This window comes from Nonomuraea sp. NPDC049784, from assembly GCF_040659615.1.
Taxonomy (GTDB): domain Bacteria; phylum Actinomycetota; class Actinomycetes; order Streptosporangiales; family Streptosporangiaceae; genus Nonomuraea.
Window position 1 is genome coordinate 1 of sequence record NZ_JBFAMX010000034.1, and the last position, 40,822, is coordinate 40,822.

37 protein-coding genes are annotated in these 40,822 nt (G+C 69.9%); 11 read left to right on the forward strand and 26 right to left on the reverse strand.

Going from position 1 to position 40,822, the window contains the following annotated elements:
• The coding region (locus AB0J09_RS11125; RefSeq protein ID WP_360688695.1) for an ATP-binding protein at positions 1 to 1,176 on the reverse strand (1,176 nt) is incomplete at its 3' end.
• 3 nt (positions 1,177 to 1,179) lie between these two features.
• Positions 1,180 to 1,848 carry a response regulator transcription factor gene (locus AB0J09_RS11130; protein WP_012888073.1) on the reverse strand — a complete coding sequence of 223 codons (669 nt, stop codon included), beginning with the start codon at positions 1,846 to 1,848 and terminating at the stop codon, positions 1,180 to 1,182.
• A 314-nt stretch (positions 1,849 to 2,162) separates the two neighbouring features.
• Between AB0J09_RS11130 and AB0J09_RS11135 the strand changes: the two genes are divergently transcribed.
• Complete coding sequence (locus AB0J09_RS11135) at positions 2,163 to 2,639, forward strand: RICIN domain-containing protein (protein ID WP_360688700.1); 477 nt, start codon at positions 2,163 to 2,165, stop codon at positions 2,637 to 2,639.
• A 46-nt stretch (positions 2,640 to 2,685) separates the two neighbouring features.
• Here AB0J09_RS11135 and bfr read toward each other — a convergent pair whose 3' ends face one another.
• The 7 genes from bfr to AB0J09_RS11170 form a co-directional block, all read right to left on the reverse strand.
• The gene (bfr, locus tag AB0J09_RS11140) at positions 2,686 to 3,174 is read right to left on the reverse strand and encodes a bacterioferritin (protein ID WP_360688703.1); all 489 of its coding nucleotides are present in this window, start codon (positions 3,172 to 3,174) and stop codon (positions 2,686 to 2,688) included.
• A 15-nt stretch (positions 3,175 to 3,189) separates the two neighbouring features.
• Entirely contained in the window at positions 3,190 to 3,366 is a 177-nt protein-coding gene (locus AB0J09_RS11145) for a (2Fe-2S)-binding protein (RefSeq protein WP_091089695.1), read from the reverse strand.
• A 100-nt stretch (positions 3,367 to 3,466) separates the two neighbouring features.
• A complete protein-coding gene (locus AB0J09_RS11150) occupies positions 3,467 to 4,066 on the reverse strand; it encodes an MBL fold metallo-hydrolase (RefSeq protein WP_360688707.1) in 600 nt (199 codons plus the stop codon).
• Positions 4,066 to 5,151: an S-(hydroxymethyl)mycothiol dehydrogenase gene (locus AB0J09_RS11155; protein WP_360688710.1), complete on the reverse strand. Its 1,086-nt coding sequence runs from the start codon at positions 5,149 to 5,151 to the stop codon at positions 4,066 to 4,068. The genes AB0J09_RS11150 and AB0J09_RS11155 overlap by 1 nt, the downstream gene beginning before the upstream one ends.
• Positions 5,152 to 5,166: 15 nt before the next feature.
• Positions 5,167 to 6,135 (reverse strand): adenylate/guanylate cyclase domain-containing protein, encoded by a 969-nt coding sequence (locus AB0J09_RS11160; RefSeq protein ID WP_360688713.1) that lies wholly within the window; start codon positions 6,133 to 6,135, stop codon positions 5,167 to 5,169.
• 3 nt (positions 6,136 to 6,138) lie between these two features.
• Positions 6,139 to 6,651, reverse strand: a complete 513-nt coding sequence (locus tag AB0J09_RS11165) for a PH domain-containing protein (protein ID WP_360688716.1) — start codon at positions 6,649 to 6,651, stop codon at positions 6,139 to 6,141.
• Positions 6,652 to 6,690: 39 nt separating this feature from the next.
• Positions 6,691 to 7,512 (reverse strand): biotin--[acetyl-CoA-carboxylase] ligase, encoded by an 822-nt coding sequence (locus AB0J09_RS11170; protein ID WP_360688719.1) that lies wholly within the window; start codon positions 7,510 to 7,512, stop codon positions 6,691 to 6,693.
• A 35-nt stretch (positions 7,513 to 7,547) separates the two neighbouring features.
• Here AB0J09_RS11170 and AB0J09_RS11175 point away from each other — a divergent pair, with 35 nt between their 5' ends.
• The 3 genes from AB0J09_RS11175 (at position 7,548) to AB0J09_RS11185 (ending at position 11,735) form a co-directional block, all read left to right on the forward strand.
• On the forward strand, positions 7,548 to 9,752 hold the full coding sequence (locus AB0J09_RS11175; protein ID WP_360688722.1) for an FdhF/YdeP family oxidoreductase: 2,205 nt from the start codon (positions 7,548 to 7,550) through the stop codon (positions 9,750 to 9,752).
• Positions 9,749 to 10,591 (forward strand): formate dehydrogenase accessory sulfurtransferase FdhD, encoded by an 843-nt coding sequence (gene fdhD, locus AB0J09_RS11180; RefSeq protein WP_360688725.1) that lies wholly within the window; start codon positions 9,749 to 9,751, stop codon positions 10,589 to 10,591. Before AB0J09_RS11175 ends, fdhD begins: the two co-directional genes overlap by 4 nt.
• Before the next feature lie 64 nt (positions 10,592 to 10,655).
• Positions 10,656 to 11,735: an epoxide hydrolase family protein gene (locus tag AB0J09_RS11185; protein ID WP_360688728.1), complete on the forward strand. Its 1,080-nt coding sequence runs from the start codon at positions 10,656 to 10,658 to the stop codon at positions 11,733 to 11,735.
• Positions 11,736 to 11,848: 113 nt separating this feature from the next.
• Here AB0J09_RS11185 and AB0J09_RS11190 read toward each other — a convergent pair whose 3' ends face one another.
• From AB0J09_RS11190 to AB0J09_RS11200, 3 genes are all read right to left on the reverse strand, one after another.
• On the reverse strand, positions 11,849 to 14,470 hold the full coding sequence (locus tag AB0J09_RS11190; RefSeq protein ID WP_360688731.1) for a phosphoenolpyruvate carboxylase: 2,622 nt from the start codon (positions 14,468 to 14,470) through the stop codon (positions 11,849 to 11,851).
• 68 nt (positions 14,471 to 14,538) lie between these two features.
• Complete coding sequence (locus tag AB0J09_RS11195; protein WP_360688734.1) at positions 14,539 to 16,098, reverse strand: hypothetical protein; 1,560 nt, start codon at positions 16,096 to 16,098, stop codon at positions 14,539 to 14,541.
• Entirely contained in the window at positions 16,095 to 16,871 is a 777-nt protein-coding gene (locus AB0J09_RS11200; protein WP_360688737.1) for an ABC transporter ATP-binding protein, read from the reverse strand. The genes AB0J09_RS11195 and AB0J09_RS11200 overlap by 4 nt, the downstream gene beginning before the upstream one ends.
• A gap of 36 nt (positions 16,872 to 16,907) precedes the next feature.
• On the opposite strand from AB0J09_RS11200, the gene AB0J09_RS11205 reads away from it, so the two are divergent.
• The 5 genes from AB0J09_RS11205 (at position 16,908) to AB0J09_RS11225 (ending at position 21,881) form a co-directional block, all read left to right on the forward strand.
• Positions 16,908 to 18,497: an acyl-CoA carboxylase subunit beta gene (locus tag AB0J09_RS11205; RefSeq protein ID WP_360688740.1), complete on the forward strand. Its 1,590-nt coding sequence runs from the start codon at positions 16,908 to 16,910 to the stop codon at positions 18,495 to 18,497.
• A complete protein-coding gene (locus AB0J09_RS11210; protein ID WP_360688743.1) occupies positions 18,494 to 18,703 on the forward strand; it encodes an acyl-CoA carboxylase subunit epsilon in 210 nt (69 codons plus the stop codon). Before AB0J09_RS11205 ends, AB0J09_RS11210 begins: the two co-directional genes overlap by 4 nt.
• 107 nt (positions 18,704 to 18,810) lie before the next feature.
• Entirely contained in the window at positions 18,811 to 19,752 is a 942-nt protein-coding gene (locus tag AB0J09_RS11215) for an NYN domain-containing protein (protein WP_360688745.1), read from the forward strand.
• A 252-nt stretch (positions 19,753 to 20,004) separates the two neighbouring features.
• Positions 20,005 to 21,384, forward strand: a complete 1,380-nt coding sequence (locus AB0J09_RS11220; RefSeq protein WP_360688747.1) for an AlkA N-terminal domain-containing protein — start codon at positions 20,005 to 20,007, stop codon at positions 21,382 to 21,384.
• On the forward strand, positions 21,381 to 21,881 hold the full coding sequence (locus tag AB0J09_RS11225) for a methylated-DNA--[protein]-cysteine S-methyltransferase (protein WP_360688749.1): 501 nt from the start codon (positions 21,381 to 21,383) through the stop codon (positions 21,879 to 21,881). Before AB0J09_RS11220 ends, AB0J09_RS11225 begins: the two co-directional genes overlap by 4 nt.
• Here the strand turns inward: AB0J09_RS11225 and AB0J09_RS11230 are convergent.
• Positions 21,878 to 23,032, reverse strand: coding sequence for an MFS transporter (locus AB0J09_RS11230; RefSeq protein WP_360688751.1), 1,155 nt, complete (start codon positions 23,030 to 23,032; stop codon positions 21,878 to 21,880). The genes AB0J09_RS11225 and AB0J09_RS11230 overlap by 4 nt on opposite strands.
• A gap of 90 nt (positions 23,033 to 23,122) precedes the next feature.
• Here AB0J09_RS11230 and AB0J09_RS11235 point away from each other — a divergent pair, with 90 nt between their 5' ends.
• Positions 23,123 to 23,557 carry a MarR family transcriptional regulator gene (locus AB0J09_RS11235; protein ID WP_360688753.1) on the forward strand — a complete coding sequence of 145 codons (435 nt, stop codon included), beginning with the start codon at positions 23,123 to 23,125 and terminating at the stop codon, positions 23,555 to 23,557.
• Here the strand turns inward: AB0J09_RS11235 and AB0J09_RS11240 are convergent.
• The 12 genes from AB0J09_RS11240 to AB0J09_RS11295 all read right to left on the reverse strand — a co-directional run bounded on the left by AB0J09_RS11240 (position 23,547) and on the right by AB0J09_RS11295 (position 33,716).
• Positions 23,547 to 24,476: a hypothetical protein gene (locus AB0J09_RS11240; protein ID WP_360688755.1), complete on the reverse strand. Its 930-nt coding sequence runs from the start codon at positions 24,474 to 24,476 to the stop codon at positions 23,547 to 23,549. The two genes, AB0J09_RS11235 and AB0J09_RS11240, sit on opposite strands and share 11 nt — an antisense overlap.
• Positions 24,473 to 25,069: a hypothetical protein gene (locus AB0J09_RS11245; protein ID WP_360688757.1), complete on the reverse strand. Its 597-nt coding sequence runs from the start codon at positions 25,067 to 25,069 to the stop codon at positions 24,473 to 24,475. Before AB0J09_RS11245 ends, AB0J09_RS11240 begins: the two co-directional genes overlap by 4 nt.
• Positions 25,066 to 27,771, reverse strand: coding sequence for a BTAD domain-containing putative transcriptional regulator (locus tag AB0J09_RS11250; protein WP_360688759.1), 2,706 nt, complete (start codon positions 27,769 to 27,771; stop codon positions 25,066 to 25,068). Before AB0J09_RS11250 ends, AB0J09_RS11245 begins: the two co-directional genes overlap by 4 nt.
• A 70-nt stretch (positions 27,772 to 27,841) precedes the next feature.
• Positions 27,842 to 28,246, reverse strand: coding sequence for a flp pilus-assembly TadE/G-like family protein (locus AB0J09_RS11255; RefSeq protein ID WP_360688761.1), 405 nt, complete (start codon positions 28,244 to 28,246; stop codon positions 27,842 to 27,844).
• Complete coding sequence (locus AB0J09_RS11260; RefSeq protein WP_360688763.1) at positions 28,239 to 28,634, reverse strand: TadE/TadG family type IV pilus assembly protein; 396 nt, start codon at positions 28,632 to 28,634, stop codon at positions 28,239 to 28,241. The genes AB0J09_RS11255 and AB0J09_RS11260 overlap by 8 nt, the downstream gene beginning before the upstream one ends.
• On the reverse strand, positions 28,631 to 29,059 hold the full coding sequence (locus AB0J09_RS11265; RefSeq protein ID WP_360688765.1) for a TadE/TadG family type IV pilus assembly protein: 429 nt from the start codon (positions 29,057 to 29,059) through the stop codon (positions 28,631 to 28,633). The genes AB0J09_RS11260 and AB0J09_RS11265 overlap by 4 nt, the downstream gene beginning before the upstream one ends.
• On the reverse strand, positions 29,046 to 29,276 hold the full coding sequence (locus AB0J09_RS11270; protein ID WP_360688767.1) for a hypothetical protein: 231 nt from the start codon (positions 29,274 to 29,276) through the stop codon (positions 29,046 to 29,048). Before AB0J09_RS11270 ends, AB0J09_RS11265 begins: the two co-directional genes overlap by 14 nt.
• A complete protein-coding gene (locus tag AB0J09_RS11275) occupies positions 29,276 to 30,196 on the reverse strand; it encodes a type II secretion system protein (RefSeq protein ID WP_360688769.1) in 921 nt (306 codons plus the stop codon). Before AB0J09_RS11275 ends, AB0J09_RS11270 begins: the two co-directional genes overlap by 1 nt.
• Complete coding sequence (locus AB0J09_RS11280; RefSeq protein ID WP_360688771.1) at positions 30,189 to 31,031, reverse strand: type II secretion system F family protein; 843 nt, start codon at positions 31,029 to 31,031, stop codon at positions 30,189 to 30,191. The genes AB0J09_RS11275 and AB0J09_RS11280 overlap by 8 nt, the downstream gene beginning before the upstream one ends.
• Positions 31,032 to 31,034: 3 nt before the next feature.
• A complete protein-coding gene (locus AB0J09_RS11285; RefSeq protein WP_360688773.1) occupies positions 31,035 to 32,330 on the reverse strand; it encodes an ATPase, T2SS/T4P/T4SS family in 1,296 nt (431 codons plus the stop codon).
• Positions 32,327 to 33,043 (reverse strand): hypothetical protein, encoded by a 717-nt coding sequence (locus tag AB0J09_RS11290; protein ID WP_360688775.1) that lies wholly within the window; start codon positions 33,041 to 33,043, stop codon positions 32,327 to 32,329. Before AB0J09_RS11290 ends, AB0J09_RS11285 begins: the two co-directional genes overlap by 4 nt.
• A 1-nt stretch (position 33,044) precedes the next feature.
• Entirely contained in the window at positions 33,045 to 33,716 is a 672-nt protein-coding gene (locus AB0J09_RS11295; protein ID WP_360688777.1) for a hypothetical protein, read from the reverse strand.
• A 429-nt stretch (positions 33,717 to 34,145) separates the two neighbouring features.
• On the opposite strand from AB0J09_RS11295, the gene AB0J09_RS11300 reads away from it, so the two are divergent.
• A complete protein-coding gene (locus AB0J09_RS11300) occupies positions 34,146 to 39,425 on the forward strand; it encodes an FtsK/SpoIIIE domain-containing protein (protein ID WP_360688779.1) in 5,280 nt (1,759 codons plus the stop codon).
• Positions 39,426 to 39,906: 481 nt separating this feature from the next.
• On the opposite strand, the gene AB0J09_RS11305 is transcribed toward AB0J09_RS11300, so the two are convergent.
• A partial coding sequence (locus tag AB0J09_RS11305; RefSeq protein WP_360688781.1) for an Ig-like domain-containing protein occupies positions 39,907 to 40,822 on the reverse strand: 916 nt, incomplete at its 5' end.

The following is a 40,822-nucleotide window of genomic DNA, read 5'->3' on the forward strand; positions in this document are numbered from 1 at the left end:
GCCGTCGGCCGCGGCCAGCGCGCGGGCGAGCGTCAGCCCCAGGCCGGTGCCCCCGCCGCCGCTGACGTTCCGTTCGAAGATCTTGGGGGCTATCTCGTCGGCGATCCCCGGGCCCTCGTCCGAGACCTCGATCACCACGTAGTTGTCGCCGCTGGTGGTGGTGACGGTGACGGCGCCACCGCCGTGGCGCAGGGAGTTCTCCAGCAGGGAGGCGATCACCTGGCCGAAGCCGCCGGTGGTGGCCAGCGCCTTCAGGCCGCGCCCGCCTTCGAGCCGCAGGATGCGGCCGGCGCCCTTGAACACCGGATCCCACTCCCTGATCTGCTGGATGAGGACCTCGTCGACGGCTATCGGCTCGGCCTGGGCGTGTCGCTGGCGCCGGGCCGCGGCCAGCAGCTCGTCGATCACGGCGGTGAGCCGCTCCGCCTGCACGATCGCCGCCTCGCCCTCCTCTCGTACGACTTCGGGCTCGTCCGCTGCGGACACGATCTCCTCAAGGCGCATGGTGAGACCGGTCAAGGGGGTGCGGAGCTGATGGGAGGCGTCGGTGGCGAACTCGCGCTCGCGGGTGAGCAGGTCGGAGATGCGGGTCGCGCTGCGGTCGAGCACCTGCGCCACCCGGTCCAGTTCGGGGATGCCGTAGCGGTGTTTGCTCGGCCGTGCGTCGCCCGAGCCGAGCCGTTCGGCGATCTTCGCCAGGTCCTGCAGGGGTAGCGTCAATCGCCGGGACTGTACGACGGCCAAGCTCACGGCCACCGCAAGGGCGGCGACGGCCAGGGCCACGATGAGCAGGAGACGAGCTCGTACATCCTGCTCGACCTTATCCCTGTCGCGACTTATCCGGACGTAGACGCCTGTGTTGGTCTGCGCGTCCTCAGTCATGAGGTGACCGGACGGCGGCGCGGTGCCGACGACGGTCACCCTGAGGGGGGTTCCGCGCTCCCATATCTGTATGTACCGGCCTGGGTATTTCTGTTCCAGTTGCTGGGGGTCGAGCGGTGTCTCCTGAACACGGGCATACTCGACCTCTCCCACGAGGCGTTTGGCTTCCGCCCCGAGCTCCTGAGCCGCCTCGTCGACGATCAGGCGACTGACGACGACGCCCAGGGGGACCCCCAGCAGCAGGACCGCGATGACCGCGACGAGCAGCGTGGAGGAGAGCAGTCGGCGGCGCATCTCCTACTCGCGTTCGAACCGGAAGCCGACTCCCCGGACCGTAGTGATGTAGCGCGGTTTCGCGGCGTCGTCGCCGAGCTTGCGGCGCAGCCAGGAGATGTGCATGTCGAGTGTCTTGGTCGAACCCCACCAGTTCGTGTCCCAGACCTCTCGCATGATCTGCTCGCGGGTGACGACCTTTCCGGCGTCACGTACGAGCACGCGCAGCAGGTCGAACTCTTTCGTCGTCAGATGCAACTCCTTGTCTCCCATCCACGCACGGCGTGAATCGGCGTCGATGCGCACGCCCTGGACGACGGGCGTCTCGGAGGTGCCGCGGCGGAGCAGCGCGCGTACCCGGGCGAGCAGCTCAGCCAGCCTGAACGGTTTGGTCACGTAGTCGTCCGCGCCGGCGTCGAGTCCGACGACCGTGTCGACCTCGTCGACGCGGGCGGTGAGTATCAGTACCGGGGTGCCGTGCCCCTCGGCCCGGATCCGGCGGGCGACCTCCAGCCCGTCCATTTCGGGCAGGCCGAGATCAAGAACTATGAGGTCTATACCGCCCGACAGTGCCCGCTCCAGTGCTTGCGGGCCGTCCGGGCTCACCTCGACCTGGTAGCCCTCGCGGCGTAGCGCACGCGCGAGCGGCTCCGAGATCGAGGTGTCATCCTCGGCGAGAAGTACGCAGGTCATGAAGCGATCGTAGGACCTTAGGCGATCGTTTCCCGGGTACAGCGCCGGGTTTGACTCGTCGTTGACCTATCCATTGACCTGGGCAAACGCGGCTAAATATCGGTTAGTCCGGATTAAATTACCGCTGTTGGGAGGGGTAGCGCGACGCACCGATCATGGTGTTAGCGTTCCGCGTCATGACCAACCCTCCCGATGATCTCACCCTCGGGCACGACACCCCGGCGACCGACTGGGCGAGCCAGGCGTGACCGATCAGAACAAAAGGGGAATTGCGCGCGTCTCAATGATCAACAGCTCGCAGAAAGGTCATCGACGTGGTTGCCATTCCCAAGAAAATCTTCGCCGTCGCCGCGACCGCCGCCATGGCGCTGTCCCTGGCCGCCGCTCCCGCCTCGGCGGCGAGCAGGTCGCGCCTGATGAACGCCGCCACGGAGCTCTGCCTGGCCGTGGGCAAGAGCGAGGTGAAGGCGGGCAAGAAGGTCATCCAGTGGACGTGCTCCACCAACAAGGACCAGCAGTGGATCTACAAGGGGCGCAAGCTCATCAACGCCAAGACCGGCATGTGCCTGGCGATCGCGCGCGGCGCCCAGGTCAAGGGCAAGTACGCGATCCAGTGGCCGTGCACCGACGGCGGTCTCGAGCAGGAGTGGATCTACGACAACCAGCAGCACCTGCAGAACAAGGCCACCGGGATGTGTCTGGCGGTCGGTAAGAGCGAGCGCAAGCCGGGCAAGTGGATCATCCAGTGGACCTGCAAGAACATCTCCGACCAGGTCTGGATCATGCGCTAGAGCCGGCTTTCGGGTGGGCTTCGGCAGGCCCACCCGGCAACCGTGGTCAGTCGTCGGACGGCGACGGCGGCTCGGCGTAGCGGGCCAGGTAGAGCTGCTCGCCCAGGCTCCGGATGAGGTCGAGCTCCGTCTCCAGGTAGTCGATGTGCTCTTCCTCGTCCTCCAGGATCTCCTCGAAGATCCGGGCGGAGGTGATGTCGCCCTTCTCGCGCATGAGCGCGATCGCCGGGCGCAGGCGCTGCACGACCGAGAGCTCGACCTCGAGGTCCGCCTTGAGCTGCTCCTCGACGGTCTGGCCTATGTGCAGGGTCCCCAGACGCTGGTAATTGGGCAGGCCTTCGAGGAAGAGGATGCGATCGGTGAGGCGCTCGGCGTGGCGCATCTCCTCGAACGACTCCGCGCGTGTGTGCTCGGCGAGCTTGGTGTATCCCCAGTTCTCCTGCATCTTGGCGTGGAGGAAGTACTGGTTGATCGCGGTGAGCTCAGCGGTCAGCTGCTCGTTGAGCAACTCGATGATCTGCTTGTCGCCCTGCATGAAACGGGCCCCTCGCTATGCGGTCGTCAGTTCTTCAGACCTTTTCAGGATCGCACAGATCTTCCGCACACATCGGGCACAGTCACCACCAGCACCAGTGGTGTCGCGGATCTGCTTCGCGCTCTTGGCCCCGGCAGCGATGCAGTCGTGCACCTCATTCTCGGTCACAGCACGACAAATGCACGCGTACATCTGGGGACAGGCCTCTCGACAAGCAGAACTAAGTAGGTTAGGCACACCTAAGATAGCTCACTTTGGTAAGGCTTGCCTACGTTAGTTAGGCCACACTCGGCTATCTGAGCTGTGGAGCCTCCGCGCCGATTGTGGTCGAGTCGCCGTGCCCCGTGTGCACGACGGTCTCGGGTGGCAGCTTCAGCAGCCGTTCCCTGATCGACTCGATGATCGTGTCGAACGAGCTGTACGACCGCCCGGTCGCCCCGGGCCCGCCCTTGAAGAGGGTGTCGCCACTGAACAGGGCCCCGAGGTCCGGCGCGTACAGGCACACCGCCCCGGGCGAGTGGCCGGGCGTGTGGAGCACCTCCAGCGCGATCCCGCCGACCTCGATCTTGTCCCCGTCGGCCAGCGGCTGGTACGGCACCGCGTCGCCGTACTGCTGCTCCCACAGCACCTGGTCGGCGGGATGGAGCCGGATCGGCGCGCCGGTGAGGTCGGCGAGCGGCTTGGCTGCGTTGATGTGGTCGTTGTGCGCGTGGGTGCAGACGATGGCCTTGACCGTGCGCCCGCCCACCCGCTCGGCGATCCGGGCGGCGTCGTGGGCCGCGTCGATGACGATGACCTCGCGGGCGCCGCCGACCAGCCAGACGTTGTTGTCGACGTCCCAGGTGCCGCCGTCCAGCGAGAACGTGCCCGAGGTGATGACTCTGTCGATCATCAGAACGTCACCACCGAGCGCAGCACCTCGCCGCGGTGCATCTTCGCGAACGCCGCCTCGACCTGGTCGATCCCGATCGTCTCGGTCACGAACTTGTCGAGCGGCAGCCGGTTCTGCAGGAACAGGTCGATGAGCATCGGGAAGTCGCGCGACGGCAGGCAGTCGCCGTACCAGGAGGACTTCAGCGAGCCGCCGCGCCCGAAGACGTCGAGGAGCGGGAGTTCGAGGGTCATCTCGGGGGTGGGGACGCCCACCAGGACGACCGTGCCGGCCAGGTCCCGGGCGTAGAAGGCCTGCTTGTACGTCTCCGGGCGGCCCACGGCCTCGATGACCACGTCGGCGCCGAAGCCGCCGGTCAGGTCGCGGATCGCCGCCACCGGGTCGTTCTCGCGGGAGTTGACGGTGTGGGTGGCGCCGAAGTCGCGGGCCCAGGCCAGCTTGCGGTCGTCCACGTCCACCGCGATGATCTTCGCGGCGCCGGCCAGCGAGGAGCCGAGGATCGCGGCGTCCCCCACGCCACCGCAGCCGATGACGGCGACGGAGTCACCGCGGGTCACCCCGCCGGTGTTGATCGCGGCGCCGAGGCCCGCCATGACGCCGCAGCCCAGCAGGCCCGCGACCTGCGCGGGCGCCTCGGCGGAGACCTTGGTGCACTGCCCGGCGGCGACCAGCGTCTTCTCCAGGAACGCGCCTATGCCCAGCGCCGGCGACAGCTCGGTGCCGTCCTTGAGCGTCATCTTCTGGGCGGCGTTGTGGGTGTTGAAGCAGTACCAGGGACGGCCGCGCAGGCACGCGCGGCACTGTCCGCACACCGCGCGCCAGTTGAGGATCACGAAGTCGCCGGGGGCCACCTCGGTGACGCCGGGGCCGACCGCCTCGACGACGCCCGCCGCCTCGTGCCCTAGCAGGAACGGGAAGTCGTCGCTGATCCCGCCCTCGCGATAGTGCAGGTCGGTGTGGCAGACCCCGCAGGCCTGCACGTTCACGACCGCCTCGCCGGGGCCGGGGTCCGGCACCACGACCGTTTCGAGTGAGACTTCCTGGCCCTTGGCTCGGGCGATGACGCCCTGCACTTCGTACGGCATGCCAGCCATCTTGTGTCAGGAGGATGATCTCCGCAAGACATAGGGCTGCACCACGCCGAGGCCCCTTGCGGGACGACGTCTGATCTTGTGCGTCTCGAACCCGTCGAGCCCTTCGGCCAGCGAGGAGTCGACCAGGATCGTGCCCGGCCTGGCGATGGCGGTGAGCCTGGCGGCCAGGTTGACGGTGGTGCCGAAGACGTCGCCCATCGTGGGCAGGACGGGCCCGTACGCCATGCCGATGCGCAGCTCGACGCCCGACTCGACCAGGTCGAGCGCGATCTCCGCGGCCTGGACCGCGGTCGGCGCGGTGAACAGCACCTCGTCGCCCAGCGTCTTGACCAGCCTGGCGCCGTGGGAGGTCACCACGTCGGAGGCCCGCGCCTCGAACCCCTCGACCAGCTCGGCCAGCTCCTTCTCGTCGAGCTCGCGCGCACGCCTGGTGAACGACACCAGATCCGCGAACCCCACCGCCATCGAGACCCGGGTGGGCACCAGCTCGTCGTTGCCGTCGGCGATGGCCAGCAGCCGGGTGCCGGCGGCGGCGAGCTGGGTCCGCCAGACATGGATCAGCACCTGCTCGAAGTCGGGCCTCAGCTCCAGCGCCGCGTCGAGCACCTGGGCCAGGTCGTCCTCCGAGGGCTCCTGCGGCAACATCGCGCCGATAATGATCTCGGCCTGCCACTGAGCCAGCCTGGCCGTGGTCTGGCCGAGCGCGCGGGCCATGCGGATGACCGTCTGCTCGTCGAGCACGCCGCTGTCGAGCATCCTGCGCACCCGGCGCAGCGCGTCGACGTCGGCGTCGGTGAACGCCACGGCGCCGTCGGCCGGCTGCGCGAACCCGAGCGCGCGCCAGATGCGCTCGGCGAGCTCCTGCGGCACGTCTGCTTTGTCGGTGATCTGGTCTTTCGTGAAGCGGGCCGGGGCGCCGACGAGCATCCGCTCGATCTCCTCGGCGGTCGGCCTGCCACGACTGGAGCTGCTCACGCGTCAGCGGTCGTCGATATCGCCGTCGGAGGCGTCCTCGACGAGCCTGAACAGGTCGGTGCGGACGTCCTGGATCCTCGGGATGTCGCGCAGCACGATCTCGCCCCGGTCGCCCGCCGACTCGACGGTCAGCGTGCCGCACCCCAGCAGACGCTCGGGGAACGTCTGGTCGGAGCTGACCGTGTTGACCTTGGCGATCGGGATCTCGTCGGTGGACTTGTTGAGCACGCCCATGCTGATCGTGAAGCGGTGGGTGGTGAGCACGTAGCCGGTGTTCACCCAGCGCAGGTACGGCACGAGCGTATAGATCGTCAGCAGGATGAGGCCGATGACGACGGCGGCGATCCTGGCGTAGAAGGCGTACTCCCACTCGCCCGGGATGAAGAACAGCGCCGCGCCGGCGGCCCCGACGATGAGGATCAGCGCGAGGAAGGGGCCGATGAGCCGCTTCCAGTGGGGGTGGAAGGATCGGACGCGCTGCTCACCCTGCGTCAGATGGTGGTCGGGAAGGGTCATGGCCCAAATCGTGCCATCATCGCCGCCCGGCGGCCATGCTCATTCCGCTGGACGTACATGTACGACATCTCCGGCGCTCAGCGTGTAGCGCTCACCCTCCGACTCCACCTGCAGGTGCCCGGACAGGTCGATGCCCGTAGCCAGCCCGGTCACCGCCTGCTCGCCCGGCAGCTCCACCCTGACCCGCCGCCCGACCGTGGCACTGGCCGCCAGGTACGCCGAGCGCAGCCCCGACTCCTCCGCGTCGCCATCGGCCGCCGTCCACTCCCTGTAGTGGCTCTCGACCTCCCTCAGCACGGCCCTGAGCAGCGGGTCCCGGTCGACGCAGGCCGCCTTCTCGATGGCCAGCGACGTGGCCGTCTCGACGGGCAGCTCCTCCTGCCTGAGCGACACGTTCATGCCCATGCCGATGACGACGGCGTCATCGGCCCGCTCGGCCAGGATCCCGGCCAGCTTGCGCTCGCCGATCAGCAGGTCGTTGGGCCATTTGAGCCGTACGTCCACCTCGGCCAGGCGGCGTACCGCCGAGGCGGCGGCGACGCCGTACAGGAGGGGCAGCCAGCCCTGCGTGGCGATCGGCAGGTCCGGCCTGAGCAGGATCGAGAACGTCAGGCCCGCGCGCGGCGGCATCGACCAGCTGCGCCCGAGCCGGCCGCGGCCCGCGAGCTGCGACTCAGCCACCAGCACCGCCCCCTCGCGCGCTCCGCCGACGCCGGCCTCGGCGAGGTCGGCGTTGGTGGAGCCGGTGCTCTCCACGACGGTGACGCCCGTCCACAGGGAACCGGGGCGGACGAGCGCGCGGTTGAGCGCCGCCTCGGAGAGCGGCGGGCGTTCGAGGTCGGAATAACGCGAGTCGGGCATCCCCCTATCTTGGCAGGTGGGAGGAAGATAAAGAGATGAGCAAGCCTTTGGATCCGCGTAACTGGGCGTCCTGGCGGCCGTTCGGCATCGGGCTGCGCAAGCCGAACAACTACCTTGAGCTCTGGAAGGCGTTCAAGTCGGTCAAGGGCAACCGGCGCTACGCCTGGCGGATACTCAACCAGGGCACCTGCGACGGGTGCGCGCTGGGCACGCAGGGCATGCGTGACTGGACGATGGACGAGATCCATCTGTGCAACATCCGGCTGCGGCTGCTGCCACTGAACACCATGACCGCCCTGGACACCTCACTTTTGAGCGACGTCTCGGGGCTCACGGGCAGGAAGAGCGCCGAGCTTCGCGAGCTGGGGCGGTTGCCGTACCCGATGCTCCGCAAGCAGGGCGAGCCCGGCTTCACCCGGATCAGCTGGGACGAGGCGCTGCGCATCGCCGCGAACGGCCTGCGCGACGCGCGCTTCGGCGCGTATTTGACCAGCCGCGGCATGCCGAACGAGAACTACTACGCGGCCCAGAAGGCCGTGCGCGCGCTCGGCACCAACAGCATCGACAACGCCGCCAGGATCTGCCACTCGCCCTCGACGGTAGCGCTGAAGCAGACCATCGGCGCCGCGGCCACCACCTGCTCGTACACCGACTGGATCGGCTCCGACCTGATCGTGTTCGTCGGCTCCAACCCGTCGAACAACCAGCCGGTCGCGATGAAGTACCTCTACCACGCCAAGAAGGCGGGCACGAGGATCGCGATGGTCAACGCCTACCGCGAGCCCGGCATGGACAAGTACTGGGTGCCGTCGAACGCCGAGTCCGCCCTGTTCGGCACGAAGATCACCGATGAGTTCTTCGGCGTGAACGTGGGCGGCGACATCGGCTTCCTCAACGGCGTGCTCAAGCACCTGATCGAGAACGACTGGGTGGACAAAGAGTTCGTCGACCAGCGGACGACCGGCTTCGAAGAGCTACGCGTGAAGGTCGCGAGCCAGTCGTGGGACGAGCTCGAGGCGCTGTCGGGGACGTCCAGGGACGACATGTACCGCCTGGCCAGGCTGCTGGGCGAGGCGAAGTCTGCGGTGCTGGTGTGGTCGATGGGCATCACGCAGCACACGTACGGCGAGGACAACGTCCGCGCGATCGTGAACCTGGCGCTCGCCAGGGGCTTCGTGGGGCGCGACAAGTGCGGGCTGATGCCGATCAGGGGGCACAGCGGCGTGCAGGGTGGGGCGGAGATGGGCGCGTACGCGACCGGGTTGCCCGGCGGCCTGCCGATCACGCCAGAAAATGCCGCGAAATTTACGGACATGTGGGGATTCGAAGTCCCGACCACGCCCGGCCTGACCGCGACCGACATGATCGACGCCGCCCACAGCGGCGACCTCGACGCGCTGGTGTCGAGCGGCGGCAACTTCCTTGAGGTCCTGCCCGACCCGGCCTACTGCCGCGAGGCCCTGTCGCGGCTCAGGCTCCGGGTGCACATCGACATCGTGCTGTCGTCGCAGATGCTGGTGCCGGGCGAGGGCGACGTGCTGCTGCTGCCCGCGCAGACCCGCTACGAGATGGTCGGCGGCGTGACCGAGACCTCCACCGAGCGGCGGATCATCTTCTCCCCCGAGGTCGAGGGCCCGCGGATCGGCGAGGCATGGCCGGAGTGGAAGATCTTCACGGAGCTGGCCTCCCGAACACATCCCGAAATTTCGGCAAAAGTTCGCTTCACTGGCACCCCACAGATCCGCGCCGAGATCGAACAGGCGGTCCCCTTCTACCGGGGCATCGCGGACCTGAGGAAGTTCGGCGACAACGTCCAGTACGGCGGGCGCCACCTGTTCGCCGACGGCCGCTTCCAGACCTCCGACGGGCTGGGCAGGTTCTCCGCCGTCGCGCTGCCCGCGCTGAAGCGCCCCGACGGCGCGTTCATGGTGGCCACCAGGCGCGGCAAGCAGTTCAACAGCATGGTCCACGAGCGCCTCGACGGCTTCAACGGCGCACCGCGCGAGGCCGTCCTGATGAGCGAGTACGACGCCGACCGCCTGGGCCTGCCCGACGGCACCCCCGTCGAGCTGCGCTCCGGCGAGCGCGCGTACCGGGGCAAGGTCATGCGGGCCCCGCTGATGCCGGGGAACCTCCAGATCCACTGGCCGGAGGGAAACGTCCTGCTGGACGAGTCCCGCCGCTCGCCCGACGCGCGGATCCCCGACTACAACGCCCTCGTCACTGTGCGGCCGCTGTGAAGTCGCGCCCGGGACCCACCAGCCGCATCAGGATCAGGGAGCTCTCCGGCTCCACCGCCAGGGATCGCCGCGACGACCTGGCCACGGAGGAGCCGCTGGAGATCCGCCTCACCGCGCCGGACGGCACGCGCAAGACCGTGGCCATCACCATGCGCACCCCGGGGCACGACTTCGAGCTGGCCGCCGGGTTTCTGCACGGCGAGGGCCTGGTCGGCGCCGGCGAGATCGCGGCCATCGCGTACTGCGTCGACGAGGACCTCCCGCCCGAGGCCCGCTACAACACGGTGACGGTACGCCTGGACGGCCCCATCCCCGACCTGCCCGCTCTCGACCGTCACTTCCTCACCTCGAGCGCCTGCGGCGTCTGCGGCTCGGCCAGCCTCGAGGTGCTGCACGACCGCTGCAAGCCGGTCCCCAGGGGCCTGCTCGAACTCACTCCCGAGCTCCTGTACGGCCTTCCCGACCGGCTGAGGGAAGCACAGGGCGTGTTCGGCAAGACGGGCGGGCTGCACGCGGCGGGGCTGTTCTCGGCCGCCGGGACGCTGGTGGCGCTGCGGGAGGACGTGGGACGGCACAACGCGGTGGACAAGCTGGTCGGCTGGGCGGCGCTGACCGAGCGGCTGCCGCTGGCCGAGCACGTGCTCATGGTCAGCGGCAGGACCAGCTACGAGATCATGCAGAAGGCCCTGGCGGCGGGCATCCCGGTCGTGTGCGCGGTGTCGGCGCCGTCGTCGCTGGCGGTCGAGCTGGCCAGGGAGTTCGGCATGACCCTGGTGGGCTTCCTGCGCGGCGAGCGCTGCAACATCTACGCGGGCTCCGAACGGATTCTTGTGGAATAAAGCATTCCGTTCTGATACTCTTGGAACAGAACGAACCGTTCCCCTTCCCAAGAGGAGCCTCGCCGTGAGCATCCGCCCCTTCCGCATCGAGATCCCGCAGGCCGACCTCGACGACCTCCAGGCCCGCCTCGCCCTGACCCGCTTCACGGACGAGATCGCCGGCGCCGACCAGGGCGTCAGCGTCGAGCGAGTGAAGCGCCTGGTCGGCTACTGGCGCGACGGGTTCGACTGGCGTGCGCAGGAGGCCAGGCTCAACGCGTACCCGCAGTTCACCACGGAGATCGACGGGCAGAACATCCACTTCATCCACGTTCGCAACGACAACCCCGACGCCCTGGCGCTGATCCTCACCCACGGCTGGCCCGGCTCCATCGTCGAATACCTCAACGCCATCGAGCCCCTGTCACGCCACTTCCACCTGGTCATCCCGTCGGTCCCCGGCTACGGCTTCTCCGGCCCCACCCACGAGCTGGGCTGGAACAACCAGCGCATCGCCAGGGCGTGGGCCGAGCTGATGGCCCGGCTGGGCTACGAGCGCTACGGCGCGGCCGGGAACGACGGCGGCTCGATGATCTCGCCCGAGGTCGGCAGGATCGACCCGGACCATGTCGTGGGCGTGCACGTCACCCAGCTGTTCTCTTTCCCCTCCGGCGACCCGGCCGAGTTCGCCGACCTCAGCGAGGAAGAGCAGGCAGGGCTCGCGGTGCTCGACTGGTTCTGGAAGGAGAAGGGCGCCTTCAACGTGCTGCACTCCCAGCAGCCGCAGACCCTCGCCCACGCCATCGCCGACTCCCCCTCCGGGCTGCTCGGCTGGCTCGCCCAGCTCTTCGAGGAGGACCTGGACGACGACTTCGTCCTGACCAACGCCTCGATCTACTGGTTCACCGGGACCGCGGGGTCGGCGATCCGGCAGTACTGGGAGAACGCCCGCATGGAGCAGCCCAAGGAGCCCACCACCGTGCCGACGGCGCTGGCGATGGGCGAGGGCGACTTCGCGTCCATACGCCGCTTCGCCGAGCGGGACCACGCCAACATCGTCTCCTGGAAGACGCTGCCGGCCCCGGCGCGCGGGCACTACACCGCGCACACCGCGACCGAGACCCTCACGTCCGACGTCATCGCCTTCTTCGAGGGGCTCGGCTAGAGCGCCGGCCCGCGCTTCTCCGCGACCCGCCGCACATCGGCTGGGGTCCCTTGGCGAGGGGCGAGGGGGGCGGTTAATCGCTCACAGCGCCGCCAGGACCGTGACGGGCCGGCTCAGCCGGTGTTCTGCAGGCCCGCCGCGACGCCGTTGACCGACAGCAGCAGGAGCGTGGACAGGCGCTCGCGCTCCTGCTCCGACGGGTTGCCGGTGCGCAACGCGCGCAGGGCCCGCAGCTGGAGGTGCGACAGCGCGTCCACGTACGGGTCGCGGAGCTGGACGGCGCGCGAGAGCACCTTGCGGTTCTCCAGCAGCCGCGTGTGGCCCGTGACCCGCAGCACCAGGTCGCGGGTCCTGTCGTACTCCTCCAGCACCTGCCGGCTGAAGTCGTCCCTGCCGCCGAGCGCCAGGTAGCGCTTGGCGATCGAGCGGTCGGTCTTGGCCAGCGACATCTCCGCGTTGTCGAGCATCGCGTTGAACAGCGGCCACTCCGCGTACGCCGCCCGCAGCTCGTCGAGGGAGCCGACCGAGGCCAGGCCGGTGCCCAGGCCGTACCAGCCGGGCAGGTTGACCCGCGTCTGCGCCCACGCGAACACCCACGGGATCGCCCGCAGGTCGTCGAGGGAGCGCGGCGCGCCGAGGCCGCGGCGCGCGGGGCGCGAGCCCAGGCGGAGCGTGCCGATCTCCTCCAGCGGGCTGACGAGCCCGAACCACTCGGGGAAGCCCGGCGCCTCGGTCAGCGCGCGGTACGCCTCCTCCGACGCCGTGGCCACCTGCCCGGCCAGCCCGCGGAAGCGCTCGGCGGCGGCCGCCGTACGGTCGCTGACGGTGGGCGAGGAGGCCAGCAGCACGGCGTTGGCCACCTGCTCCATGTGGCGGCGGGCGATCGCGATGTGGCCGTAGCGGGCGAAGATGACCTCGCCCTGCTCGGTGACCTTGAACCGGCCCGCGACCGAGCCGGGCGCCTGAGCCAGCACCGCGCGGTTGGCCGGGCCGCCGCCGCGCCCGAGCGCGCCGCCGCGGCCGTGGAACATGCGCAACTTCACGTCGTGCTTGGCCGCCCAGGCGGTCAGCTCCTCCTGCGCCTCGTAGAGCCGGAGCGTGGCGGCGGCGGGGCCGAGCTCCTTGGCCGAGTCGGAGTAGCCCAGCATGATCTCCATGCGCCGGCCGGTGGTCGCCAGCCGCTCCTGCACCTCGGGAATGTCGAGCATGCCGGTCAGCACGAGCGGCGAATTGGCGAGGTCCTGGCCCGACTCGAACAGCGGCACCACGTCGAGGACGGGAGCCCGCTCACCGAGCGCGTGCCTGGCCAGCTCGTAGACGGCCGCGACGTCGTCGGCCGAGCGGGTGAACGAGACCACGTACCGGGAGCAGGCCGTGACGCCGAACCGCTCCTGGATCCAGGCGATCACCCGGATCGTGGCCAGCACCTCCTCGGTCCGCTCCGACAGCTCGCCGCCGGCCCGCAGCTCTTCCAGGGCCGCCGCGTGCACCTGGGAGTGCTGGCGCACCTCCAGCTCGGCCAGGTGGAAGCCGAACGTCTCGACCTGCCAGATGAGGTGCTGCAACTCGCCGTACGCCTGCCGCGGCGCCGAGTCGGCCAGCGACTCCTGCACCAGGCGGAGGTCGGCCAGCAGCTCGGCGGGCGAGCGGTAGGCGAGGTCGAGGTCACGGCGGTGGGTGGCGGCGATGCGCGCCGCCACGAACAGCAGCCACTGCCGGTGCGGCTCGCGCGGCGAGCGGGTGGCCAGCTCGGAGACCACGTCGGGGTAGGCGTCCACGGCCGCGGCCAGCCCCGACTTCAGCCCGGGCGAGGGCGGGGCGAGCTGGACGGAGGCGGTCAGCGTGCGGGCGATGCGCGTGCAGGCCGTCTCGAGAGCCGACAGCACGTGCTCCGACTGGATCTGGATGGTCTCGCGGGTGACCCTGGCCGTGACGTTGGGGTTGCCGTCACGGTCGCCGCCGATCCAGCTGCCGTACCGGATGAACGGCCTGGCCTGCGGCGGGCGGGTGCCGGTGTGCTCGTCGAGCGCCGCGTCCAGCGAGCGGTAGACCTGGGGCACCATGCGGAACAACGTCTCGTCGAAGGCCGCCATGGCAGTGCGCACCTCGTCGAGCGGGTCGAGCTTGGTCGAGCGCAGCTGGGCCGTACGCCACAGGACGTCGATCTCCTCCAGCAGGCGGCGCTTGCTCTCTGCGCGCTCGGAGGCGCCGCGGCCCGGCGCGTTGTACTCGGTGAGCTGGCCGCTGATGCGCTGGATGGCGGTGACGACCGCGCGCCTGCGCGCCTCGGTGGGGTGCGCGGTGAGCACCGGGTGCAGCTCCAGGCCCTCCAGCAGCTCGGCCACGCGTTCGTGGCCCAGCTGCTGGACGGCCTGGGCCAGCGACTCGCGCTGGACCCTGCCCTCGGCGTCGCGCTCACGCAACGTGCGGATGCGGTAGTGCTCCTCGGCCAGGTTGGCCAAGTGGAAGTAGCAGGTGAACGCGCGGGCGACGGCCACCGCCCGCTCGATCTCCCATCCTTCGACCATGGCGGTGATCTCGTCGGCGGAGACCTCGCCCCTGCGTGCTGCTATGACGGCCTTGCGCAACCGTTCGACGTCTGACAGCAGGTCTTCGCCGCCCTGTTCGGCGAGCACCTGGCCGAGCAGTTTGCCGAGCAGGCGCACATCGTGGCGCAGCTCGTCCGGCATCTCGGTAACGGCGGCGCTGCGACGCTCGAACCCCTGGTCAATCATATTTTGAAGGGTATCGAGTCGTTCGGGGAAGCCGTAGACCGGTCTCGCCCATTGGACTAGACCACTGCTCACGAGCCCTTTGACACGGCTCCGACCAGGTCCGGCAGCCGGGCGTGACCGATCTTGGCGGCCAACCGCCGGCCGAGCATCTCGGCCAGCAACCCGTAGAACGGCGCCAGCGCGCACACCCACAGCCAGCCGAGCACCAGCGGCACCACGAACGGCAGCGACAGCAGCGCGATGCCGAGCATCGCCCCCATGGCCGAGGCGAACGCCTGCCCGCCCTGCCCGGGCGCGGCGCTGCTGAAGGCGTTCATCCGCTCGGGCACGGTGTACGGAACCACCACGCTGGTCACCGAGCCGACACCGAGCCCGACCCCGAGCGCGCCCCACCCGGCCAGCACCGCGGGAAGAATCGTGCCGGGATGGCCGGTGAACAGGCCGGTGGCGACGGCGATCACGGCGAGCAGCGGCATGGCGATCAGCGCGTTGGCCAGATGGCGCCCGGCCAGGTCGGTGGCCAGGCCGCGCTCGGAGCCGAAGGCCACGGCGTTCATCCACAACGAGCGCCCGTCGATGCCGAACGCGTTGCCCGACTGCAGCGCGATCATCAGGGCGCCGACGGAGGTCAGCACGATCGGCAGCCCCTCCCCGGCGTCCGCGTTCCTGGTCAGCGAGAACGTCAGCACGGCGGTGACGACGACCGAGCTGAACCAGCCGACGCGGAACCTGGGCTCGCGCCTGATGTACTTCAGCTCCTTCGTCACCACGGCCGCCAGCGGTCCGTCCGGCAGGAACCTGTCGACCAGCCCGCTCTCCTTGCGTACGGAGGCGGCCTGGGTGGAGACGTCCGGCGTGACAAGGGCCCTGCTCAGCGACTTGATCCACAACCAGCCGAGCACCACCACGATCACGGCGACGAGCGCCAGCTCGGCCAGCCCGACCAGGCCGCCGTCCGCCATCGCGTGCGCGGCCATGCCCGGCGGGGTCCACCTGAGCACGCCCGCCAGCCGGCCGATCATGGCCGCCGGGTCGCCGAGGCCGCGGTTCATCACGAGGTTGGGCAGCTGCGCGAGCACCACCACCAGCAGCGCGGCCACGGCCAGCACGTCGCGGCCACGCCGGGTGCGCAGTGCGCTGGAGAGCGAGGTGGTGATCAGCCGCGACGTCACCACGCAGAGCGCGAACTGCAGCAGCACGGCCGGCACCCCGAGCAGCACGCCGCCCACGCCCGTCGCCAGGCCGACCAGCGCACCGGCCGTGACGACCAGCATCGCCGCCGGCCAGACGCCGGTCACGGACGCGGTGAACATGCCGATCGCCAGCTCGCGCGTGCGCAACGGGAGCAGCGACAACTTCGCCGGGTCGAGCGTGTCGTCCAGACCGAACGCGAGCAGCGGCACGGTCATCCAGCCGATGAGGAAGATCCCGAACGCGATGATCACCAGGTCGGCCGCCGTGTCGTGGGGCGCCAGCCGGAGCAGGCTCATCAGGAAGAAGCCCAGCACGGCCAGGCCGGTGGCGGCGATCAGGGTGAAGACGAAGCCGAGCTTGCGCTGGAGGTCCCCGCGCAGGTTTCCGGCCAGCAGCCGCAGCTTGAGCTGCGCGAAAAGAGCGACGGTGGTCACTGGTGTTCCCCGGGCCTGGCGCCGAGCCAGGTGAGGCCGGCTTCGCCGTTGTCGCGCGGGCCGCCGACCAGCTCCAGGAACGCCTGGTTGAGGCTGCGCCCGCCGCGCACGTCCGCCAGCGGCCCCTGAGCCACGATGTGGCCCGCGCTCATCACCGACACCCAGTCGCACAGCCGCTCGACCAGGTCCATCACGTGGCTGGAGAAGATCACTGTCGAGCCGGACGCGGTGAACCGCCGCAGCACGTCGGTGAGCGTGTTTGCGCTGACCGGGTCGACGCCCTCGAACGGCTCGTCGAGGAAGAGCACCGACGGATTGTGCAGCAGCGCGGCGGCCAGGCCGATCTTCTTCCGCATGCCGGTGGAGTAGTCGACGACCAGCTTGTCGGCCGCGCCGGCCAGGTCCATCACGGCAAGCAGCTCGTTCGCGCGCTGCTCGACGTCGGCCTTGGGGATGCCGCGCAGCCGGCCGTTGTAGAGGAGCAGCTCACGGCCCGACAACCGCTCGAACAGCCGCAGGCCCTCCGGCAGCACGCCGATGCGCGCCTTGACCTCCACGGGGTCGCGCCAGACGTGGAACCCGTCGATCTCGGCCGAGCCGCCGTCGGGACGGAGTAACCCTGTGATCATGCTCAGTGTGGTCGTCTTGCCCGCGCCGTTGGGTCCGACCAGCCCGGCGAAACTCCCCGCCGGGACCACCAGATCGACGCCCGCCACCGCGACCTGCGGCCCGTACCGCTTGAAGAGACCATGCGTGCGAACCGCATCCGTCATGGATCCACTCTAGGAGGAGGGACTAGCCTTGCGCGCATGAGCACTGCCGCGGAACCTCTACCAGAACGGCCGGATATCCACACCACTGCCGGAAAGATTGCTGACCTGGAGCGACGGCTCGACGAGGCTGTGCACGCCGGCTCCGCGGCCGCGGTGGAGAAGCAGCACGCCAAGGGCAAGATGACCGCCAGGGAGCGGGTGCTCGCGCTGCTGGACGAGGGCTCGTTCGTGGAGTTCGACGAGTTCGCCAGGCACCGGTCCACGATGTTCGGGCTGGAGAAGCGGCGGCCGTACGGCGACGGCGTCATCACCGGGCACGGCACGATCGACGGCCGGCAGGTGTGCGTGTTCTCGCAGGACGTGACGGTGTTCGGCGGCTCGCTCGGCGAGGTGTACGGCGAGAAGATCGTCAAGGTGCTCGACCTGGCGATCAAGACCGGGTGCCCGATCATCGGCATCAACGAGGGCGGCGGCGCGCGCATCCAGGAAGGCGTGGTCGCGCTCGGCCTCTACGCGGAGATCTTCAAGCGCAACGTGCACGCGTCCGGCGTGATCCCGCAGATCTCCCTCATCATGGGCGCCGCGGCCGGCGGGCACGTCTACTCCCCCGCACTGACCGACTTCGTCGTGATGGTGGACCAGACGTCCCATATGTTCATCACGGGGCCCGACGTGATCAAGACGGTGACGGGCGAGGAGGTCACGTTCGAGGAGCTCGGCGGGGCACACGCGCACAACACGAAGTCGGGCGTGGCCCACTACCAGGCCGCCGACGAGAACGACGCGCTGGAGTACGTGAAGGCGCTGCTGTCGTACCTGCCCTCGAACAACCTGGACGAGGCCCCGATCTTCGAGGCCGCCGCCGACCTGGAGCTCGACCCCGAGCTCGACGAGGTGATCCCCGACTCGTCGAACCAGCCGTACGACATGCACCAGGTGATCGAGCACGTGCTGGACGACGGGGAGTTCCTGGAGGTCCACGCGCTGTTCGCGCCGAACATCGTGGTCGGGTACGGCCGCGTGGACGGCCAGTCGGTCGGGGTCGTGGCCAACCAGCCCATGCATTTCGCGGGATGTCTGGATATCCACGCATCGGAGAAGGCAGCCAGATTTATTCGAACATGTGATGCTTTTAATATTCCGATACTGACTTTTGTTGATGTACCGGGATTCCTTCCCGGGACCGATCAGGAATGGAACGGAATCATCCGCCGGGGCGCCAAGCTCCTCTACGCCTACGCCGAGGCCACCGTGCCGCTCATCACGGTGATCACGCGCAAGGCGTACGGCGGCGCGTACGACGTCATGGGCTCCAAGCACCTCGGCGCGGACGTCAACCTGGCCTGGCCGACCGCCCAGATCGCGGTCATGGGAGCACAAGGCGCGGTCAACATCCTCTACCGGCGCGAGCTGGCCGCCTCCGACGACCCCGAGGCCGAGCGCGCGCGGCTCGTCACCGAGTACGAGGACACGCTGGCGAACCCGTATATCGCGGCGGAGCGCGGCTACGTGGACGCGGTGATACGGCCATCCGAAACCCGGCCCCAGGTCGTCAGGGCGCTGCGGGCGCTCAGGAACAAGCGGGCGACGCTCCCGCCGAAGAAGCATGGGAACATCCCGCTATGACGGCAGATCTGCGAATTGTCCGGGGCGACGCCACGCCCGAGGAGATCGCGGCGTTGGTGGCAGTACTCGCGGCACGACAGAGCCCACAGGCCGAACCGGAGAAGTCTCCAGTACCGCGTCGCCAAACATGGCGAAACCCGGCCAGAGGTATGCGTAAGCCTGTCGTCCCAGGGAAGTCGGCTTGGCGGATGAGCGCACTACCCTAGATAGATCCTGGGAATCGGGTGTCAAGGACCCCGGGAGTTGGGACTATCTAGAGAAAGTAGGCGTATATAGTCGGCCGATCAACTAACACCGCGGCCTGGAGGACGACATGGCCATCCCAGACCTCATGCCGCATCCTGTGGCAGCCAAGTACGCCGTCCTAGTGGATGTCGGTTATCTGTACGCGGCGGCGGGTGAAGTGCTGCTCGGTGCGAAGGAACGCAAGGAATATCGGGTGGCCGCCGATGAGCTCATCCAGAGTCTACAGAAACATGCAGAGGAACGTATTTCCGGCGAACTTCTGCGGATCTATTGGTATGACGCAGCCCGCGATCGCGTGCCCACCGTCGACCAGCGAGTCATCGCCCAACTGCCCTGGGTCAAGGTGCGACTTGGCAACCTGAACGCCCGTGGCCAGCAGAAAGGCGTGGACGCGCAGATCAGGAGTGATCTGGAGGCACTGGCGAGACATCATGCGGTCACCGACACGATCCTGCTGGCGGGCGATGAGGACATGGTTCCGGCGGTAGAGGCGGCGCAGGCGTACGGGGTGCGCATCCACTTGTGGGGCGTCGAGCCGCCTTACGGCACCAACCAGGCCGAGCGCCTGGTGTGGGAGTCCGACACCGTAGAAGTGATCTCCGCTGATTTCCTGAGGTCCTTTTTCAGCCGTGCTCCACAGCCCGTCCCGGTCACCCCACCCGTCGCCGCTCCCTCGCCCGCGCAGGTCTTCGCCGGGCGCACGCCCGTCAAGCCGCACGCCAAACCCGGTCAGGTGGCCAAGCTCGGGCCGAGCCGCCCCCGCGTGGAGGACGTGGGCGAGCACGTGGCACAGAAGTGGATTCTCACCCGTGGCCGCGACAACATCCGCGACCTGCTGCCCGGGCCGATCCTGCCGACCGTGATCGACACCGAGCTGCTGATCGAGGCGGAGAAGGAGCTCGGCCACTCGCTGCGACCGTACCCGGAGGCCCGGGTGTGGCTGCGTGACGGCTTCTGGGCGAGGGTCTACCGGGAGTTCGACCTGGGAGTGGGGGTCTCGTCCAAGTAGGGGGTTCTCGAGAAGGGCCTCGGCTATCGCCGTACGGGCGTACATGACGTATCGCCCCGTACGGTGGGCCGAGCACAGTCCGGCCTTGCCTAGCGCCGTCAGGTGCTGGTTCGCGCCCGGCTCCGTCGCAACCCCTGAGCAGCGACGTCCGATTCCCGCCAGTCACTGCCTCCGACCTGCTGACCAGCCATTTGACGCTGACGTCCGATTTCCGCCAGTCAGTGCCCCCGGGAACCGCATACTGTCGGAGGCATGTCACCACTAGAGCTCGACTTCGACTCCTGCTACCGGGCCGTCTCAGCCAGGGACGCCCGGTTCGACGGGCGCTTCTACACGGCGGTGACGACAACACGCATCTACTGCCGTCCGATCTGCCCGGCCCGCACGCCCTCGTCCCGCAACGTGCGCTTCTACCGGCACGCGGCGTCGGCCGAGGCCGCCGGGTTCCGGCCGTGCAAGCGTTGCCGTCCCGAGCTCTCACCCGGCGATCCCGGCTGGGACCTTCGGGGCGACCTCGTCGGCCGGGCTCTGCGGCTGATCGACGACGGCGCGGCCGACGACGACGGCGTCGTGGGGCTGGCCAAGCGGCTCCACATCACGGAGCGGCACCTGCACCGGCTGTTCGTGGCCGAGCTGGGCGTCGGGCCGCTGGCGGTCGCGCGGACGAAGCGGCTGCTGCTGGCCAAGCAGCTGCTGACGGAGACGGGACTGCCGGTCACGGAGGTGGCGTTCGCGTCGGGGTTCGGGAGCGTGCGGCAGTTCAACGCGACGATGCGGGAGACGTACGGCTTCACGCCCAGCGAGCTGCGTGCCACGGCCGGCCCCCGGGTGTCCGACGCGACGCTCAGGCTCCGGCTGCACCGGCGGGAGCCGTACGACGTGGACGGGGTCTTCGCGTTCCTCGCCGCTCGCGCCATTCCCGGACTGGAGGAGGCGACGCGTACGTCATACGCACGAGCCGTACCAGGTGGGACGATCACGCTCACACCCCGGCGAGACCACATAGCCCTGGACGTGGCGGTGGAGGACACGCGGCAGCTCGCCCGCATCGTGGCGCGCTGCCGTCGCCTCCTCGACCTCGACGCCGAGCCCGGCGCCATCGCGGAGATCCTCGGCCAGACCTCGCTCGGCCCCTTGGTGGCGGCCCGTCCCGGCCTGCGGGTGCCGGGGGCGTTCGACGGCTTCGAGCTGGCGGTACGCGCGGTCGTGGGCCAGCAGATCTCGGTGGCCGGCGCCCGTACCCTCCTCGGCCGCATCGTCGCCAAGGCCCCCGGCCCCCTCTTCCCCACCCCCGACGAACTCCTGGACACCGACCTCACGGGCCTGGGCCTGACGACCCGCAGGATCGCCACCCTCAAGTACCTGGCCGACCACCTGGCCGATGGCCGCATCGACCTGGACGGCGGCCAGGACCCGGCCGAGGCGGTGGCGGCCCTGCTCGAAGTCCCCGGCATCGGCCCGTGGACGGCCAGCTACATCGCGCTGCGGGCGCTCCGCGACCCGGACGCGTGGCCCGCGGGCGACCTCGTGCTCAAGAAGCGCATGGCCTGCTTGGGCATTCCCGACGACCACATCGAGCGGTGGCGGCCCTGGCGGGCCTACGCCGCCCTGCACCTTTGGAGCTCATCATGATCGCTGCCCAGCTCGTACCGACCCCCATGGGGCCGCTGTCCCTGCTGTCTCGCGAGGGGGTCCTGGTGGCGGCCGGCTTCACCGCCGATCCCAAGGAGATGTTCGTACGCCTCACGCCCACCCTGCAGTCGGAGGGTCTGGAGGTCGTGGACGACCTCGGGGACGCCGCATCGGCGGCCCGGGCGTACCTGGCCGGAGACCTGGACGCCCTGGACGCCATCCCGGTCTCCCAGCCCGGCACGCCCACCCGCAAGCGCCTCCACCAGGCACTGCGCGAGGTCAAGGCCGGGACCACCGTCTCGTACGCGGAACTGGCCGAACGCGCCGGACTCCCGCGGACTGCCGCCCGGGCGGCCGGTTCGGCCTGCGCGCAGAACCTGATCGCGCCCTTTGTGCCGTGCCATCGGGTGTTGCCCAGCGGCGGCGGTTACGGCGGCTACTACTACGGCGTGCCGGTCAAGGAGTGGCTGATCGCCCACGAATCAGGCGCACTCTAGGCGGCGGGCACGAGGCGGCGGGCCTGGACGCCCGCCGCACCCGCCACCGCCAGCCCCACCAAGCCCAGCAGGGCGGCGGACCAGGCCGGGGCCGTGTAGCCGAGGCCGGCGTCGATGGTGAGGCCCGCCGCGAAGGAGCCGATGGCGTTGCCCAGGTTGAAGGCGCCGATGTTGGCCGCCGAGGCGAGGGTCGGCGCACCGGCGGCGGCGTCCAGGACGCGGGTCTGCAGGGGCGGGACCGTGGCGAAGGCGGCCACGCCGAACAGCATGATGATGATCACGAAGGCCACCTGGCTGCTCGACACCAGGGCGACCGCCGCCGCCAGCAAGGTGAGGAGGGCGACCGAGCCGTAGATGCTGGGCATGACGGCCCGGTCCGCCAGCTTGCCGCCGACCAGGTTGCCCACCACCAGGCCGACCCCGAACAGGGCCATGACCACGGGCACGGCTCCAGGCGAGAAGCCGCCCACGCCGGTCATGATGGGCGAGATGAACGTGATGACGGCGAAGACCGGGGCGAAGCCGAAGACGGTCATCGCAAGGGCCAGCCAGACGCCGGGCTTGCGGAACGTCGACAGCTCCCGCAGGACGCTGCCGGACGGGCGCGGCCGGCGAGGGACGAGAGCCAGGACGCCGGCGAGGCCGGCCACGCCGATGGCCACCACGACCCAGAACGTGGCCCGCCAGCCGAACGCCTGACCGATCCACGTCCCCAGGGGCACGCCCACGACGTTCGCGAGCGTGAGGCCGGTGAACATCAAGGCGATGGCGCTGGCCCGCTTCTGCGGCGCCACCAGGTCGGCGGCCACCACTGAGCCGACCCCGAAGTACGCGCCGTGCGCGAAGGCCGACAGGAAACGCCCGGCCATCAGCACCGCGTAAGAGGGCGCCAGCGCCGACAACAGGTTCCCCAGGATGAACAGCACCATCAGCGACAGCAGCATGGTCTTGCGCGGCAACCGCCCGCCGAGCATGGTCAGTGGCGGCCCGCCGACCGCCACGCCCAGGGCGTATCCGGACACGAGCAACCCGGCGGCCGGGATCGTCACGCCGAAGTCGGCCGCCACGTTGGGCAGCAGCCCGTTGATGATGAACTCCGTGGTCCCGATGCCGAAGGCGCTGATCGCGAGGGCGAACAGGGCGAGAGGCATAGACTACTCCTCAGACGACGTTAGTAAGCGTACGCATTATTTGCACGCGCCGACTAACTGACCATACAAGCATGACGAGGAGGCTGTCACATGCCCCTAGCCGATGACGCCGTGGAGGCGCGTGCCCAGGGCTGGCGCACCCTCGCGGCGTTGCACGCGAAAATCGAGGACAGGCTGGAGAAGGAGCTCCAGAAGGAGCACGAGCTCAGTGTGAGCGAATACACCGTGCTGGACGCGCTAGCCAGGCAGGACGGCTGGCACATGCGCATGCAGCAGCTCGCCAGGGCCGTCGTGCTGAGCCAGAGCGCCACGACGCGGCTGGTCACCAGGCTGGAGAACCGCGACCTGCTCAGACGCTACCTGTGCGAGGACGACAGGCGCGGGATCTACTCGGAGGTCACGCAGGCCGGGTTCGAGCTGCTCGGCCGGGCACGTCCCACGCATGACGCCGTGCTGAAGGAGGTGCTGGACGAGGCGGCCGAGCTGCCCGAGCTGGCCCCGCTGGTCGCGGTGGTCAGGGCTTGACGTTGCTCTGAATCTCGCCGACCGGCACGTCCCGGGTGGCGCCGACCTCCACGGGCGCGAACTGGAACGGCACCACGTTATCGGTCACCTGGACCGGCCAGACGGTGGTGACTGTGAGCGTGTACTTCTCGCGCGGCTGGTCGATCGACGAGCGCAGGTAACGCACGCCGCACGAGAACTCCGCGCCCTTGGCGTACGGCTTCCCGGCCGTCCCGCAGCCGTCCTCGCGCACCTCGGCCCGGTCCTTGGTCGTGCCCGAGTCGATCTTGATGTCCTGCAGCGTGGCCACCACGGTCGCGCTCATGACGCCGGGGATCGTCGCGGTCACCGACCGGCGCGGCTCCCCGATGCCCTCCAGCCACACCCAGGTGGGGAGGTTGACGTAGCTCTTGGCGTCGGGGTTCAGCTTGACCGTCGGCTCGGGCACGGTCAGCGCGGCCCTGGCGATCTCGGCCAGCTCCTGGATGGTGATACCGGCCGGCGGCGTGGTGCCGGGTGGCACGAAGACGAACGGGTCGAGATCGGCGAAGCACGCCTCGCCCTTCGGGTCGGAGGCGTTGTACGCAGGCCCCCACCAGCGCCCGTCCTTGCCGACCTTGTCCTTGAACTGCTTGAGGAACTGCTGGAACTTCTCATTGGTCGGATTCTTGGTGAACCTGAAAAAGTAGTCCCGCAGTCCCTCCTGCGTCTTGAGCATCTCACTGGCGTCCAGGCCCGGCTCGTACCAGCATGGGCGTTTGAGCACGTAGCCGTCGGCCTTGCCACCCCTGGCGCCGTTGCCCGAGATGACGATCTTGGAGTTGAACAGGTCGAGGCCGACCGTACTGCCTTCCTTGAAGGCCCTGCCATCCGGCTGGTCATCCACGTAGCTTCCCAGCATCGTCAGGGCCGCGACGGCCAGCGGGATCAGGCGATTCATCGGGTGCACCCTTTCATGTCGTAGCGGAGTCCCCTGATCCGCCACACGCCGTCATCGCCGCGGTGGGCGAGCGCGGCCTGGAGGTATGGCGTGCGCACCCAGTCGGGCTGGGGCACGACCGCCTTGCCGGTGCGTGTGGAGATCACGCGCGTCTTCGACTCGTCCACACACGCGTTGATCTGCGCGCCTTTGCCGACGACCGCGGCGACGCGCAGGTCGTAGAGCCGAGCAGCGCCTTTCACCGTCTTCTCCTGTTCGGTGTATCTGTGCACCCAGTCGTACGTGTCGCGGGCCGCCGTGAGTTCGAAATCCAGATCCTGTAGGTATCGATCGCTTCCGGAGACGAGCGCCTTCCTGGAGGCCAGGTAGTAGTCGGTGATGACCTTGAGGAGGGGGTCACGGTCGGCGGGCCAGTCGATGTTCACCTGAAGCCTGCCGCCGATCGTGATCGTTTCAGGCCCGGACGCGGTGGGCTGGGGCCTGGTCTCGCTCTTCGGGGGTGCGCTGGAAGCGGGCCCCTGGGGCGCGTACGGGCGTTCGGCCTGGCCGCAGCCCGCCATGACGATCAACAAGAGCACCAGGACTCGTCTCATGCCGATGACTCCCTCACCACATGGATGCGCCACGTGGGCAGCAGTTCCTCGATCAACGCCTCGGTCTCGGGGGCCATCCCGCCGCCGTACGGGTGCGATGCCGCCCTGCGGGTCAGCCCCTCGACGACGGCGCGCAGACGTACCGAGTCCTCGGTCGCGTGCGTGGCCCGCAGCAGGTCGCGCCAGAGGCCCTCGTCGTCGGCCGCCAGCAGCAGCGCCGCGCGTACGGCCGCCACCGCGGCGTCCGGCTGGCCGTGCGCGAGCCTGAGCTCGCAGAGCTGGTGTGCCGTGTCGGCCACCTCGGCGGCCACGTCGTACTCCAGGTCCTCGGCCGCCAGCCAGGCGTATCTCCCCGGCTGGCGGCCGGTCAGCAGGGGGCCCCTGACCAGGCCGAGCGCCTTTTCCAGCAGGACGGCCCTGGCCGTCGGGTCGCCGTGGGAGCGGCGTACGAGCTCGCGGAACAGCGCCCAGTCCGTACGCACCTCGGGCCCCAGCCTGAGCCGGCCGGCCTCGTCGGCGAGCAGGTGGTCGGGCCCCAGCCATTCGGCGACCCTGGCGATCGTGGCGTCCCTGACCATGGGCTGCACGCCGCGCGGCCACAGCACCCCGCCGAGCACCGAGGGATGCACGCCGCCGGGATGGGTGGCCAGGTAGACCAGCAGCTCGGTGGCCAGCGCCATCCGGCCTTCCTCCAGCGGCCGCAGGCCCGTGACCTCGATGGGGCCGAGGATCCTGACCTCGACGGCGGGCAGGTGGAGCCCTTCCAGCGGCTCGGCCTCGGGGACGGGCTCGCCGTCGACCCGGTCGGCCGTGCGGAAGAGGTCGACCAACGCCTGGTAGTGGCGGCGCGGCAGGAGCTGGGCCTGCACGTCGAAGCCCAGCTCGGTGATCCTGGCCCGGCCGTCGTCGCCGATCTCCAGCGTCCAGGTGGCGTGCGGCACGTCGCCCGCCAGGACGTACCCGGCGGTGTCCCTGCGGGCCAGCAGCGCGAGGCGCCTGGCCTCCTCGTGCGTGGGCGCCACCGCGGACAGCAGGTAGTGGGCGTCGCGCGGGCTGCCGGTGATGCGCCCGGTCAGCACCTCCCTGCGCGGGGCCGCGCTCGCCTCCAGCTCGGGCAGCACCTCGGCCAGGCCGCCGACGGACCTGATCCGGTCGGGCGCGATGGCGGTCAGCTCCTCGCCGAAGCCGACGAGGGTGATGCGCATGCGGTCGGACCAGCGGTTCGTGGCCAGCTCGACGGCGAGCGCGGCCAGCGCGGCCGTGGTCTGCGGGCCGCGCACGTTGATCAGGCCCTGCGCGGCCTCCAGGTCGATCAGCACGCGCCCGCCAGCGTCCGTGCCGATGGAGACCAGCCCCGGGTACGGCGCCCCTCCTGGCTGGTCCTCCAGGAGCCGGCCCTCATGGGCGGGCAGCCGCCAGATCTGGCCGCCGTCCTGGGCCGTCCACGGCGCGGGCGCGTCGCTGTCCGGCGGATGGATCCACAGGTCGAGCGTGCGTGCCGACAGATGCGCCCCGTACACGGTGGGCGGGGTGCGGTTCTGGGCGGCCAGCTCGGCGCCGAGGAGCCGGAGACCGATGTCCAGGATGCGGGCGCCCGGCGCGTCGCCACCCAGCCTGAGCGCGACCTCGGCCTGGGCGGCGTCGTCGCGCGGGCGTACGATCCTGCGGCCGAACATCCTGCGCCACAGCTGCTCGCGCCGCCGCCTGGCCAGCACCAGCAGCAGGCCGGCGGCGGCCAGCGAGGCCGTGGCGAGATAGTCGGTGAAGTCGGCCTGGCTCTCCTGGATGATGGGCTGCTGTTCGGCCCGCTGCTCCGGCTGGCGGTGTTTGGCCTCGGCCTTATTCTCGGCCCTTTTCTCGACCCTTTTCTCGACATGGTCGGTCTTCGAGCCGTGCTCAAGGTTCCGGTCCACGTGTGCTCTGCCGGGATGCTCGCGCAGCGTCTCCTCGCGGGGCTGGTCGGCGGGGACGATGTGAGCGTTTCTGGCGTCGTCCGGCATGTCGAGCACCCAGCCGGGCCTGATCAGGTCGGCCATGCGCAGCCGGCTGCCGTCCGGCTGCTCCTTCGCCTGGTTGAGCCGGTAGATCTCGGGATATCGGCGGCCGTCTCCCAGGCACTTCTCGGCGATCTCCCACAGGCTCTCGTGGTGCCGGCCGTGCGGGGGCTGCACCACGTACACCTTCTTGGTCTTGTGCGTCTCGAGCGCCTTCTCGACGATCGGCGCCGAGTACGCGACCGCCGTCACGGGCGGCGCGGCCGGGGTCGGCGTCAGCTTCACCAGCGGCGCGATCATCGCCCCCGTCGTGAACAGCAGCAGCACGGCGCTGACGAGCTTGTTGGCCAGCGCCTGCGTCCCGCCCGAGAGCGGCACACGCGCGGGCATGCCGACCCTGCGGACCCCTGCGTACACCTCGACCAGCACGCACACGAAGAGCTGGAACCAGGCCAGCCACACCAGCAGCACCAGCACGGCCACGATCGTGCTCGGGCCGACGCGGCTGGTGAGAAGGTCGAGATCGAGCAGCTCGGGCGCGATCGGCGGGCCGACGAAGGTGAGCAGCGCGTACGGCACGCCGCCCACGAGCGCGACCAGCACGATCAGCGACGCGATCCCGGCGAGCACGTCACCGGCGCTGCGCCTGGCCTTGACGCGCACGGGCGTGTGACGTCCGTGCGGACGCGCTGGCTCTCGCGTCGCCATTGTCTCTCCCTTCCGCCGTCCAGCGTCGTGCCTCGCACGTTCGCCGATCCATCGAGTGGTGCGATTCGGTCTATCTCGCTTCGGGCGCGGCGACTGCCTGTCCGGTCATCTCGGAGCCGGGGAACCCGATCGCGCTCAGGAAGAACGCCTTCCATTGCACCGACACGGTGACCGTCACCTGCGCCTGGCCGACGGTGCACTGGCCGCGGGTCACGTCGTCGCCGCCCTGCGCCGTGACGATCTCGTCCGCTCTGGCGCACACCTGGTCCTCGCCGAGCAGCCGGGTCTGCCCGGTGGCGCGGAGGTGGTCGACGTCGATCTGGTCGGCGCCGGCCCGCGCGGCCTGCTCGGCCACGTCGGCGGCGCGCAGCCGGGCGTTGATCGCCGAGCCGCCGTCCACGAGCAGCCCGGCCAGCAGGAACACGACGACGGAGAAGAGCACGGTGAAGACCGACATCGACCCCCGCTCACTCATCGACCCTCCTGAACTGCTCGATCGGCACCACCGCCGTGCCGGTCAGCCGCTTGGCGCCGCCGAACCCCAGGAAGCCGAGGTCCAGCTCGCAGCTCACCTCGGCCTGGACCTGGCCGCCCTGCTCCCACGCGGAGCCGTCCAGCGACACGGACGGGGACCCGCAGGGGCCGGTCAGCGTGCTGTCGGCGATGGCCTTGGCGGCGGCCTCGGCGTCGTCGAACGAGCGCTGCACCGACGCGGCGCGGGCCGCGTCCCTGGCCGCCCCGTTGACCCGGCCCTGCGACTCCACCAGCACCCCCGCCCCGGCCAGGAACATGAGGAACAGCAGGAAGACCGGGGCCAGCATCACCGTCTCCACGGCCATGGAGCCGCGCTCTCCCCCGCTCATGAGCAGTCCTCGCCGCCGTTGTCGGGACGGAAGCACTCGACCGGCCCGCCCGCGGTGGCGGTGATCGTGAACGTCAGCTCGGGCAGAAGCGGGATCACCTGTACGGCGCTGCCGGTCACGGTGACGAAGCGCTCGTCCGGATCCTTCTCGGAGGTCGTGGCCGTGGCGCCTTGGAGCAGCTTCGGGCCGACGGCCCGGATGATGTCGGTGGCCTTCGCCGTGGCCTGGCCCGGCCAGTCACCGGAGTCGAACGGCGCCGCCCTGGCCACGCGCGCGCCCTCCTGAGCGGCCGCCTCCGCGACCTGGCGGGCGTGGAACCAGAGCGCGACCTGCACGATGAGCAGCGCGACCGCCAGGATGACCGGCATGAGGATGGCCAGCTCGATCACCGTCGCGCCCCGCTCGCTCTTTTTACGGGTTGCCACCGGTGCCGCCGCCACCGCCGAAGGTGCCTTGGAGCTCGCCCTGCTTCTGCTCGACCAGCTGCTTGATCAAGGCGGCCAGGCCGAACGCGACACCGGCGATGATGGCGGTGATGATCACCCACTCGACGGCGGAGGCGCCGCGGGTGGGGGCGGTGCGGGCGCGGTGAATGCGCACGCTCAGGTACGCGGTGAGATACACGATCCAGGGATGGTTCATCAGGACCCCAACATCTTCATTGCGGCGGGAAAACTGAGAAAAATCACGAAACCGGCGCAGAGCAGGAGCTGGGCGACGAGCATCGACTGCGACCGCTCGCCGGCCCTGCCCTCGATCTCCGCCAGCTCGCGGCGGCGCAACGTGGCGGCTCTGGCCGTCAGCGACGCGCGTACTTTGGCGCCGTCGTCGGCCACCAGGCCGAGCGCGGCAGACAGGTCGCGCAGCTCGTCGACGTTGATCTCCTCGCCGAGCTGGCCGAGCGCCTGCCATGGGGTGATGCCGACGATCCTGGCGCCGCTGAGCGCGTCGCGGATGCGGCCCATCGCCCAGTTGGGCTGCTCACCGCTGACCGAGACGGCCATCATGAGGGCCTCGGGGACGCCGCGGCCGCCGGCCAGGTTCATGGAGACGAGGTCGAGGAACGCCCCGACCACATGGCGGAAGTCGCGCCGCCTGGCCGCCGCGTCCTTCCGTACCTGAAGGTCGGGCAGGAAGAAGAACAGGAGCGCGACGAGCACGGCGGCCCAGAACGGGATGGCGAGCGAGGTGCCCCACTCCATGAGCACCAGCCAGCCGAGCAGCAGCGGGAAGGCCAGCAGGCCGCCGGCCGCCAGCAGCACCTTGCTGGCCAGGTACGCCTCGAACGAGCGGCCGAGCAGCGCCAGGTCCGCCTTGATCGACTTGACCTCCCAGCCGCGGGCTCCGTACAGGCGGGCCAGCCGCTCGCCCAGACCGCGGCGGAAGGCGCTGACCTCCTCGTCGGGCAGCACGAGCTGGATGCGGGGGCCGCCCGCGTCCTCGCGCACGGCGTCGAGCGCGAGCAGCCGCGCCACCAGCCCGGGGCGGGCCGGGAAGAGCGCCCTCAGCAGCACGAACAGGCCGAGCCCGAGTACGGCCCCGCCCAGCGCGCCCTCAACCATTGCCGCCTCCTCCCATGAGCAGCCGCGTCGGCTTGTCGAACCTGGCCAGCCGCCTCATCCAGGCGAACCCGGCCCCGAACAGCCCGGCGACGACCACCAGTACGGCCTGGCCGAGAAAGCCCTTGTACTCGGCCACGTACGAGGGGTTGAACACGATGAGGAGCCCGGCGAAGACCAGCGCGGTGATCACGACGATCTGGACGCTGCGCCTGGTCGAGCGGCGTTCGGCCTCGACACGGCGGCGCATGTCGAGCTCCTCGCGGGCCGAGACGGCCAGCGCGCCCAGCACGTCGCGCAGGCCCGGGCCGCGCAGCCGGGAGTTGAGTATGAGAGCGGCCACCACGAGGTCGGCCGAGGGGTCGTCGAGCTCGTCCGCGAACAACGCCAGCGCCTCGGGCAGCGCCATCCTGGTGTGCAGCCGGTCGATCATGGCCCGTAGGTGGGGCCTGAGTGTGGGCGCGGCGGCTCTGATGGACGAGGGGATCGCCTGCTCGAGGCCCGCCGCGCCGGCGATCGTGTCACGCAGGGACTCGGTCCAGGCGGCGAGCCCTTCGAGGCGGCGCATGGCGGCGCGCTCCTCGGCGGCCCCGCCCGACAGACCGCGCCAGGCGAATACCAGCAGCACCGTGCCCGCCGCCATGACCGGCCAGCCGGTGATGATCAGGACCAGTCCCGCGGCCACGGCCGCCACCGCGGTGCGGGTGGTCAGCATCTTGATCAGGTGGCGCTTGGGCTGGGGCGGGCGAGGGCGCATGCCGTACAGGGACATGAAGAACAGGAACAGGCCGCCACCGGCGACCGCGCCGGCCAGCATCGCGAAGGGGTCGAACACCACGGCTCACCACCCCCCTGGCGTGTAGCCGTGGGCGGCGAGCTCCTCCAGGCAGGAGACCGGGGCGTGCGGGACGGCGGCGCCGTCTGGACCCGGCGTGAACACCTCGCTCGACAGGACGCGGCCGTCGCAGCCGTTGACCTCACGGATGCTCGAGACGTAGCGGCGCAGGGTGCCGCCGACGTTGTACTCGTTGCGTTTCTCGATGAAGACGACGAAGTCGATGGCGCCCGCGATGAGCATGTGGGTGGCGTCGATGGGGAGGCGTTCGCTGGCCTGCAGGGCGTAGGTGGAGATGCGGTTGAAGACCTCCATGCTGGAGTTGGCGTGGATGGTCGACAGGGAGCCGTCGTTGCCCTGGGTCATCGCGTTGAGCATGGTGACGATCTCGTCGCCGAGGACCTCGCCGACGATGACGCGGCTGGGGTTCATGCGGAGGGAGCGCCTGACCAGCTCGGCCATGGAGATCTCGCCCTGGCCCTCGGAGTTGGGCAGGCGCTGCTCGAAGGCGACGACGTTGGGGTGGAGCTCAGGGAACTGGTCGAGGCCGATCTCCAGGGCGCGTTCGACGGTGATGAGACGCTCGCTGGGCGGGATCTCGTTGGCCAGGGCTCTGAGCAGGGTGGTTTTGCCGGCGTTGGTGGATCCGGCGATCATGATGTTCTTGCGGGCGGCGACGGCGGCCGTCAAGAACCTTGATACGTCCCGACTTATCGTGCCGTTGCCCGCCAGGTCGGACAGGAAGACCTTGCCGAGGCGGGCGCGGCGGATCGAGACCGCCGGCCTGACGGTGACGTCCATGACGGCGCTCAGCCTGGAGCCGTCGGGGAGGCGCAGGTCCAGCTGCGGGTTGGCGGTGTCGAAGGGCCTGCTCGACAGGCCCGAGTACGCCGCCAGGATCTGGATGAGCTCGGTCAGCTCGTCGTCGGACTCGGCGACCGGGTCGTGCATGACCTCCTGGCCGTCGGCGTAGCTGACGAACACCCTGTCGCAGCCGTTGATGTCAATGTTCTCGACCTCGGGGTCGTCGAGCAGCGGCTGCAGCCTGCCCACGCCGAACAGCGCGGCGTGGATGCCGGCCGCGAGCGCCTCTTCCTCCTCGACCGTGGGCGGCGTGCGGCCGAGGCCGATCTCGTTGCGGGCGTGCTCCTCGAGCACCTGGGAGATCAGCGCCCTGGCGAACTGGCGCTCGTCCTCCCCCGTCATCGGGGGCAGCCCGTTGGCCTGGTCGAGCCTGCGCTGGTGGGCCAGGCGGTCGCCGACCTCCTGGCGGAAGCGCTTGACGAGCGAGTGGTCGATCATCGATGGCTCACCAGCCTCGTCGCCAGGTCTCTTGCCGTACGGATGAGGAGCGAGCGGTCGAGCCGGCCGCCCCACTGGCCGCGCAGCAGCTCGGCGCCCTTGGGGTCGTGGGCGAGGCCGTACACGTACTGGACGGCCGGGCCGACGATCCTGCGCACGTCGTCGATGGAGCCGCGGTAATTACGGGGGTCGGCGATCACGGCCACGCCGTGGGCCTTGGTGATCTGGAGGCGTTCGCGCAGGTGGGCGACGTGGTCAAGGGTGGCCCTGGTGAGCAGCACGACCTGCTCCGCCTCGGCCATCAGGTCGCCCAGCTGCGGGTGCGCGCCGAGCCGGCCGCAGTCGGCGATCACGTCGGCGTCCGGGATGGCGGCGAGCGACCTGCCCAGAGGCCCCCACAGCCAGGTGAGCCCGGCGGCCTGCTCGCCGTGTGTCAGCCCGACCAGCACGTCGAGTCCTCCGACGATCTTCTGGGTGTGCTGGTGGATCTGGGCGGGCTCGAGCCCGCGCCGTGCCGTGGCGCCGAGCGTGAGCAGCCCCTTCCCGGGGTTGAGCACGCCGCCGTCCACGGCCGGGAGCCGGTAGGCGAGATCGCCGCCCGCCGGGTCGCATTCGGCCAGCAGTACGGGCCGCGGCCACACCGCCGCCAGGGCCGTCGCCGCAGTCGTCACACCCGGCGCGCCTTTGTCGGCGGCCAGTACGATCAGCGCCACGTCAGCGTGCCCCCGGTAGCTCGGCCACCGCGATCTCTCCGCTGGAGGCGAACGCCACCATTTCCGGCGACGCCGACGCATCCACAACCACGGTGATCTGACCGGAACTTCCCGTCCTGGATCTGTCGCCGACCGAGAAGACGAGCGCGCTTTCCGCGAGTACGCGTGTTTGTCCCTGATTTGAACGGCTCGGCACATATACCACCTGGACGCGGTCGCCCGGCTCCACTCCCGCAGGCATTTGCCCCGGCTTAAGGGACAATCCGACGGTCGCCTTTCCCTGGCTCAGCTCGGTGCTCGCCTTGACGCCCATATTGTTCGTCAGCAGGGTGCCGGGGAGGATGGTGACGGCCGCGAAACTGTTGGTCACCTGGGCGCGCTGCGACCAGCTCACGTAGTCGACGCCGCTGTCCGCCGCGATCTTGACCTCTTCGAGCGCCTTGTCGGTGAACTTCTGGCCTGCGCCGACCTGCTGGGTGACGCGGATGGCGGAGACCCTGTCGCCGCTGCGCAGCACGAACAGGGTCGTGGCCAGCGCGCCGCCGAGGATGAGGAGAACGGCGAGGGCGGCCAGGGCCGGCTTGCGTTCTCGAGGGGGCACGGGGAGCTTGCGCGAGGCCGGGCCGGACAACCCCGCCGCCGCGTTGACGGCAGGCTTTTCACTGGTCCTCATGGGTGGGGGGCTCCCAATTGAATCGTGGAATTCCCGCCATTATGTGGGGCTGGGCGGGTGCGCGGGGGCGGAATGCGAGGACCCATGCTTGTTTCGCAGGTGGCGGGATGTCAACAGGAAATAATCGATGCTTATTGTTTCTATCTAGTTGACGGGTGGCGACTTTTCCGACTAGTCGGCCCTTGAATAACATCCGTCACAATATTCACGAGCCTTTACGCCTTTACCACCGCACGCCCCCACAACCCCACCCGTCCGGCCCTGGCGCTCCCCGAGCCAGCACCGACCAGTTGTCCACAACCGCCCGGAGCGCCAACCCACCCTCATCCACAGCAGCGGCCAGCCATGCCATTGCCGTCAACCAACGGGCCTAGCCTCGCTTCGGGCGCTACCTTGGGGCGCCCGGGGTCCGAGCGAGGAGACGACACCATGCGGATCATGCTCACCGTGCTCGGCGGGCAGGGCGACCGTGACGTCGTGATCGAGGGTGACGACGTCGCCACAGTGGCGGCGGTGAGCGAGACGCTCAGCGATCACGGGCCGCTGGCGAAGGTCGTCCGGCTGCCCAGATCGCGAGCACCCTATGGGATGTCGGCCCCCGACGACACGAGCACCCGCGTGCCGCACCCCCGCATGCCGGCGCGGGCCGACGTACCGGCGAATTCCCGGGCCGTACCGGCGAGTCCCCGGGCAGGCGTATCGGCGAACCATCCTGGGGCGGCGCCGGTGCTGTGGCGTGACGGCCGCCCGCTCGATCCCCGCGCTCCGGCCGTCGCCGTGCTGCGCGACGGCGACAAGGTCACCCTGGAGCCTCAGCTGGCCCGTACCACGGTCGTAGAGGAGCCAGGCGGGGTGGCCGAGGTACGCGTGGTGGGTGGTCCGGCGGCCGGGACCGTACACAGGCTGGGCCTGGGCGTGCACGTCATCGGCTCCGACCCGATGTGTGCCATGTCCACCGCCGACCCGGCAATGGCTCCGGAGGCGGTGACCGTACGCGTGACACCGGAGGCGATCACCGTCGAGCGCGCGTGGCGCCTGCCCGGCGAAGCGCCGAAGCTCAAGCTCAAGGGCAGATGGGCCGAGGAGGTCGCCGAGCTCACGGCCCGGGTCGCGGAGCGGGAGGCGGCCGAGCTGGCCGCCGATTACGGCGAGGTCCCCGAGCTCGATGGCCGGCCGCTCACCGAGCGCGTGGAATGGCCCGATCAGGCAGTGCTGAACTGCGGTTCGTCGGTGTTCGTGCTGACGTCCATCGAGCCCAAAGACGCGCACCTGGCGCCCAGGAGCGAGGGCGGCGTCTCCTACAACCGTCCGCCGAGGCTCCGGCGTCCCGAGCCGGAGCGCAAGTTCGTCAAGCCGAAGGAGCCGTCCAGAAACGAGGGCCTGCGCCTCCAGCTGCTCGCCGCGCTTCTCCCCGCCGTGCTCGGCCTGACGCTGGCGTTCGCCCTGAAGCAGCCGTACTACCTGCTTGTCGCCCTCATGACCCCGGTCATCATGATCGGCCAATGGTGGAGCGATCGCCGCCACGGCAAGAAGCAGCACAAGAAGGCGATCAAGGAGTACAACGAGCAACTCCAGGAGTACGACGAGGCCGTCGAGCGGGCGAGGGCGGCGGACGAGGCGGCTCGTAGGCAGGACGCTCCGGATCCCGCCCAGGTGCTGCTCACGGCCACGGGCCCGCGCAGACGGCTGTGGGAGCGCAGGATCCACGACTCCGACTCGCTCAGGCTCAGAGTGGGGCTCGCCGACCTGCCCGCCAACCTGGAGCTGTCGGAGGAGCAGGGCGGGCCCATCGACCCGCCGATCTGCCGCTCCGTGCCCGTGGCGCTGCCCATGCGCAGGCTGGGCGTGGCAGGCGTCACGGGCCCGCGTACGGAGGCGACCAGCCTCGTGAGCTGGCTGATCGCCCAGGCGGCGACCCTGCACAGCCCTCGCGACCTGGCCATCGTGGTCGTGTCCGCGCACGCCGACGGCGAGCGCCGCTGGGGCTGGATGCGCTGGCTGCCGCACTGTGCGCCGCGCGCCGGCGAAGAGTGCGTGGCGCTGGTCGGCACCGATCCCGAGTCGGCCGCCCGCCGGGTCTCCGAGCTCGCCGCCCTCATCGACGAACGTCAGAACACCTCGATTCCCGAGCTGGGCAAGATCCCCACCGGCTGGGACGACCTGGGCGGCCCGGAGAAGTCCACGTTCTCCTCGTACGACGTGCGCCCGTACGACGTCCTGGTGATCCTCGACGGCGCCCAGGTCCTGCGCGGCCTGCCGAACATGCCCCAGGTGCTGCGCCAGGGCCCGCGTTCGGGGGTGTTCACGCTCGCCATCGACGACGACCAGCGCCTGCTGCCCGAGGAGTGCCAGACCGTGGCCGCGTGCGGCAACGACGGTCTCGTACGCCTGCGCGGCGGCGGTCTGGACGTCATCGGCCCCATCCTGGCCGACCTCGTCTCCCCCACCTGGTGCGACCGACTCGCCAGGGCCCTGTCCCCGATCCGCGACGTGAGCAGGGACGACCTGTCGGGCAACCTCCCAGATGCCGTCCGTCTGCTCGACCTGATGGGCCTGCCCGACCCGAGCGGCCGGGAGCTGGCCGCCAAGTGGCACGACCGCGGCTCCACGCAGGCGCTGATCGGCGTCGGCCCGGAAGGCCCGTTCTCGGTGGACCTCAGGCTCGACGGCCCCCATGGACTGATCGCGGGCACCACGGGCGCGGGCAAGTCGGAGCTGCTGCAGACGCTGATCTGCGCGCTGGCGGTGGCCAACCGGCCGGACCAGCTCACGTTCGTGCTGATCGATTACAAGGGCGGCGCCGCCTTCAAGGAGTGTGTACGCCTGCCGCACACGGTCGGCATGGTCAGCGACCTCGACGGCCACCTGACGCAGCGCGCCCTCGACTCGCTGGCTGCCGAGATCCGCCGGAGAGAGCGCCTGCTGCGGGACGCCGGGGCCAAGGACATCGAGGACTACACGGGCCCTGCGATGCCACGCCTGTTGTTGATCATCGACGAGTTCGCCGCCCTGGTGGCCGAGCTGCCTGACTTCGTCGCGGGCCTGGTCGACATCGCCCGCCGAGGCCGTTCGCTGGGCATCCACCTCATCCTGGCCACCCAGCGGCCCGCCGGCGTGGTCACGGCCGACATCCAGGCCAACACGTCGTTGCGCATCGCGCTGCGGGTGACCGAGCCCGCCGAGTCGGCCGACGTCATCGACCTGCCGGACGCCGCCCACATCTCCAAGTCGACACCCGGCCGCTGCTACGTGCGTTCCGGTGTCGGGGCGGCCACCGCCGTACAGACGGCCAGGGTGGGCGGGCGCAGCCCCGCGCCACCGGCCCATTCGAGCGGGCCGTTCGCGAACATCAGGGTGCTCGAGGTGAGCTGGCGTACCTTGGGCAAGCCCTTGCCACCGCCCCCGGAGCCGGAGGAGGACTCGACGGCCACGGACCTCACTCTGGTCGCCGACGCCCTGATCGAGGCCACCCGCCTTGCCGCCGTCCCCATCCAACCCAGCCCCTGGCTGGATCCCCTCCCCACCCAATTCGTCCTGGATCTCCCGGCCCTCGACCCGCCGGGTTCCCCTGCACTCAGCGCACCAGGAACCACGTCCCCGAACCAGCCACAAGCCGCCGCGCCCCACGACCCGATCCAGGCACTCGGGAAGGGCTCGGGCCAGCCCGCCCTCGGCGTCCCCAGGCACCCGTCCCTGAGGCATCCGGCGCATCTTCCCGCGCCAACCCAAGACCGCCTGGCCTCAACAAGCCCAGCCCATCACTCCCCTCACTCTCCGGGAAACGCGGGAGGACCCACATCCGGAAGCGCGGGCCCTTCCGCATCGGGAGGCTCGGACCGTTCCGTATCGGGAGGCGTGGGCCGTTCCGCATCGGAGAGCGCAGGAGGACCCGCATCGCGAGGCCTGGGCGGTCCCGCATCGGGGAGCACTGATCGTCCCGGACCGGGAAGCACCGGTCGCCCCGCGTCGGGGAGCATCGATCGTCCCGCATCAGGAGGCTGGGAGCATCCCTCAGCAGGGGGCCGTGAAGGCTCCTTGGTTGGAGGCGCCCGCCGGCCCTTCCCGGCCGGTCCGGAGCACCCCCACGCACCATCGTGTTCAGGGGCGTTCGTCGAGGTGGCGCCGGTGCCGTTCGGTCTGACCGACCGTCCATGGGCGCAGGACCGGCACCCTCTGGCGCTCGACCTCGCCCACGGAGGTCACCTGCTCATCGCGGGTGCCGCCCGCTCCGGCAGATCGACGGCGCTGCGTACGATCGCGGGCTCCATCGCGGCCCATACGTCTCCGGGGGACGTACACATCCATGCGGTCGACTGCGGCTCGGGCGCGCTCCTGCCCCTGGTGGCGATGCCGCACTGCGGCGCCGTCGTGACCCGCGACCAGCTCGACCGGGTGGAGCGCCTGCTCACCCGCCTCCGCGCCGAAGTGGGCCGGCGCCAGCAACTCCTGGCCGAAGCCGGGCACGCCTCCCTGGCCGAATACCGCCAAGCCGGACACCGCCTGCCCTGGCTGGTGTTCATGCTCGACCGCTGGGAGGGCTTCGTCGCCGCCTTCGAAGGCTACGACTACGGCCGGCTGATCGAGTCGGTGCTCCAGCTCCTGCGTGAAGGCCCCGCGGTTGGGCTCAGGGCTGTGGTCACCAGCGACCGTTCTGGCCTGCTCGGCCAGGTCTCGACGGTCTTCGACGACCGCCTGCTCCTCCGCCTTTCCGACCCAGCCGACTACGGCCTGGCGGGCTTTCCCCTCAAGGGCCTGCCCTCCTCAATACCGCCCGGCCGAGCCCTCTCTATAGGCGAGCACGGCATCGTTGAGCACCACATCGCCCTGCTGTCCCCCGATCCCTCAGGCCCGGCGCAGGTTGCGGCCCTCCAATCCCTATCTCGGGCCGCCGCCACTCCACCTACGTCCCGCACGACGGGCTCCGGTGGCTCAGGGCACTTCGATGGCTCAGGTGGCCTTAGTCCGGCTCACGAGCGGTCCGTGGCCGCCGGCCGGGGCGGGTGGCATTGGGAAGGTGAACCGCCCTTGCGGGTGGACGCGCTTCCGATGCGCATCACGGTCTCCCAAGCGCTCGCCCTGGATACGGCGTTCACACCCCCATCCCCGTTGTGGGCGCTGGTCGGTGCCGGTGGTGACGCACTCGCGCCGCTCGGTCTCGACTTGCTGGCCCACGGACCCGGGGCTGTGATCGCCGGTCCGTCCCGTTCTGGCCGCTCGTCCGTCCTGCTGACCGCCGCCCATTCGCTCATCGCTCAGGGCACGCCCGTCATCGCCGTGGCCCCCAGACGCAGCCCGTTGAGGGAGTTGGAGGGGGCGCTGGCCGTGCTGGACGGCAACGCCACCAACCTGCCGGAGCTGGTCGCGGATCGGCAGCAGTACGTCGTGCTGGTGGACGATGCGGAGTTGATCAATGCGGACGGCCCGTTGGGGATGGCGTTGGAAGAGGTGCTTCGGTCGGGCCGGGATGGGGATCACGGGTTGCTGATCGCCGGTGCGACTGGGGATCTGGCGGTGGCATATCGCGGGTTCGTGGCCGAGACACGTAAGTCCCGTACTGGCGTGCTGCTGGCGGTCCAAAACCAGGCCGACGGTGACATCTTCTCGATCCGCCTGCCACGCGGAACGGTCGGAGGCCCACCCGGGCGAGGCTTCCTGGTGAGGACGGGCACGATCACCCCCATCCAGGCGGCGCTTCCCGACAACGACTGACCGGCTGGCCGTCAGCGGGTCACGGGCTCCCTCGTAGACGCCTGGACGTGCCGGGCTCCACGCTCCGTCAGCATGCGGGCGGACACCTCGCCGAGACCCCGATCGGCCCCGGCGACTGCCGGTGTTTCGGGAGGCGGTGCTGTTCAAGACTGCTTACGCCTTCGGCCTGCGCCGCAACGAGATCCGGGATGCTGGATGTGGTCGATTTCGGCCGCAACCCCCACGGCCGAAAGTTCGGCGAGTACGGCGTGCTTTGTGTCCGGCACGACAAAGCGCAGAGGGCTCACCGCCCAAGCGGCGCAGCGTCCTGACCGTCTGGCCATGGGCAGCGGAGATCCTGGAACAGTGGGACGCGGAGGTGCTACCACTGCCCGGGCGCGTTGTGGCCTTTTGAGCGAGGCCAGCGGATCGGGTTCTCCCAGATCAACACCCGCTTCACGGCCTACCGCACCCCGCCCGGGCGGCGGGTCGGCGACGAGGGTCAGGCGTTGATCGACTTGTTGAGGGCGCTGCCCGCCAGCCAGTCCTCCCACGACTTCGCCCAAGGCGTCGGCCCGTTGCCGAACTGGAGCTTGCGCTTCGTCCCTCTGACCTCGATGATGTCCCCCCGCTGCGTGAACTTGTAGAACCAGCGGGCGTTGGCCGAGCTGGCGTTCACGCAGCCGTGGCTGACGTTGCGGCTGCCCTGCGCGTCGGTCGACCAGGGTGCGGCGTGGAAGTACGTGCCGCTGTAGGTCATCCTGACGTTCCACTTGGTGTGAGCGTAGTACTCGCCCGGCCTGCCGATGGTGGCCGAGTCCATGAGGACATCCGCGGCTTTCTCCTGGGCGATCATGATGCCGGAATAGCTCTCGTCGCCCGGCTTCCCCAGGCTGATGGGGATGGTCTTGACGACCTCGCCGTTCTTCCGCACGACCGCCTGGTGGGTCGAGTTGCGGATCTTGGTGATGTGCTCGGGGCCGACGGTGAAGGTCAGGCTGTGGTCCTTGGTGCCCCACAGGTTCCGTCCGGCACGCAGGCCGGACAGGTGCGCGACCACTGTGACCTTCTCCCCGGCCGGCCAGTACTCGCGTGGCCTGAACTGGACCTCCCGGTTGCTCACCCAGCTCCACGCGCCTTCGACCGGCTTGGACATCTGCACCTCCAGCGACCGCTCGACCGCGGCCCGGTCCTTCTGCTCGGTCACCGGCTGCGTCAACAGGAGCTGGACCGGCATCCCGACGCCGACCTTCTCACCGTTCATGGGCGACATGCTGGTCTCCAGCACCCGCTTCGGCTTGAGCGTGGTGAACCCGGCCTGCGCCGTGACCTGCTTGCCGTCCGTTCCGGTCGCCTGCGCGCTCACCGTGTACGCGGTCGACGGCTTCAACGGCCACCTGGGCCGCCACGTCCCGTCC

Coding starts and splice junctions, on each gene's coding strand:
- AB0J09_RS11220 (WP_360688747.1), top strand. CDS start 20,005: ATGTCACCACTAGAGCTCGACTTCGACTCCTGCTACCGGGCCGTCTCA.
- AB0J09_RS11275 (WP_360688769.1), bottom strand. CDS start 30,196: ATGGTTGAGGGCGCGCTGGGCGGGGCCGTACTCGGGCTCGGCCTGTTC.
- AB0J09_RS11210 (WP_360688743.1), top strand. CDS start 18,494: ATGACGGCAGATCTGCGAATTGTCCGGGGCGACGCCACGCCCGAGGAG.
- AB0J09_RS11230 (WP_360688751.1), bottom strand. CDS start 23,032: ATGCCTCTCGCCCTGTTCGCCCTCGCGATCAGCGCCTTCGGCATCGGG.
- AB0J09_RS11295 (WP_360688777.1), bottom strand. CDS start 33,716: ATGAGGACCAGTGAAAAGCCTGCCGTCAACGCGGCGGCGGGGTTGTCC.
- AB0J09_RS11300 (WP_360688779.1), top strand. CDS start 34,146: ATGCGGATCATGCTCACCGTGCTCGGCGGGCAGGGCGACCGTGACGTC.
- AB0J09_RS11225 (WP_360688749.1), top strand. CDS start 21,381: ATGATCGCTGCCCAGCTCGTACCGACCCCCATGGGGCCGCTGTCCCTG.
- AB0J09_RS11260 (WP_360688763.1), bottom strand. CDS start 28,634: ATGAGCGGGGGAGAGCGCGGCTCCATGGCCGTGGAGACGGTGATGCTG.
- AB0J09_RS11130 (WP_012888073.1), bottom strand. CDS start 1,848: ATGACCTGCGTACTTCTCGCCGAGGATGACACCTCGATCTCGGAGCCG.
- AB0J09_RS11215 (WP_360688745.1), top strand. CDS start 18,811: ATGGCCATCCCAGACCTCATGCCGCATCCTGTGGCAGCCAAGTACGCC.
- AB0J09_RS11170 (WP_360688719.1), bottom strand. CDS start 7,512: ATGCCCGACTCGCGTTATTCCGACCTCGAACGCCCGCCGCTCTCCGAG.
- AB0J09_RS11150 (WP_360688707.1), bottom strand. CDS start 4,066: ATGATCGACAGAGTCATCACCTCGGGCACGTTCTCGCTGGACGGCGGC.
- AB0J09_RS11235 (WP_360688753.1), top strand. CDS start 23,123: ATGCCCCTAGCCGATGACGCCGTGGAGGCGCGTGCCCAGGGCTGGCGC.
- AB0J09_RS11270 (WP_360688767.1), bottom strand. CDS start 29,276: ATGAACCATCCCTGGATCGTGTATCTCACCGCGTACCTGAGCGTGCGC.
- AB0J09_RS11205 (WP_360688740.1), top strand. CDS start 16,908: ATGAGCACTGCCGCGGAACCTCTACCAGAACGGCCGGATATCCACACC.
- AB0J09_RS11255 (WP_360688761.1), bottom strand. CDS start 28,246: ATGAGTGAGCGGGGGTCGATGTCGGTCTTCACCGTGCTCTTCTCCGTC.
- AB0J09_RS11245 (WP_360688757.1), bottom strand. CDS start 25,069: ATGAGACGAGTCCTGGTGCTCTTGTTGATCGTCATGGCGGGCTGCGGC.
- bfr (WP_360688703.1), bottom strand. CDS start 3,174: ATGCAGGGCGACAAGCAGATCATCGAGTTGCTCAACGAGCAGCTGACC.
- AB0J09_RS11240 (WP_360688755.1), bottom strand. CDS start 24,476: ATGAATCGCCTGATCCCGCTGGCCGTCGCGGCCCTGACGATGCTGGGA.
- AB0J09_RS11155 (WP_360688710.1), bottom strand. CDS start 5,151: ATGCCGTACGAAGTGCAGGGCGTCATCGCCCGAGCCAAGGGCCAGGAA.
- AB0J09_RS11250 (WP_360688759.1), bottom strand. CDS start 27,771: ATGGCGACGCGAGAGCCAGCGCGTCCGCACGGACGTCACACGCCCGTG.
- AB0J09_RS11285 (WP_360688773.1), bottom strand. CDS start 32,330: ATGATCGACCACTCGCTCGTCAAGCGCTTCCGCCAGGAGGTCGGCGAC.
- AB0J09_RS11165 (WP_360688716.1), bottom strand. CDS start 6,651: ATGACCCTTCCCGACCACCATCTGACGCAGGGTGAGCAGCGCGTCCGA.
- AB0J09_RS11190 (WP_360688731.1), bottom strand. CDS start 14,470: ATGATTGACCAGGGGTTCGAGCGTCGCAGCGCCGCCGTTACCGAGATG.
- AB0J09_RS11145 (WP_091089695.1), bottom strand. CDS start 3,366: ATGTACGCGTGCATTTGTCGTGCTGTGACCGAGAATGAGGTGCACGAC.
- AB0J09_RS11175 (WP_360688722.1), top strand. CDS start 7,548: ATGAGCAAGCCTTTGGATCCGCGTAACTGGGCGTCCTGGCGGCCGTTC.
- AB0J09_RS11200 (WP_360688737.1), bottom strand. CDS start 16,871: ATGACGGATGCGGTTCGCACGCATGGTCTCTTCAAGCGGTACGGGCCG.